Annotated in this window: 46 protein-coding genes, 1 tRNA gene and 1 pseudogene; 23 read left to right on the top strand and 25 right to left on the bottom strand. The window is 69.5% G+C overall.

Features of this window, described 5'->3' with window-relative positions; genetic code table 11:
• The first annotated feature begins 428 nt into the window (after window positions 1–428).
• Window positions 429–1,103 (top strand): Crp/Fnr family transcriptional regulator, encoded by a 675-nt coding sequence (locus ABT115_RS11950; RefSeq protein WP_014046869.1) that lies wholly within the window; start codon window positions 429–431, stop codon window positions 1,101–1,103.
• 168 nt (window positions 1,104–1,271) lie between these two features.
• On the opposite strand, the gene ABT115_RS11945 is transcribed toward ABT115_RS11950, so the two are convergent.
• The 4 genes from ABT115_RS11945 to sp36 form a co-directional block, all read right to left on the bottom strand.
• Window positions 1,272–2,102, bottom strand: a complete 831-nt coding sequence (locus ABT115_RS11945; protein WP_351787241.1) for an MBL fold metallo-hydrolase — start codon at window positions 2,100–2,102, stop codon at window positions 1,272–1,274.
• Window positions 2,099–3,007 carry an NUDIX hydrolase gene (locus ABT115_RS11940; protein ID WP_351787238.1) on the bottom strand — a complete coding sequence of 303 codons (909 nt, stop codon included), beginning with the start codon at window positions 3,005–3,007 and terminating at the stop codon, window positions 2,099–2,101. Before ABT115_RS11940 ends, ABT115_RS11945 begins: the two co-directional genes overlap by 4 nt.
• Window positions 3,008–3,177: 170 nt before the next feature.
• Window positions 3,178–3,648: a RidA family protein gene (locus ABT115_RS11935; RefSeq protein WP_351787235.1), complete on the bottom strand. Its 471-nt coding sequence runs from the start codon at window positions 3,646–3,648 to the stop codon at window positions 3,178–3,180.
• Complete coding sequence (gene sp36, locus ABT115_RS11930) at window positions 3,648–3,806, bottom strand: Sp36 family protein (protein ID WP_003967454.1); 159 nt, start codon at window positions 3,804–3,806, stop codon at window positions 3,648–3,650. The genes ABT115_RS11935 and sp36 overlap by 1 nt, the downstream gene beginning before the upstream one ends.
• A gap of 71 nt (window positions 3,807–3,877) precedes the next feature.
• On the opposite strand from sp36, the gene bagA reads away from it, so the two are divergent.
• Window positions 3,878–4,864 carry an ATPase BagA gene (bagA, locus tag ABT115_RS11925; RefSeq protein WP_351787232.1) on the top strand — a complete coding sequence of 329 codons (987 nt, stop codon included), beginning with the start codon at window positions 3,878–3,880 and terminating at the stop codon, window positions 4,862–4,864.
• On the top strand, window positions 4,861–6,252 hold the full coding sequence (gene bagB / locus ABT115_RS11920) for an ATPase BagB (RefSeq protein WP_351787229.1): 1,392 nt from the start codon (window positions 4,861–4,863) through the stop codon (window positions 6,250–6,252). Before bagA ends, bagB begins: the two co-directional genes overlap by 4 nt.
• A 13-nt stretch (window positions 6,253–6,265) precedes the next feature.
• Here the strand turns inward: bagB and ABT115_RS11915 are convergent, their stop codons facing one another.
• Entirely contained in the window at window positions 6,266–6,616 is a 351-nt protein-coding gene (locus ABT115_RS11915) for a WhiB family transcriptional regulator (protein ID WP_351787534.1), read from the bottom strand.
• A gap of 385 nt (window positions 6,617–7,001) precedes the next feature.
• On the opposite strand from ABT115_RS11915, the gene ABT115_RS11910 reads away from it, so the two are divergent.
• The gene (locus ABT115_RS11910) at window positions 7,002–9,254 is read left to right on the top strand and encodes a transglycosylase domain-containing protein (RefSeq protein ID WP_351787226.1); all 2,253 of its coding nucleotides are present in this window, start codon (window positions 7,002–7,004) and stop codon (window positions 9,252–9,254) included.
• A 97-nt stretch (window positions 9,255–9,351) separates the two neighbouring features.
• On the opposite strand, the gene ABT115_RS11905 is transcribed toward ABT115_RS11910, so the two are convergent.
• Window positions 9,352–9,816, bottom strand: a complete 465-nt coding sequence (locus ABT115_RS11905; RefSeq protein WP_351787224.1) for a GatB/YqeY domain-containing protein — start codon at window positions 9,814–9,816, stop codon at window positions 9,352–9,354.
• A gap of 79 nt (window positions 9,817–9,895) precedes the next feature.
• Between ABT115_RS11905 and ABT115_RS11900 the strand changes: the two genes are divergently transcribed.
• Both ABT115_RS11900 and ABT115_RS11895 read left to right on the top strand, forming a co-directional pair.
• Window positions 9,896–10,834, top strand: coding sequence for a metallophosphoesterase (locus ABT115_RS11900; protein WP_351787221.1), 939 nt, complete (start codon window positions 9,896–9,898; stop codon window positions 10,832–10,834).
• A gap of 103 nt (window positions 10,835–10,937) precedes the next feature.
• Window positions 10,938–11,011, top strand: a tRNA-Pro gene (locus ABT115_RS11895).
• Between the two features lie 271 nt (window positions 11,012–11,282).
• Here the strand turns inward: ABT115_RS11895 and ABT115_RS11890 are convergent.
• Window positions 11,283–11,786: an FBP domain-containing protein gene (locus tag ABT115_RS11890; RefSeq protein ID WP_351787219.1), complete on the bottom strand. Its 504-nt coding sequence runs from the start codon at window positions 11,784–11,786 to the stop codon at window positions 11,283–11,285.
• 284 nt (window positions 11,787–12,070) lie between these two features.
• Window positions 12,071–12,907 carry a class I SAM-dependent methyltransferase gene (locus tag ABT115_RS11885; protein WP_351787216.1) on the bottom strand — a complete coding sequence of 279 codons (837 nt, stop codon included), beginning with the start codon at window positions 12,905–12,907 and terminating at the stop codon, window positions 12,071–12,073.
• 71 nt (window positions 12,908–12,978) lie between these two features.
• Between ABT115_RS11885 and ABT115_RS11880 the strand changes: the two genes are divergently transcribed.
• Together ABT115_RS11880 and ABT115_RS11875 are read left to right on the top strand one after the other, a co-directional pair.
• A complete protein-coding gene (locus tag ABT115_RS11880) occupies window positions 12,979–14,877 on the top strand; it encodes a S9 family peptidase (protein WP_502969075.1) in 1,899 nt (632 codons plus the stop codon).
• A 64-nt stretch (window positions 14,878–14,941) separates the two neighbouring features.
• On the top strand, window positions 14,942–15,787 hold the full coding sequence (locus tag ABT115_RS11875) for an SURF1 family protein (protein ID WP_351787210.1): 846 nt from the start codon (window positions 14,942–14,944) through the stop codon (window positions 15,785–15,787).
• 76 nt (window positions 15,788–15,863) lie between these two features.
• Here the strand turns inward: ABT115_RS11875 and ABT115_RS11870 are convergent, their stop codons facing one another.
• The 7 genes from ABT115_RS11870 to ABT115_RS11840 all read right to left on the bottom strand — a co-directional run bounded on the left by ABT115_RS11870 (window position 15,864) and on the right by ABT115_RS11840 (window position 22,533).
• A complete protein-coding gene (locus ABT115_RS11870; RefSeq protein WP_351787207.1) occupies window positions 15,864–17,099 on the bottom strand; it encodes a hypothetical protein in 1,236 nt (411 codons plus the stop codon).
• 74 nt (window positions 17,100–17,173) lie between these two features.
• The gene (locus ABT115_RS11865) at window positions 17,174–17,746 is read right to left on the bottom strand and encodes a SigE family RNA polymerase sigma factor (RefSeq protein ID WP_351787204.1); all 573 of its coding nucleotides are present in this window, start codon (window positions 17,744–17,746) and stop codon (window positions 17,174–17,176) included.
• Window positions 17,747–18,105: 359 nt separating this feature from the next.
• Window positions 18,106–19,170, bottom strand: a complete 1,065-nt coding sequence (locus ABT115_RS11860) for an aspartate-semialdehyde dehydrogenase (protein WP_351787201.1) — start codon at window positions 19,168–19,170, stop codon at window positions 18,106–18,108.
• Window positions 19,167–20,438: an aspartate kinase gene (locus ABT115_RS11855; protein WP_351787198.1), complete on the bottom strand. Its 1,272-nt coding sequence runs from the start codon at window positions 20,436–20,438 to the stop codon at window positions 19,167–19,169. The genes ABT115_RS11860 and ABT115_RS11855 overlap by 4 nt, the downstream gene beginning before the upstream one ends.
• A gap of 289 nt (window positions 20,439–20,727) precedes the next feature.
• Window positions 20,728–21,387 (bottom strand): DUF5063 domain-containing protein, encoded by a 660-nt coding sequence (locus ABT115_RS11850; RefSeq protein ID WP_351787195.1) that lies wholly within the window; start codon window positions 21,385–21,387, stop codon window positions 20,728–20,730.
• Between the two features lie 128 nt (window positions 21,388–21,515).
• Entirely contained in the window at window positions 21,516–22,115 is a 600-nt protein-coding gene (gene recR, locus ABT115_RS11845; protein WP_351787192.1) for a recombination mediator RecR, read from the bottom strand.
• Window positions 22,116–22,197: 82 nt separating this feature from the next.
• Window positions 22,198–22,533, bottom strand: coding sequence for a YbaB/EbfC family nucleoid-associated protein (locus ABT115_RS11840; RefSeq protein WP_266365457.1), 336 nt, complete (start codon window positions 22,531–22,533; stop codon window positions 22,198–22,200).
• 357 nt (window positions 22,534–22,890) lie between these two features.
• Here ABT115_RS11840 and ABT115_RS11835 point away from each other — a divergent pair, with 357 nt between their 5' ends.
• Window positions 22,891–23,685: an SLATT domain-containing protein gene (locus tag ABT115_RS11835; protein ID WP_351787189.1), complete on the top strand. Its 795-nt coding sequence runs from the start codon at window positions 22,891–22,893 to the stop codon at window positions 23,683–23,685.
• A gap of 75 nt (window positions 23,686–23,760) precedes the next feature.
• Here the strand turns inward: ABT115_RS11835 and ABT115_RS11830 are convergent, their stop codons facing one another.
• From ABT115_RS11830 to ABT115_RS11805, 6 genes and pseudogenes are all read right to left on the bottom strand, one after another.
• Window positions 23,761–24,411 carry a putative DNA-mimic protein gene (locus tag ABT115_RS11830; protein WP_351787531.1) on the bottom strand — a complete coding sequence of 217 codons (651 nt, stop codon included), beginning with the start codon at window positions 24,409–24,411 and terminating at the stop codon, window positions 23,761–23,763.
• A 189-nt stretch (window positions 24,412–24,600) separates the two neighbouring features.
• Window positions 24,601–25,371 carry a GntR family transcriptional regulator gene (locus tag ABT115_RS11825; RefSeq protein WP_351787186.1) on the bottom strand — a complete coding sequence of 257 codons (771 nt, stop codon included), beginning with the start codon at window positions 25,369–25,371 and terminating at the stop codon, window positions 24,601–24,603.
• Window positions 25,372–25,475: 104 nt separating this feature from the next.
• A pseudogene (locus ABT115_RS11820) lies at window positions 25,476–26,848 on the bottom strand (aspartate aminotransferase family protein).
• Between the two features lie 270 nt (window positions 26,849–27,118).
• On the bottom strand, window positions 27,119–27,703 hold the full coding sequence (locus ABT115_RS11815; RefSeq protein ID WP_351787183.1) for a sigma-70 family RNA polymerase sigma factor: 585 nt from the start codon (window positions 27,701–27,703) through the stop codon (window positions 27,119–27,121).
• A 144-nt stretch (window positions 27,704–27,847) separates the two neighbouring features.
• Window positions 27,848–28,738 carry a LamG domain-containing protein gene (locus tag ABT115_RS11810; protein ID WP_351787180.1) on the bottom strand — a complete coding sequence of 297 codons (891 nt, stop codon included), beginning with the start codon at window positions 28,736–28,738 and terminating at the stop codon, window positions 27,848–27,850.
• 176 nt (window positions 28,739–28,914) lie between these two features.
• Entirely contained in the window at window positions 28,915–30,084 is a 1,170-nt protein-coding gene (locus ABT115_RS11805; RefSeq protein WP_351787177.1) for a pyridoxal phosphate-dependent aminotransferase, read from the bottom strand.
• Window positions 30,085–30,885: 801 nt separating this feature from the next.
• Between ABT115_RS11805 and ABT115_RS11800 the strand changes: the two genes are divergently transcribed.
• The 13 genes from ABT115_RS11800 (at window position 30,886) to ABT115_RS11740 (ending at window position 44,768) form a co-directional block, all read left to right on the top strand.
• Window positions 30,886–31,407 (top strand): DUF2617 family protein, encoded by a 522-nt coding sequence (locus tag ABT115_RS11800; protein ID WP_351787174.1) that lies wholly within the window; start codon window positions 30,886–30,888, stop codon window positions 31,405–31,407.
• Between the two features lie 81 nt (window positions 31,408–31,488).
• Window positions 31,489–33,087 carry a polyamine aminopropyltransferase gene (locus ABT115_RS11795; protein ID WP_351787171.1) on the top strand — a complete coding sequence of 533 codons (1,599 nt, stop codon included), beginning with the start codon at window positions 31,489–31,491 and terminating at the stop codon, window positions 33,085–33,087.
• Window positions 33,088–33,172: 85 nt separating this feature from the next.
• The gene (locus ABT115_RS11790) at window positions 33,173–34,114 is read left to right on the top strand and encodes an SRPBCC family protein (RefSeq protein ID WP_351787169.1); all 942 of its coding nucleotides are present in this window, start codon (window positions 33,173–33,175) and stop codon (window positions 34,112–34,114) included.
• 22 nt (window positions 34,115–34,136) lie between these two features.
• Window positions 34,137–34,934 (top strand): aldose epimerase family protein, encoded by a 798-nt coding sequence (locus tag ABT115_RS11785; RefSeq protein ID WP_351787166.1) that lies wholly within the window; start codon window positions 34,137–34,139, stop codon window positions 34,932–34,934.
• 123 nt (window positions 34,935–35,057) lie between these two features.
• Entirely contained in the window at window positions 35,058–35,597 is a 540-nt protein-coding gene (pyrE, locus tag ABT115_RS11780; protein ID WP_351787163.1) for an orotate phosphoribosyltransferase, read from the top strand.
• 227 nt (window positions 35,598–35,824) lie between these two features.
• Complete coding sequence (fbaA, locus tag ABT115_RS11775; RefSeq protein WP_351787160.1) at window positions 35,825–36,847, top strand: class II fructose-bisphosphate aldolase; 1,023 nt, start codon at window positions 35,825–35,827, stop codon at window positions 36,845–36,847.
• A 282-nt stretch (window positions 36,848–37,129) separates the two neighbouring features.
• A complete protein-coding gene (locus ABT115_RS11770) occupies window positions 37,130–38,731 on the top strand; it encodes an MFS transporter (protein WP_351787158.1) in 1,602 nt (533 codons plus the stop codon).
• A 56-nt stretch (window positions 38,732–38,787) separates the two neighbouring features.
• Window positions 38,788–39,201, top strand: a complete 414-nt coding sequence (locus ABT115_RS11765; RefSeq protein ID WP_351787155.1) for a DUF3151 domain-containing protein — start codon at window positions 38,788–38,790, stop codon at window positions 39,199–39,201.
• Between the two features lie 166 nt (window positions 39,202–39,367).
• On the top strand, window positions 39,368–40,216 hold the full coding sequence (locus ABT115_RS11760; protein WP_351787153.1) for a tryptophan 2,3-dioxygenase family protein: 849 nt from the start codon (window positions 39,368–39,370) through the stop codon (window positions 40,214–40,216).
• Window positions 40,209–41,399, top strand: coding sequence for a kynureninase (gene kynU / locus ABT115_RS11755; protein ID WP_351787150.1), 1,191 nt, complete (start codon window positions 40,209–40,211; stop codon window positions 41,397–41,399). The genes ABT115_RS11760 and kynU overlap by 8 nt, the downstream gene beginning before the upstream one ends.
• A 360-nt stretch (window positions 41,400–41,759) precedes the next feature.
• A complete protein-coding gene (locus ABT115_RS11750; protein ID WP_351787147.1) occupies window positions 41,760–42,635 on the top strand; it encodes an alpha/beta hydrolase family protein in 876 nt (291 codons plus the stop codon).
• A 106-nt stretch (window positions 42,636–42,741) separates the two neighbouring features.
• Window positions 42,742–44,094 carry a sensor histidine kinase gene (locus ABT115_RS11745; RefSeq protein WP_502969074.1) on the top strand — a complete coding sequence of 451 codons (1,353 nt, stop codon included), beginning with the start codon at window positions 42,742–42,744 and terminating at the stop codon, window positions 44,092–44,094.
• Complete coding sequence (locus ABT115_RS11740; protein ID WP_351787145.1) at window positions 44,091–44,768, top strand: response regulator; 678 nt, start codon at window positions 44,091–44,093, stop codon at window positions 44,766–44,768. The genes ABT115_RS11745 and ABT115_RS11740 overlap by 4 nt, the downstream gene beginning before the upstream one ends.
• Before the next feature lie 180 nt (window positions 44,769–44,948).
• Here ABT115_RS11740 and ABT115_RS11735 read toward each other — a convergent pair whose 3' ends face one another.
• From ABT115_RS11735 to ABT115_RS11725, 3 genes are read right to left on the bottom strand one after another with little or no spacing between them, the layout of a single operon-like run.
• The gene (locus ABT115_RS11735; RefSeq protein WP_351787143.1) at window positions 44,949–45,278 is read right to left on the bottom strand and encodes a hypothetical protein; all 330 of its coding nucleotides are present in this window, start codon (window positions 45,276–45,278) and stop codon (window positions 44,949–44,951) included.
• A 60-nt stretch (window positions 45,279–45,338) separates the two neighbouring features.
• Window positions 45,339–46,973 carry an ABC transporter permease gene (locus ABT115_RS11730; RefSeq protein ID WP_351787140.1) on the bottom strand — a complete coding sequence of 545 codons (1,635 nt, stop codon included), beginning with the start codon at window positions 46,971–46,973 and terminating at the stop codon, window positions 45,339–45,341.
• Complete coding sequence (locus ABT115_RS11725) at window positions 46,970–47,902, bottom strand: ABC transporter ATP-binding protein (RefSeq protein WP_351787137.1); 933 nt, start codon at window positions 47,900–47,902, stop codon at window positions 46,970–46,972. The genes ABT115_RS11730 and ABT115_RS11725 overlap by 4 nt, the downstream gene beginning before the upstream one ends.
• 101 nt (window positions 47,903–48,003) lie before the next feature.
• Between ABT115_RS11725 and ABT115_RS11720 the strand changes: the two genes are divergently transcribed.
• Complete coding sequence (locus ABT115_RS11720) at window positions 48,004–48,534, top strand: GbsR/MarR family transcriptional regulator (RefSeq protein ID WP_351787134.1); 531 nt, start codon at window positions 48,004–48,006, stop codon at window positions 48,532–48,534.
• A 21-nt stretch (window positions 48,535–48,555) separates the two neighbouring features.
• Here ABT115_RS11720 and ABT115_RS11715 read toward each other — a convergent pair.
• Window positions 48,556–49,519: IS200/IS605 family accessory protein TnpB-related protein (locus ABT115_RS11715; RefSeq protein WP_351787131.1), on the bottom strand; the 964-nt coding region annotated here is incomplete at its 5' end.

Raw genomic sequence — 49,519 nt, 5'->3', positions numbered from 1 at the left:
TCGACGCGGGCTTCGCAGCGGACCTCGTGGCCGACTCGGTCGAGGACTTCGCTGCAGCCTTCGTCGCGGGGCTCGCAGCGGACCTCGCTGCGGTCTTCGCTCCGCCCCTCGGGACCTGCTCACCCGCAGGGTGTTTTGTCGCTTTTTTCGGGCGACTCGCAGCCTGTTCGCCCACAGCGGAATCGCGGCCTTCCGGCACCCCGTCAACCCCCTCGGCCTGTGCTCTCACGGCGTTTTGGACACCCGGCCAGCCTAGAGCCACGCACTGACATCCGCCTCGGTCAACCGCGTATCCACCCCCGATCGGCCCCCTGCCTCACGGTTCGGCACGCTCGTGCGTCAAACTGGTTTGTGATTGATCGCACTGTTTTACCGTCCGGCATGATGGGGAGCACGGTTCCCTGTACAGGCCGACAAGGAGAGAATTCGTGGACGACGTTCTGCGGCGCGCCCCGCTTTTCGCGGCGCTCGATGATGAGCAGGCCGCGGAGCTCCGCGCCTCGATGAGTGAGGTGACCCTCGCGCGCGGCGACGCGCTGTTCCACGAGGGCGACCCGGGCGACCGCCTCTATGTGGTCACCGAGGGCAAGGTGAAGCTCCACCGCACCTCCCCCGACGGGCGCGAGAACATGCTGGCGGTCCTCGGCCCCGGCGAGCTGATCGGTGAGCTGTCCCTCTTCGACCCGGGCCCCCGCACCGCCACCGCGACCGCGCTGACCGAGGTCAAGCTCCTCGGCCTCGGCCACGGCGACCTCCAGCCCTGGCTGAACGCCCGCCCCGAGGTGGCCACGGCCCTGCTGCGCGCCGTCGCCCGGCGACTGCGCAAGACCAATGACCAGATGTCCGACCTGGTCTTCTCGGACGTACCGGGCCGGGTCGCCCGTGCCCTCCTCGACCTGTCGCGCCGCTTCGGCGTCCAGTCCGAGGAAGGCATCCATGTCGTCCATGACCTGACCCAGGAAGAGCTGGCCCAGCTCGTAGGCGCCTCCCGCGAGACGGTCAACAAGGCACTCGCCGACTTCGCCGGGCGCGGCTGGCTGCGCCTGGAGGCGCGCGCCGTGATCCTGCTGGACGTGGAGCGCCTGGCGAAGCGGTCCCGCTAGCCGGCCCACCGGTCGGCCGACGAGCGGACGCCGTCCCCGTACGCGGGGCCCCTCCGCACGGCGGGGCCTCGCGCGCATCCGGCCCTCCTCGGGCGTGTTTCGCAGGTCCCGTCCGGCGGGGCGGACAATGCTGCCTTCGCAACACGACCCGGTCGCGGCACTAGATCACTAGATCAGCCCGTGCTCGCTCAGGTACTCCAGCTGCGCCAGCACCGAGAGTTCCGCCGCGGGCCACAGGGATCGGTCCACGTCCGCGTACACCTGCGCCACCACCTCCGAGGCCGTTCGGTATCCGGCCTCGACCGCCGTCTCCACCTGGGCCAGCCGGTGCGCGCGGTGTGCGAGGTAGAACTCGACCGCTCCCTGCGCGTCCTCCAGCACCGGGCCGTGCCCCGGCAGCACCGTGTGCACGCCGTCGTCGACCGTCAGCGAACGCAGCCTCCGCAGCGAGTCCAGGTAGTCGCCGAGCCGCCCGTCCGGGTGCGCGACGACCGTGGTGCCGCGTCCGAGGATCGTGTCCCCCGTCAGCACCGCCCGGTCGGCGGGCAGATGGAAGGAGAGCGAGTCCGCGGTGTGCCCGGGGGTCGGCACGACGTACATCTCCAGGCCGCCGGTGGTGATCACGTCGCCCGTGGTCAGACCTTCGTCACCGAGGCGCAGCGCAGGGTCCAGGGCGCGCACCTTCGTACGGGTCAACTCGGCGAAGCGCGCCGCGCCCTCCGCATGGTCGGGGTGCCCGTGGGTGAGGAGGGTGAGCGCGATCCGGTGGCCCGCCCTCTCAGCGGTGTCGATGACGGCCCGCAGATGTATGTCGTCCAGCGGGCCCGGGTCGATGACGACCGCGAGATCGGAGTCGGGCTCGGCGACGATCCAGGTGTTGGTGCCGTCCAGCGTCATCGGCGAGGCGTTGGGGGCGAGGACGTTGACGGTACGGGTGGTGGCGGGTCCGGAAAGCACCCCGCCGCGTGGCTGCCCTGGCAGCCCGGCCGCGTCGCTCATACGGCGTCGCCTCCAGCACCGCCTGCACCGGCCCGCCCGCTCTGGATGTGCTTGGTGAACTCGTCGTGTCCCGGCCAGCGCAGCACCAATTCGTCACCCTCCAGCCGCGCCTGCGCCAGTACGGGGGTGAGGTCCTGGGAATCCGCCGCCTTCAGCGCCTCGGCGGCTGTCCCGTACGGCCTGAGCGCCCGCAGCGTCGACACGGTCGGTGGCATCATCAGCAGCTCGCCCCTGTCGTACCCGTCGGCGGCCTCTCCGGGCCCTACCCACACCGTACGGTCGGCCTCCGTGGAGGCGTTGCGGGTGCGCTGGCCCTCGGGGAGCGCGGCGACGAAGAACCAGGTGTCGTAGCGGCGCGGTTCGAACTCGGGGGTGATCCAGCGTGCCCAGGCACCCAGCAGATCGGAGCGCAGCACCAGCCCGCGCCGGTCCAGGAACTCCGCGAAGGACAGCTCGCGGGCAACCAGTGCCTCGCGGTCGGCCTCCCAGTCGGCGCCGGTGGTGTCGCTGACGACCGTGTCGGCGGTCGGCCCGGCGAGGAGGACACCCGCCTCCTCGTACGTCTCACGGACCGCCGCGCAGATGATGGCCTGCGCCTCGGTCACCGTATCGACGCCGAGCCGCTCGGCCCAGCTCTCCAGCGCGGGTCCGGCCCAGCCGACGAGCCGGTCGTCGTCGCGCGGGTCGACTCCGCCACCCGGATAGGCGTACGCCCCACCGGCGAAGGCCATGGAGGCGCGGCGGCGCAGCATGTGGACGGCGGGGCCGCCCTCGGTGTCAACGGCAGAATCCCGGAGCAGCATCACGGTGGCAGCCCGCTTCGGGGTCGCGGCCGTCAGCTCACCTGCGGCGAGTGCCCGGATCCGGTCGGGCCATTCCGGTGGGTACCACTGACCATTGGACATGGCCGGAGGCTATCCGGAACCGCGACGATGTTCGAGAGGCACGTTGATCCGTACATGCCCCGTACACGCGTGATCCCGCCCGGTCGTGACGACCGGGCGGGATCAGAGAAACGGCAGCGGAAGGCGAGCGGACGGCAGCGACCGCCGAAGGACCACTACGGACGTACGGCTCAGGTCCCGACCAGCTCGACCTGGACCTCGACCTCCACCGGCGCGTCCAGCGGCAGCACCGCGACACCCACCGCGCTGCGCGCGTGCACGCCCTTGTCGCCGAGGACCGCGCCCAGCAGCTCGCTGGCGCCGTTGATCACGGCGGGCTGCCCGGTGAAGTCGGACGCCGAGGCGACGAAGCCCACGACCTTCACGACTCGCGCGATCCGGTCCAGGTCGCCCGCGACGGACTTCACGGCGGCCAGCGCGTTGAGCGCGCAGGTCTTCGCCAGTTCCTTGGCCTCGTCGGCCGTGACCTCCGCACCGACCTTGCCGGTGACGGCGAGCTTGCCGTCCACCATCGGGAGCTGACCGGAGGTGTGCACATACACCCCAGACTGCACGGCCGGCTGGTACGAGGCCAGCGGCGGCACGACGTCCGGCAGCGTCAGCCCGAGCTCGGCGAGCTTCGCCTCGACTGCGCCCGCCACTACGCCTTCTCCCGCTTCAGGTAGGCCACGAGCTGCTCGGGGTTGTTCGGGCCGGGAACGACCTGGACCAGCTCCCAGCCGTCCTCGCCCCAGGTGTCCAGAATCTGCTTGGTCGCGTGCACGAGAAGGGGCACGGTCGCGTATTCCCACTTGGTCATGGCCCGACTGTAATGCCTGGCACGCGCAGCCTCGTGCGTAGCCCGCGGCCCGACTGGTTAGGCTCGAATACGTGAGCAGGTTCCAGGTCGTCAGCGGCAAGGGCGGTACCGGTAAGACCACGGTCGCCGCCGCCCTCGCGCTCGCCCTCGCGGCCGAGGGCAGGCGAACCCTCCTCGTGGAGGTCGAGGGCAGGCAGGGCATCGCCCAGCTCTTCGAGACGGAGTCCCTTCCCTACGAGGAGCGCAAGATCGCCGTCGCGCCGGACGGCGGCGAGGTGTACGCCCTCGCAATCGACGCCGAACGTGCCCTTCTCGACTACCTCCAGATGTTCTACAAGCTCGGCAGCGCGGGCCGTGCACTCAAGAAGCTCGGCGCGATCGACTTCGCCACCACGATCGCGCCCGGTGTACGGGACGTGCTGCTGACCGGCAAGGCCTGCGAAGCCGTACGCCGCAAGGACAAGCAGAACCGGTACGTCTACGACTACGTGATCATGGACGCCCCGCCCACCGGGCGCATCACCCGCTTCCTCAATGTGAACGACGAGGTGGCGGGGCTGGCCCGGATCGGCCCGATACACAATCAGGCGCAGGCCGTGATGCGGGTACTGAAGTCCCCCGAGACCGCGGTCCATCTGGTGACGCTGCTGGAGGAGATGCCGGTCCAGGAGACCGCGGACGGCATCGCGGAGCTGCGGGCCGCCGAACTGCCGGTCGGCCGGGTCATTGTGAACATGGTGCGACCGCATCTGCTGGACGAGGACGCGCTGCGCACCGCCGCGGGCGGCCGCCGCAAGGAGATCGCCAAGGCGCTGACCCGGGTGGGCGTGACCGGCTCCGCGGGGCTCGTCCGCCCCCTGATCGGGCAGGCCGCCGAGCATGCCCAGCGAGTCGAGCTGGAGCGCGAGCAGCGCGAGGTGCTCGCGGGTCTGGAGCTGCCGGGGTACGAACTCCCGCTGATCGGCGAGGGTATGGACCCGGCCGGGCTCTACAGCCTGGCGACCGATCTCCGCAAGCAGGGCGTGGGTGGCGGTGCGAGCGAAGGGGTGGGTACATGACACAGCGCACGGACGCGGGCGCGGCCACGGACTCGGCCGCGGGCAGAGCCGCCGCCACGGCCACCCTGCCCGCCCCCGCGCTGGACACCGACGCACTGCTCGACGACCCCGGCATCCGGATCGTCGTGTGCTGCGGTTCGGGCGGAGTCGGCAAGACCACGACCGCCGCGGCGCTGGGCGTACGGGCGGCCGAGCGCGGCCGTAAGGTCGTCGTCCTCACCATCGACCCGGCGCGCAGGCTCGCCCAGTCCATGGGCATCGACTCGCTGGACAACATCCCACGCCGGGTGGCGGGCATCGACGGCGAGAGTGCCGGGGAACTGCACGCCATGATGCTCGACATGAAGCGGACCTTCGACGAGATCGTCGAGGCGCACGCGGACGGCGAGCGGGCCCGCGCAATCCTGGAGAACCCCTTCTACCAGTCCCTGTCGGCCGGATTCGCCGGCACGCAGGAGTACATGGCGATGGAGAAGCTCGGGCAGCTGCGGGCGCGCAATGAGTGGGACCTGATCATCGTCGACACCCCGCCGTCACGCTCCGCGCTGGATTTCCTGGACGCACCGAAGCGGCTCGGTTCGTTCCTGGACGGCAAGTTCATCAAACTGCTGATGGCCCCGGCGAAGGTGGGCGGCCGGGCCGGGATGAAGTTCCTCAACGTGGGCATGTCGATGATGACCGGCACCCTCGGCAAGTTGCTCGGCGGTCAATTCCTGCGCGACGTACAGACCTTCGTTGCGGCGATGGACACCATGTTCGGCGGCTTCCGCACCCGGGCCGACGCCACGTACAAACTGCTGCAGGCGCCCGGTACGGCGTTCCTGGTCGTCGCGACACCGGAGCAGGACGCTCTGCGTGAGGCGGCGTACTTCGTGGAACGGCTGGCCGCGGAGGACATGCCGCTGGCCGGTCTGGTGCTCAACCGCGTCCATGGCAGCGACGCCGCCCGGCTCTCCGCCGAGCGCGCACTTGCGGCCGCAGAAAATCTTGACGGCGTCGGCATTGTGGATCAAACGGCCGGGAAGGCTGGACTTCGTGACCCGGCCGACTGGTCGGTCGCCTCTCCCGAAGCCGTTGCCGATCCTTCCGAGCACGAGGACATCGAAGACCGTAAGCCAGATCCCGAGCCGGCTCCCGAAGCCGCAACCGAATCCGTGACCGAGGCCGCTTCTGTCGAGCAGCTGACCGCAGGTCTGTTGCGGCTGCACGCGGAACGGATGCAGGTGGTCGCACGCGAACAACGCACACGCGACCGCTTCACCGCGCTGCACCCCGAGGTCGCCATGACCCAAGTGGCCGCGCTGCCCGGTGACGTGCATGACCTCGAAGGGCTTCGGGCCATCGGGGACCGGCTCGCGACCGGTTCCGACCCCGCCGGAGCTGCGTAGCCGTCCGTACGTTCTACCCCACCGCGGCGTACCTCTCGTGCAGTTCGTCGTCTTCCAGCCCGATCGCCACGGGCAGGATGCCCGTGGACTGCTCGTACTCGCTGCGCGCGGTCTCCAGCAGCCGACGCCAGGACGTGACGGTGGGTCGCCTGCGCAGCAGTGCGCGGCGCTCCCGCTCCGTCATTCCGCCCCACACGCCGAATTCGACGCGATTGTCCAGCGCATCGGCCAGACACTCGGTCCGCACCGGACATCCGGTGCACACCGCCTTGGCCCTGTTCTGCGCTGCCCCTTGTACGAACAGTTCATCCGGATCGGTAGTGCGGCAGGCCGCCTGCGCACTCCAGTCGCTTACCCAGCCCATCACGGCGCCGTCCTCTCCCGAATCGAGGCTCCCCCACGGCGGTAGCGGCATATTCACCGCTGCCAGTTGAGGACGTTACGGAAGGCGGCGACAGCACAACACCCCCTTCGGGCCCAATCTTGAATGGCCCGAACGGACTATGCGTATACGGCAGATCACCCAGGGGAGTGAGGTGAGGACATAGCTAAAAATCCCAGCAGAATCAGGACAGTTCACCTGGATCGCAACGGACGTTCGATGACACAGGAGGAGAATTCGGGAGTGCCTGAGCTCGTGGCCGGATCGTGCACGGGGTAGATACGCAACGGGACTGCTGTGACAGTTGAGAGCAGCTTAGGCCAAGGCATATACGCGTGTCCGGCGAATGAGAACGTAGGCTGCCCCCATGCCAAAGAAGCGCTCAGGCGGGGGTCTCACGACGACCCAGCAGGCCGCCAAGTTCCTCGGTGTCGCCGCACTTTCCGGAGTTGTGCTGGCGGGCATCGCGCTGCCGGCCACCGGAGCACTGGGTCTCGCCGCGAAGGGGACGGTCGAGGGATTCGACGAGATCCCGGCCAATCTCCAGACTCCGCCGCTGAGCCAGCGCACCGAGATCCTGGACAGCAAGGGCGGATTGATCGCCTCGGTTTATTCGCGCGACCGCACAGTGGTCGAACTGAAGGACATCTCGCCGTACATGCAGAAGGCAATAGTGGCGATCGAGGACGCCCGCTTCTACGAGCACGGGGCGATCGACCTCAAGGGCATCCTGCGCGCACTGAACCGCAATGTGCAGGACGGTGGGACCACACAGGGCGCCTCGACCCTCACGCAGCAGTACGTGAAGAACGTCTTCGTCGAGGAGGCCGGCGACGACCCGGACAAGGTCGCGCAGGCCACGCAGCAGACCATGGGCCGCAAGATCCAGGAACTGAAGTACGCGATCCAGGTCGAGGAGAAGCTCGGCAAGAAGCGGATCCTGACGAACTACCTGAACATCACCTTCTTCGGGCAGCAGGCGTACGGCGTCGAGGCCGCCGCCCAGCGCTACTTCTCCAAGTCGGCGAAGGACCTGACGCTGGAGGAGTCCGCGCTGCTGGCCGGCCTCGTGCAGTCGCCGAGCCACTACGACCCGGTCTACAACCCCGCGGAGGCGACCAAACGTCGCAACACCGTGCTCCAGCGCATGGCCGACGTCGGAGACATATCGCAGGCCGAGGCCGACAAGGCCAAGGCGAACCCGATCAAGCTGAAGGTCAAGAAGCCGCAGAACGGCTGCATCACGGCCGTCAGCGGCGCCGGCTTCTTCTGTGACTACGTACGTCACGTCTTCCTCTCCGACCCGGTCTTCGGCAAGACCAAGGAGGACCGGGCCAAGGTCTGGAACCGGGGTGGTCTGACGGTCCGGACGACGCTCGACCCGCAGTCCCAGCAGTCGGTGCAGAACTCGATCAAGGACCACGTCTACAAGTCGGACAAGGTCGCGACGGCCGTGACGCTGGTCGAGCCGGGCACCGGCAAGATCATGGGGATGGGCCAGTCCAAGCCGTACGGCTTCGGGCCCAATGAGACCCAGTACAACTACTCGGTCAACAAGAGCATGGGCGGGTCGAACTACGGCTTCCCGACCGGTTCGACGTTCAAGCCGTTCCTCGCCGCAGCGGCCATAGAGGGCGGCAAGCCGGCTACGCAGACCTACCCCTCCCCATACGAGATGGACTACCCGGACACGGTGCAGTCCTGCGGGAAGCCGTGGGTCAACGACGGCGTGCCGAAGTATCACCTGGAGAACGAGAGCGAGACCGAAAAGGGGCCCTACGCGCTGAAGGAGGCGATGGAGAAGTCCGTCAACACATACTTCGTCCAGATGCTCCAGGACATCGGCATGTGTCCGGTCTCGAAAATGACCGACAAACTGGGTGTGGTGCAGGGCGACGGCACCAAGCTGCCGCAGAACCCGTCCACGCTGACCCTCGGTTCCAACGGCCTGTCGCCGCTGACGATGGCCAGTGCCTACGCCGCCTTCGCCAACCGCGGTACGTACTGCACACCGATCGCCATCGAGTCGGTCAAAACGGCGGACGGCACCTCGCTCCCCGTACCGAAGACCTCTTGCTCGCAGGCGATGTCACCGACGACGGCCGACACCATCAACACGCTGCTGCGCGGCGTGGTCGACTCCGGTACCGGCCAGGAGGCGGGTCTCCAGAACCGCGACAACGCAGGCAAGACCGGTACGACCGACGCCCGTAAGAACGCCTGGTTCGTCGGCTACACGCCGAACATGTCCGGCGCGGTCTGGGTCGGCAGCCCGTCCCAGAGCGTCGAGATGGAAAACATCACCATCGGTGGTGTGTACCAGGACAAGGTGTACGGCGGGCAGGTCCCCGGACCGATCTGGCGTGACGCGATGACGGGCGCCCTCGATGGAGTGCCCGCCCCCTCCTTCAACGCCGTCAACATCCCGGACGCGCCGGAGCACGGCAATGACGAGGGCGGTGACGGGCCGGATCCCGGGGGCAAGAGGCCCGGCAATGAGCCCGGCGACAAAAATCCGTTCCCCGGCGGGGGCATCCCGCAGCACGTGATCGGCGGGCACAGCGGCGGGCACAACGGCGGCCACGGCGGTCGGGCCCACGGCGGTACGCAGGGTCCCTGACCCGTACGGTTCACGCAGTGAAGATGGGGCGCCCCGGATCGATCCTGATCCGGGGCGCCCCACTCCGTGCATCCCTGTGCGTACGTCGCGCGGCCTCTCAGCCCGCCAGGAGCTTCTTCACCGCCGCAGCTACCCGGCCGCCGTCCGCGCGCCCCGCGACCTTCGGGTTCACGATCTTCATGACGGCGCCCATCGCCCGCGGCCCCTCGGCCCCGGCGGCCTTCGCCTCCTCGACGGCGGACGCCACGATCGCGCCCAGCTCGTCGTCGCTCAGCTGCTTCGGCAGGTATGCGTCGAGCAGCTCACCCTCCGCCTTCTCGCGCTCGGCCTGCTCGGTCCGGCCGCCCTGGGCGAAGGCCTCGGCCGCCTCACGGCGCTTCTTCGCCTCCCTGGCGATCACCTTCTGCACCTCGTCGTCGGAGAGTTCGCGCGCCGTCTTGCCACTGACCTCCTCCTTCGTGATGGCGGTGAGGGTCAGCCGGAGCGTGGACGAGGTCAGCTCGTCACGCGCCTTCATGGCTGTGGTGAGGTCTTCCTTGAGCTTGGACTTGAGCGTGGTCATGTGGTGATTGTGGCAGGTAGGAAGCGCTCACCGCCCGCCGGTTTTCTTCCCGCCGCACCGTGTCTGCGACGATGGGCGCATGCGCGCACGCTACGGAGTACCCCTGAAAGTCACGGCAGTCGGCGCAGCGGTCGGCGCTGTCGGCCTCGCCTACGCCGCCGGTTTCGAGGCCCGATCGTTCCGCCTGCGACGGGTCACCATCCCCGTACTCCCGTACGGGGCACGGCCGTTGCGCGTACTCCAGGTCTCCGACATCCACATGGTGAGCGGCCAGCGCAAGAAGCGCGCCTGGCTGCAGTCGCTGGCCGGCCTGCGCCCGGACTTCGTCGTGAACACCGGCGACAACCTCTCGGACCCCGGGGCCGTACCCGAGCTGCTCGACGCACTCGGTCCGCTGATGCAGTTCCCGGGTGTGTACGTCTTCGGCTCCAACGACTACTACGGCCCCAAGCTCCGCAACCCTGCCCGCTACCTCTTCGAGAAGGCCCAGGGCAAACACGGCCTCAACGGGAACGCCCCTGCGGTCGGCGTCGTCCACAACCCGTGGGAGCCGATGCGCGACGCCTTCGACGAGGCGGGCTGGCGGGGCCTGTCCAACACCCGCGGCCGCCTCAAGATCGACGGCCTGGAGATCGCCTTCACCGGCCTGGACGATCCGCACATCAAGCGCGACCGCTACGCGGAGGTGGCAGGCGGCCCCGAGACGGGCGCCGACCTCTCCATCGGCGTGGTCCATGCCCCCTACCTGCGCTCCCTGGACGCATTCACGGCGGAGGGTTACCCCCTGATCCTGGCCGGTCACACCCACGGCGGCCAGCTCTGCATCCCCTTCTACGGCGCCCTGGTCACCAACTGCGACCTGGACACGGACCGGGTCAAGGGCCTCTCCACCCACTCCGTCGAGGAGCACCGCGCCTACCTTCACGTCTCAGCAGGCTGCGGAACCAACCGCTACACCCCGGTCCGCTTCGCCTGCCCACCCGAGGCGACCCTGCTGACCCTGACGCCCCGGGACTGAGTACCCACGGCCCCCCCTCGCCCTGAGCAGCGCATAAACCGGATTTCGTCTGCGGGCGCGGGTGGGCTAAAGTAATCGATGTCGCCGGGACACCGGCGGCGATCGGGGTGTAGCGCAGCTTGGCAGCGCGCTTCGTTCGGGACGAAGAGGTCGTGGGTTCAAATCCCGCCACCCCGACAGCTGAAATACCAGGTCAGGGGCCTGATCCACTCGATGGATCAGGCCCCTGAGTGGTTTCTGAGCTATCTTGGGAGCCGTTCGGGAGCCAAGTGCGGGAGACGGCTCCGGACAGGTCGACGCCATGGCTGTCCCGTGGAGCAGCCGAGGACGGCGCAGTCCCTCGCAAGATGTTCACGCTCTGGGAGCGGCGTGACGGGTTCCACGGGCGTGGTGATCCAGTCGGTCACGTCGGCTTCCTCACGGGGCGACGGGCTGTGCGCGTCAAGGCCTACGCCACGGTGACCTTGGCCGCGAAGGCACCCAGATTGCCCGACATGCGTACGAGGCGCTCGTCCAGCGTCAGAGACTCCTCGTACCGTCCTGAACGCAGCTTCGGCTGCCGCTTGCCGCGCAGATACAGGGAGCAGGCGAGGTCCGCGCAGATGTAGATACCGACCGTGTTGCCCTCGCGGCCCCGGGCGCCCGCCAAGGGGGCAGCGAGCAGAGTGACCCCGGAGGAGGCGTGACCTGTCAGGCAGATCTGACACATGCTGGACTTCACGGCGCTGGTACGCCTCACGGAGGGTATACGCAGAGATATCCCCAGCAGACCCTGTTCTCGGGGCACCACGAGGTGTGCCCGCAGCGGCGCGCCCGGATCCACCCAACCCAAGAAGTCCAGGTCTTCCCAGGGCAGTTCGGCGAAGTCGAGCGGCAGCCGAAGCCGCGCCGCCTCACCCTTGGTGCAGTTCACGAAGGATGAGCGGATCTGTTTCTCGCTGAGCGGTTCCACGGGCATCGACCCTATGTCCGCCCGGACTGGCCCGCATCTCAATATTCCCGTGATCCGCCGGACAGGACCAGCATCGGTCATGGGCTCCCTCCCTGCCGCGACGGAGCACGTCTGACGCGGAGCGGCTGCGCCCTGGGCGCGCATGCGGCGCGGATCTGATCCGTAAAGGGGGATACCCGGCATGCGGCCGCCCGCCGCATTTCTGTTGCGTTCAGGCGCGGGCAAACTGCTTCGGGCTCAGGCGTGTTGCTTCACACACGATGGGCCCTGAGTACCGGCCTCGGTCAGGACCCGGCCGGCCGCGACGCCTTGATCGAGTACATCAGCGGGATGCGCGGACGGTTGACCGGGAAACGGTAGTAGCCGTCTCCCTGCCGCTTGAGCACCTCGAAGCGTGCGAAGAGCGAGACGTCGTGCTCGTGCAGGAACTCGATCCGCAGCCCGGCGGCGGCCAGCGCCGACACCACGTCGCCGATCGGATGCTGCCATTCAACGCTGCGGTTGTGGACGGTCGGTGCGTCAAAGTCCGCGTACGTGCCCGGCGTTTCGTCAACCCATGCGTCGCGGCTGAAGTAGTCGTGGACGACCTTCGCGCCGGTCGAATCGTCGAGGCAGTCCGTGAGCGGATGGAACTCCGCAAGGTAGAGGAAGCCGCCGGGCGCCACGAGCGACGCGGCGGTCTCGGCCCAACGCCGGGTGTCGGGCAGCCAGTTCAGCGCGCCGACGCCGGTGTAGACGATGTCGTACGAAGAATCCGGGACGGCCTGCGCGGCGTCATGAACATCGGCGGCGACGAACGCTGCCCGGTCCTCGGTAAACCCCAGCTCGCGAGCCAGGCCGCGCGCGGTCTCCACGGCCGGTTCGGAGAAGTCCAGACCGACGACGTGCGCGGCGCCGTGCCGGGCCCAGGAGAGGGTGTCAACCCCGATGTGGCACTGCAGATGCAGCAGCGACTTGCCCGTGACATCTCCGACCTCGGCGAGTTCGAAGTCGCGCAGGGCGTCCTTGCCTGCGCGGAAGGACGCCAGGTCGTAGAAGTCGCTCCCGGCGTGGATGGGGACCCGCTCGTCCCAGCGCGCACGGTTGGCCTCGTGCCAGTCGGCAGGGGTCGGTGCATACATGCCCAGGAGGTTATCCACAGGCTGCGGACGATGCGAACGAGTTGTCGGCGTTCCGGCGCAGAATGGGGGGCATGACTGAGATCACTGGCTCGACCGCCCCCACCGCACCAGCGACCGATTCGGCTTCGGCGACCGCTTCCGTACCGGAGTGGGAGCAGCGCTTCCGGGCGCCGCGGGTGTCGTTGCCCGACTGGGCGGAGGATGCGCCGGATCGCGCGCTGTTCGTCTCCAATGCCACGGGGACGTACGAGCTGTACGCCTGGGACCGCGCGACCGGCGAGCAGCGCCAGGTGACCGACCGGCCGAACGGGACGACGGACGGCGTGCTGACACCGGACGGCGAGTCGATCTGGTGGTTCAGCGACACCGATGGGGACGAGTTCGGGGTGTGGATGCGCCAGCCGTTCCAAGGCGGCGAGGGCGGGGAGGTGGTGGACGAGCCGGCAGCACCCGGCCTCAAAGCCTCGTACCCGGCCGGGCTCGCGATCGGGCGGGACGGTACGGCGGTGGTCGGCCGTTCGACCGACGAGGACGGGACGACGATCCATGTCGTACGGCCCGGGGCCGCGCCCGTCGAGATCTACCGTCACCGCGAGTCGGCGGGCGTCGGCGACCTGTCGTACGACGGGATGCTGATCGCCCTGGAGCACACCGAGCACGGCGATGCGATGCACTCCGCGCTCCGCGTGGTGCGGCCCGATGGGTCGACGGTCGCCGAGCTGGACGACACCGAGGGCGGTACGAAGGAGCTGGGCCTGTCCGTGCTGGGCTTCGCCCCCGTCGCCGGGGACACCCGGTTGCTGGTCGGGCATCAGCGTCGGGGCCGTTGGGAGCCGATGATCTGGGATCCGATGACAGGCACGGAGACGGACCTCGCGATCGAACTGCCCGGTGATGTGGGTGCCGAGTGGTATCCGGACGCGTCCGCGCTGCTGATCGTGCACGGCTTCGAAGCCCGCAGCGACCTGTGGCGGTACGAGCCGGGGGCGGGCAGCGCTCCCGTCCGGGTGGAGACCCCCGCGGGTTCGGTGTCGGGTGCCACGGCCCGGCCGGACGGCACGGTGGAGTACCTGTGGTCGTCGGCCGCGCAGCCGCCCGTCATCCGGTCCACCTCGGGTGCGGTGGTGCTCGATCCGCCCGGCTTGAAGGCTCCGGCGTCCGTGCCGGTGGAGGACGTGTGGGTGGACGGGCCCGGGGGCCGTGTCCACGCACTCGTGCAGCGGCCCGCCGCCCCGGCACAGGGCCCGTTTCCCACCGTGTTCGAGATCCACGGCGGCCCGACCTGGCACGACAGCGACGCCTTCGCCTCCGGCCCCGCAGCCTGGGTGGACCACGGCTACGCGGTCGTCCGGGTCAACTACCGCGGCTCCACCGGATACGGCCGCGCCTGGACGGACGCGCTCAAGCACCGGGTCGGCCTGATCGAGCTGGAGGACATCGCCGCGGTACGGGAGTGGGCGGTGAAGTCCGGGCTCGCGGACCCGGCGAAGCTGGTCCTGGCCGGTGGCTCCTGGGGCGGCTATCTGACCCTGCTCGGTCTCGGTACGCAGCCGGACGACTGGGCCCTGGGCCTGGCTGCGGTCCCGGTCGCCGACTACGTCACGGCGTATCACGACGAGATGGAGGACCTGAAGGCGATGGACCGCACGCTGCTGGGCGGCACGCCGGAGGAGGTTCCCGAGCACTTCGAGGCCTCGTCCCCGCTGACGTACGTCGACGCCGTCCGGGCGCCGGTCTACATCTCGGCGGGCGTCAACGACCCGCGCTGCCCGATCCGCCAGGTCGAGAACTACGTGGACCGGCTGAAGGGCCGTGACGCGGTGCACGAGGTCTACCGGTACGACGCGGGACACGGTTCGCTCGTCGTGGAGGAACGGATCAAGCAGTTCCGGCTGGAACTCGACTTCGCCCAGCGCCACCTGGCCGCGGGTTCTGCCCCCGCCGCCCCGTCGAGCCCGTCCGGCGAATAGGGGCAACCGCTCCCCACCCGGCACCCCGTTCCGGGCGAGCGGAGCGGGGCCGTACCGTGGAGGGGTGTACCGGTTCCTGCTGACCCCGCGATGGTGGGGGATCAACATCTTCGTCGTGCTGGCCATCCCGTTCTGCGTCTTCATGGGCACCTGGCAGCTCGGCCGCTTCGAGGACCGCGTGCAGACGCACGAAGCCGCTGAGAAGCAGCCTGCCCCGGGCACGAGGGCCGCCAAGCCGATCGACGACCTCCTGCCCGTCGACACGGTGACCTCCGGCCGCCCCGCCACCGCCACCGGCCGTTACGCCGACCAGTTCCTGGTGCCCGGCCGGGAGTTGGACGACAAGAGCGGCTTCTATGTCCTGAACATGCTCCGTACGGACAGCGGCAAGGCCTTGCCGGTAGTACGCGGCTGGCTGCCCGGCGAGCCCGGCCAGACCGCCGTGCCCGCCGCACCGACCGGCGAGGTCACGGTGACCGGCGACCTCCAGGCCTCCGAGAACGCCAGCACCCCGGGCGTCGACACGGCGGGTGGGCTCCCGGACGGCCAGCTCGGCATGATCAGCGCCGCGTCCCTGGTCAACCTCGTCCCGTACGACGTCTACGACGCATGGATAACGCTCCAGGACACCGGCTCCAGCGGCGCGCTGCGCCCCGTACCGGCCGCCGCACCGCAGAACACCGGGCTCGATCTGAAGGCCTTCCAGAACCTCGGCTACACAGGCGAATGGTTCGTCTTCGCCGGGTTCGTGCTCTTCATGTGGTTCCGGCTGGTCCGCCGCGAGGTCGAAGCGGCACGGGACCTGAAGCTGGGCCTCGTCGAAAGCACGGATGCGGGCACAGACACTGACACCGTCCGCACTGATTCCGCCGATTCCGCCGATTCCAACGTGAGCGCCGGCACGGCCTGAGACAGACATACGTGAGGGGCCCGCCGGACAATCCGGCGGGCCCCTCACGTATGCGTCCTGGGCCGTCGCCCCTGCGTCACGTCGCGGGGGCCAGCAACCCGGTTCGGTAGATCGTGCCCGCGCAGGCGTTGGCGATCTTCGTCTCCGCGACCGGCGCCCCCGCTTCCGGCGTGTGCGTCACGGAAATGCTGCCGTCCAACGCCCCGCCACCGTCCTCGCTGCCGAGTTGTGCAGCCGTGTCCGTGGTCCCGTCAGCGGCACCCGTATCACTACCGGCGGCGCCGCTCGCGCCGCCCGCGCCGTCCGTCGGTGTCGGGCTCGGTGAGCCTCCGGAGGTCGGACATGTGTTCCGCGGCACCCAGGCGAACTGCACCTCGTACCACATGGCCGGCTTCAGCAGCACCGTCCCCTGCTCCTGCGAGGGGTCGGGCAGTCCGTCCGCCGCGTCACCCGCTGTGTGCTGGACGACCGTGATCTCGGCGGGGTCGGCCGCGCCCATTGCCTGGAAGCCCACACTGCCGCTGCTGCTCACCGAACAGTCCGTGCCGGAGACATTGGCGATCCGGAACGTGCCGTACACCGTGCCGTCGGCACCCGCCGCGCCCGTCTCGGCCGAGGCGACACCGAGCTGCCCCGGGCCGCAGGCCGGCACGGAGACCGCCGCGGAGTTGGCCGGGTCGGCGCCCCCGCCGACCTTGCCGTCGGCGCTCTGGCCACGGCTGTCGGACGGACTGCTCGTGCTCGTCGGCTGGCTACGGCCGCCGTCGGCCTGCCCTTCGGTACTGCCGCCTCTGATCTCCCCGTCGGCTTCCGAGCCGTGCTCGATGCCGCTGCCGCCCTGCGCCTGCTCACCGTGTCCTGCTATCGCGGGGTTGGCGGTGTTCGAACCGTCGGAGTTCGCGACATGGACGAAGGCGGGGACAGCGGTGCCGATGAGCAGCGCCGCCGCCGCCATACCGACAACGGCCTGCCGCCGCCTGGCGCGCCGGGCGGGCACCGCGCGGTGCAGACGGTCGAGGGTGCCGTCGCTGGGTCCGATGTGCTGGACGGCCCCGCGCAGCATGCGGCGCAGCACGACCTCGTCCATGACCGGGCCGCCACCGTCCCCCGAACCGGAACCCGCGCCCGGGCCCGGGCCCACACCGAAGAGGCTGCTCAGCTCCCCGAGCTCGGCCGTCCCAGCGACTGCGTCGCCCTCACACAGGCCACCCGCACCACCCGCGGACGCGAGGTCCCGATCTGCGTGATCCGTATCGGTATCCGAGTTCGCGTCCAGGTTCAGATGCGCATCGCTCTCCGGCCCGTCGTTCACAGTTCCGTTTCCAGTCCGGTCAATCCAATGCTCACGCTCGTGGCCGTTCTCGTTCCTGCGGTGGCGCCAACTCATCACTGCGCCTCCATCACGACACGCAGCGCCGCGATCCCACGGGAGCCGTAGGCCTTGACCGAACCCAGGGATATGCCCAGCGTCTCGGCCACCTGAGCCTCCGTCATGTCCGCGAAGTAACGCAGCACCAGCACCTCCCGCTGGCGCCGTTGCAGCCCCCGCATCGCTTTGATCAGCGCGTCCCGCTCCAGTTGTTCGTACGCGCCCTCCTCCGCGCTCGCCATGTCCGGCATGGGCTTGGAAAGCAACTTCAGCCCGAGGATGCGGCGGCGCAGCGCGGAGCGCGAGAGGTTGACGACGGTCTGGCGCAGATACGCGAGTGTTTTCTCGGGATCCCGTACCCGGCGACGCGCCGAGTGCACGCGGATGAACGCCTCCTGCACGACGTCCTCACACGAGGCGGTGTCGTCCAGGAGCAGTGCCGCGAGGCCGAGCAGCGAACGGTAGTGGGCCCGGTAGGTCTCGGTGAGATGGTCGACCGTGGTTCCGGCAGCCACGCTCTCCTCAGCACCCTCGCGCTGCGACGGCAGCCGTACGGAACGCGCAGCGGGCATGGGCGCAATCACCGGCATACCGCCGGGTGCGCGGGGCCGTCTGAGCGGAAGCACCGAAGCGCCGCGCAAGGGGCCCACCACTGTGATATCGAGAACCTCTGCCACGCCAGTTGGACACGTTTCCCCCTGTCAGGGTTGTACGCGCGCGGCACCGCGTTCGACGCAGTGCGACATCCCCTCATACGTACCCGCTCTTCCACAAATACCCCGAGTATGCGCCCCGCCGCGCAAGAAGTGACCGCTTAGACGCACACTCTCCGGCCGACGGTTGCAGCGGGCCGGAAGGTCATCGTCGGCCACCCCGACACCCCAGCTCAAGAGGTTCAGACCTTCAACTTGCTCACAGGGCATTCACAGAGAGTACAAAACGGGTTCGATCAGACCCGGGGGAATTCTGCGGCCACCGATTCGGCGATCTGCGCCACGTTCAGCGCCGCCCCCTTGCGGAGGTTGTCGCCGCAGACGAACAGTTCCAGGCTCCGGGGATCGTCCAGAGACCTGCGCACTCGTCCGACCCAGGTCGGATCGGTGCCGACGACATCGGAGGGTGTCGGGAAGTCCCCCGCCGCCGGGTTGTCGTACAGCACCACGGCCGGTGCCGTCGCGAGGATCTCGTGGGCCCGGTCGACCGCGATCTCGTTCTCGAACCGTGCGTGCACGGACATCGAGTGCGTCGCGATAACGGGTACGTAGACACAGGTCGCCGCCACCCGCAGGCTCGGCAGGTCCAGGACCTTGCGGCACTCCTCACGGATCGCCAGCTCCTCCGACGACCAGCCGTCCCCGGCCTCGGTCCCGGCCCAGGGCACCACATTGAGGGCCACCGGCGCGGCAAAGGGGCTGCCTTCTGTGTCCCCCAAGGCCCGGCGTACGTCCCCGGGCTTCGTACCCAGTTCCGTACCGGCCACCATCGACAGTTGTTCGCGCAGCGCCGCGACACCGTCCCGGCCTGCCCCGCTCACCGCCTGGTACGAGGAGACGACCAGTTCCCGTACCCCGAATTCGGCATGCAGCGCCCCGACCGCGACGATCAGCGAGAGCGTTGTGCAGTTCGGGCTCGCGACGATGCCGCGCGGCCTGATCCGTACGGCATGCGGATTGATCTCGGGCACGACCAGCGGAACATCCGGGTCCAGCCGGAACGCGGCGGAGTCGTCGATGACGACCGTGCCCTTGGCGGCGGCGATCGGCGCCCACTGCGCGGAGACGGCGTCGGGCACCAGGAACAGCGCCACGTCGACATCGTCGAAGACGTCCTCGGTGAGTTCGAGGACCTCACTCTCCTCGCCGCGTACGACCAGCTTGCGGCCGGCCGAACGCGGCGAGGCGATCAGCTTCACCTCGCCCCAGACATCCGCATGCTGCGAAAGGATCTGGAGCATGACGCCGCCGATCGCCCCGGTCGCTCCGACGACCGCGAGCGAAGGGCGGCGGGCGGTCATCGGCCGGTGCCCCCGTAGACGACGGCCTCGTCGGAATCGCTGTCAAGGCCGAAGGCGGTGTGCACGGCGCGCACGGCCTCGTTGACGTCGTCGGCGCGGGTGACCACCGAGATGCGGATCTCGGACGTCGAGATGAGCTCGATGTTCACACCGGCGTCCGACAGTGCCTCGAAGAAGCCCGCCGTGACACCCGGGTTGGTTTTCATACCTGCGCCGACCAGGGAGATCTTCGCGATCTGGTCGTCGTAGCGCAGGGACTCGAAGCCGATGGTGCCGCGGTTGCGCTCCAGGGCGTCGATGGCCTTGCGGCCCTCGGACTTCGGCAGCGTGAACGAGATGTCGGTCAGACCGGTCGACGCGGCGGAGACGTTCTGCACCACCATGTCGATGTTGACTTCGGCGTTCGCGATGGTGCGGAAGATCGCGGCGGCCTCGCCCGGCTTGTCGGGCACGCCGACCACGGTGATCTTGGCCTCGGAGACGTCATGGGCGACTCCGGAGATGATCGCGTGCTCCACCTTCTGGTCCCCTTGCGGCTCGTTGCTGACCCAGGTTCCGCGCAGTCCGGAGAAGGACGAGCGGACGTGGATCGGGATGTTGTAACGGCGTGCGTACTCCACGCACCGGTGCAGCAGCACCTTGGAGCCGGACGCGGCCAGCTCCAGCATGTCCTCGAAGGAGATCCAGTCGATCTTCCGGGCCTTCGTCACAACCCGCGGGTCGGCGGTGAAGACACCATCCACATCGGTGTAGATCTCACAGACCTCGGCATCCAGCGCGGCCGCGAGCGCGACTGCGGTGGTGTCGGACCCGCCGCGGCCGAGGGTGGTGATGTCCTTCTTGTCCTGGGACACACCCTGGAACCCCGCGACGATCGCGATGTTCCCCTCGTCCAGTGCCGTACGGATACGGCCCGGCGTCACATCGATGATGCGCGCTTTGTTGTGGACCGAGTCGGTGATGACGCCTGCCTGGCTACCGGTGAACGACTGCGCCTCGTGGCCCAGGTTTTTGATCGCCATCGCCAGCAGGGCCATGGAGATCCGCTCTCCGGCAGTCAGCAGCATGTCGAACTCACGCCCGGCGGGAATCGGGGATACCTGCTCGGCGAGATCGATCAACTCGTCCGTCGTGTCGCCCATCGCTGACACCACGACAACCACCTGGTTGCCGTTCTTCTTGGCATCGACGATTCGCTTGGCGACGCGCTTGATGCCTTCGGCATCGGCTACGGAGGAGCCTCCGTACTTCTGCACGACAAGGCCCACGTGCGCTCCTCGCTCAGTCCATTACTGCGGTCGTCTCAGTTTAACGAGCAGTCCGGGAACGCCCCGCCAATATCACATGCTGAGATGTCCCGCTCAGCACGCGATATTGGCGTGTCGCCCCGAACTGCTCGTACCGGGCTGCTGCCCGCCGATCGGGTCCCTATTCCCGCATGTGAGCCGACACACACGCGCGGCGAGCCGGGGCCACGATTCGCGAGCCGCCCACCTCCAGCGTGAACCGGAACCTCACGGTCCGCCCTTCGGAGGCCCCCCAGGTGGGCACTGGCCGCTACTGCACCGGTCGCAGCCCCAGCGGACCCGCGATCTCCTTGGCCATCACCCGGCCCGCCTCCTCGGCCAGCTCGTCGTCGGCGGTCTCCGAGTCCGTGTCCAGGCCGTCCAGCTCCTGGAGGGGCTGGTTGAGACGGATGTGGGCGATGAGGGACTGGAGGGCGCGCAGAGTGGCGGATGCGGTGGAGCCCCAGTTGGAGAAGTAGGAGAACTGCCACCACCACAGGGCCTCGGTCGTGCGGTCCTCCTCGTAGTGGGCCAGGCCGTGGCGCAGGTCGGTGACCAGGTCGGCAAGGTCGTCGGAGATACGGGCCGGCACCGGCGCCTTGCGGGGCTCGTACGGGTCGAAGACCTCGGAGTAAACGTCGATCGGCTCCAGCAGGGCGGCGAACCGCTCGCGCAGGCCGTCGGCGTCCGGCTCGGCGCCCAGATCGGGCTCGTAGCGCTCGTCGGGGACGATGTCCTCGTACGCGCCGAGCCTGCCGCCCGCCAGCAGCAGCTGGGAGATCTGGAGCAGCAGGACGGGGACCGCCTCCTCGGGCTCCTCGACCTTGGACACCTCGGTGACCGCGACGATGAACGTCTTGATCTGGTCGGCGATCTGGACGGCGAAGTCATCCGGGGCCTGCGTGACGGAGTTCAGCGTGGCGTCAGACATCGAGGGGACCTCCCGTGGGCACGGTCGCGAACGGTGAGTAGAACATAGCGTCGCTGAACGTAACGCCGTCGTGAGTCGATACAAGAGCAGTCGATGCAAGAACATCGGACGTCGTCATCGTGAAGGCTTCAGACATCGAGCAGACGCCTCCCCTCGAAGGCGCGGCCGAGGGTGACCTCGTCCGCGTACTCCAGGTCGCCGCCCACCGGCAGGCCGCTGGCCAGTCTGGTGACCCGCAGCCCCATCGGCTTGACCATCCGCGCCAGGTATGTCGCCGTGGCCTCGCCCTCCAGGTTGGGGTCGGTCGCCAAAATCAGCTCCTTGATCGAGCCGTCGGCGAGACGGGCGAGCAGCTCGCGAATGCGCAGATCGTCGGGGCCGACACCCTCGATCGGGCTGATCGCGCCGCCGAGCACGTGATACCTGCCCCGGAACTCACGGGTCCGCTCGATCGCGACGACATCCTTCGGCTCCTCGACCACGCAGATGACCGTCTGTTCGCGGCGCGCGTCCCGGCAGATGTTGCACTGCTCCTGCTGAGCGACATTGCCGCAGACCGAACAGAACCGGACCTTGTCCTTGACCTCCAGGAGGGCATCGGCAAGGCGGCGCACATCGGTCGGCTCGGCCTGCAGGATGTGGAAAGCGATCCGCTGCGCGCTCTTGGGACCGACGCCGGGCAGCCTGCCCAACTCGTCGATGAGGTCCTGAACCACGCCTTCGTACAACGGAACGCCTTCCTGGATGAGCTATGACTACAACTTACGAGTTCGGATCGCGGGTCAGAAGAGATCTGAAGGATCGGAAGAGTCAGAAGGGGAGGCCGGGCATGCCGCCCAGGCCCTGGGCCAGCGGGCCCAGCTTCTGCTGCTGAAGCTGCTGCGCGTTCTCGTTCGCTGCCTGAACTGCGGCGACGACGAGGTCCGCGAGCGTCTCGGTGTCCTCCGGGTCGACGGCCTTGGGGTCGATCACCAGAGCACGAAGCTCGCCGGAGCCGGTCACGGTCGCCTTCACCAGACCGCCACCCGCCTGACCCTCGACCTCGGTCCTGGCCAATTCCTCCTGGGCCGCGGCGAGATCCTGCTGCATCTTCTGGGCCTGCTGCAGCAGCTGCTGCATATTGGGCTGACCACCACCGGGAATCACGGTCACTCCTGGCAATTCGACGACAAAATGTTTCGGTACGCCGAGCCTACGTGGTCACCGCGCAGCGCGCCCCACCCACTGGCGAGCAACTCTTTCGAGTGAGTTTCAGGCGGCGTCGGTGTGACTCCTATACCTGATCACAGGCCCTGCGCACCCGGGGATACCGCGATTTCGACCCCACGGCCCACCATTCGGCGGTAGGAAGAGCATGCGCATCAGGACACACAGGCGCACTGTTCGTCACGCAAGGTTACGTACGCGGGACAGTCGGCCACACCGTAGAGCAGTGATCAGTCCACCGTCGAAGACATCGCCACACATCAGGCGTCGCTACGCAGAATGGAGAGGAGTACCCCGGTGAGTCAGCCGGAGATGCAGCCCGAAGGGCCGCCCCGCAACGAGCCCGGTTCGGCCGGCTCGGCCGGTTCCTCCGGTTCGGGCTCCGGCGCACGCGGCCGGGATGCGCGGGGCCGGGATCTGACCGGTATGCCGTTCCCGCTCGGCGACTGGAGCGAACCCGCCGAACGCCTCAACGAGCTGTACCGCTGGGTCGAGGCCGATGCGCTGCACACCGCCGACTGGTATCTGCGCGACCGCGTGTGGAAGCGGCGCGGGGCCAGGACTCTGCGGATCGGCACAGCAGCCGGGGCGGTGGCGGGCGCCGCGCTGCCGCTGCTCGATCTCACCGGGGCGTTGGGCGGGGCGGCGGGCTGGGGCTATCTGTCACTGCTGCTGGGCGCCGCGTGCATGGCGGGCGACCGGTACTTCGGCCTGACCTCGGGCTGGATAAGAAACCTCGCCACCGCCCAGGCCGTGCAGCGGCGCCTTCAGGTGCTGCAGTTCGACTGGGCGTCGGAGTGTGTGCGGGAGGCGCTCGGCCCGACCGAGGGGACGGCCAGCGAGGCTGCCGAGCGGTCCCTGGGGGTGCTGCGGCGGTTCTCGGAGGACATCACGGAGCTCGTACGGACCGAGACCGCGGACTGGATGGTGGAGTTCCGGGCCGGGCCCGCGCCGATGGGGATGCAGGCGCTGTCGTCGGGCAGCGGGGGCGGCGGCCGTACGGACCAGGGGGCGCTGCCGGGACGGTTCCCGATGCAGGCGATGGCCCGGCCGAACATGCCGCGGCAGCGGCCCCCGGAGTCCCCCCGGTGACCCCACCGCGGTGACACCGGGGCACCTGACAGCCTCGGTACCTGACCCGGCACAGGTACAAGTGCAAGTACTGCTTCAGCTAAAGATGATCATGGAGCCTTGGGCGAGGCTGCGGGTGGCCGCCGCGTGCAGGCCCAGCCAGACGTGCCGCTCACGGGCGAACGGACTGCCGTCGTACGGAATCGGGCCCGCCCGGTCCTCCAGGGAGGTCGGTGCGACGGGCGGCAGCGGGACGGCCAGCGGGTTCGCCAGGTCGATACCGATGGACGGGGCGACGAACTCCAGCTCCCGCAGCAATCCGTGCGCGGAGCCGAGCGGGCCGCCGCCCTCCAGCAGTTCGTCGTTGGAGAGCGGGGCGGCGAAGTCCAGCGGAACGTACGCCCCCGCATGGTCGTAGTGCCAGACCAGGTGCGACTGCCGCGCCGTCGCCTCGAACATCTCCAGCAACTGCTCGTAGTCCCCGCCCAGTTCGTCGACGGGCGTGACGGCGAGGCCGCTGAGCTGGAGCAGGTAGGCGCGGCGCAGGAAGTGCAGTGCGTCGTAGTCGAAGCCCGCGACCGGGGCGACCTCACCGGTCAGGCCCGGCATGTAGGCGTACACGGGGACGGGCGGCAGTCCGGCCTCGCCCAATGCCTTGTCGTAGACGGCTATCTCTTCGGCAAACGGGTTGTCGGGGCTGTGGCACAGCACATCGACGAGGGGGACCAGCCACAGGTCACAGGCCACGGAGTCTCGCTCTCCCACGGGTACGCATCGGAATATTCACAACGGTCAAGACAGCGTAATGCGGTGGGCTCGTTGCGCACAGTGGCCGAAGGGCCGGTCGTGGCCTGTGGCCCCGGTCAGCGCGGTCAGCGCGTGGGCAGTGGCTCCGGACGCGCGGTCAGCGCGTGGGCAGTGGCTCCGGACCCGCGGTCAGCGCGTAGGGGGCTCTGGCTCCTGCGCTCCGGGGGCCGGGGCCTGCCCGGTCGGCTGCGGGCCGTGGCCCGGGTGTGCGGGGTTTCCGGCCTCGAGCCGGTCCGCCCAACTGAGCGCGTGTGCGTTGAAGTCGTCGATCACCGCGCGCACCGCGTCGAGGCTGCCGAGCGTGATCGCCGCGACCAGTTCCGGATGGCCGTGCCAGAGCCAGTCCCGGGCACCCGCGTCATGGCGCAGATACGGCACCGCGAAAACCCAGGCCTGGACGCGCAGCCTGTGCAGGAAATCGTTGATGTACGCGTTGCCCCCGAGTGCGCCCAACTCGCGCCAGAAACGCAGGTCGTAGCCGATGAGGATGTCAAGGTCACCGCCCTGCGCCGCTCGTGCGGCCTCCTGGGCCCTGCGGCGTACGGAGACCAGGCAGTCCTGGTACACCGTCATCTTCCCGGTCAGCGCGGGCCCGTAGAAGGTGCCACGGATGACTCCGTCGAGGACCAGGGCGCGGGCCTCGACCATCGACCGGTAGTCGGCGACGGTGAACTCACGCACCCGGAAACCGCGGTGCTGATCCGATTCGAGCAGGCCCTGCGCGGAAAGATCGACGAGCGCCTCACGTACCGGAGTCGCCGAGACGCCGTACTGCTCGGCGATCTGCTTGACGGTGAACTCCCGTCCCGGTTGCAAACGCCCGGCCAGCACTTCGTCACGCAGCGCGTCCGCGATCTGCTGCCGCAGCGTACTGCGGGTTACAGCTCGGCTCGCGCTCATGGCGCCCCTCCCCCATTTTTCGACTTGGATCACCTTAAGCCAGGGCACCCTGCCCGGATCCGGGCAGGGGAGGGGCGCCATACTGCTGGACCGCGCGGGCCGCGCTACACGGTGTACTCGTCCGCGACCGACAGCGCCACGTCGAGAGCAGCGAGGCCCTCCTCGGCCTCGGCCTCGGTGACGTTGCAGGCCGGAACGGCGTGGGTGCGGTTCATGTTGATGAAGGGCCACAGGCCGTTCTTCTTCGCCGCCGCACCGAAGGCCGCCATGGCCGCGTTGGCCTCGCCCGCCGCGTTGTACGGGACCAGCGGCTCGCGGGTTTCCTTGTCGCGGACCAGGTCCAGCGCCCAGAAGGCGCCGAGGCCGCGGACGTCGCCGATGACGGGTGGCGCTCGGCCAGCTCGCGCAAACCGGGGCCGAGGACCGTCTTGCCGATGTGGGCGGCGTTCTCGATGACCTTCTCGTCCTCCATCACATGAATGGTGGCGACAGCAGCCGCGCAGGCCAGCGGGTGACCGGAGTAGGTCAGTCCGCCCGGGTAGGCGCGGGTCTCGAAGGTGGCGGCGATCTCCGAGGAGATGGCGACACCGCCGAGCGGTACATACCCGGAGTTGACGCCCTTGGCGAACGTCATCAGGTCCGGCACCACGTCGAAGTGCTCGGCGGCGAACCACTTGCCGGTGCGCCCGAAGCCGGCCATTACCTCGTCGAGGATGAAGACGATTCCGTACCGGTCGCAGATCTCGCGTACGCCCGCGAGATAGCCCGGCGGCGGCGTCATGATGCCCGCCGTACCGGGGATTGTCTCCAGGATGATCGCGGCGATGGTGGCGGCGCCCTCGAAGGCGAGGGTGTCCTCCAGGTGCTGGAGCGCGCGGGCGCACTCCTCGGCCTCGGTCTCGGCGTGGAACGGCGAACGGTAGAGGAACGGGGCCCAGAAACGGACCACGCCCGCCGAGCCGTTGTCGGACGGCCAGCGGCGCGGGTCACCGGTCAGGTTGATCGCGGTGGAGGTGGCGCCGTGGTACGAGCGGTAGGCGGAGAGCACCTTCGTACGGCCGGTGTGCAGCCGGGCCATCCGGACGGCGTTCTCGACAGCCTCCGCGCCGCCGTTGGTGAAGAAGATCTTGTCCAGGTCACCGGGGGTGCGTTCTGCGATGAGGCGTGCGGCCTCGGAGCGCGCCTCGATCGCGAACGCGGGGGCAAAGGTGGCGAGCTTGCCCGCCTGCTCCTGGATCGCGGCCACGACCGTGGGGTGCTGGTAGCCGATGTTGGTGTAGACGAGGCCGCTGGTGAAGTCCAGGTAGCGGTTGCCGTCGTAGTCCCAGAAGTACGCCCCCTCGGCGCCGGCGACGGCGAGCGGGTCGATCAGGCCCTGGGCGGACCAGGAGTGGAACACGTGCGCGCGGTCGGCGGCCTTCACGGCCGCACCGGCAGCGGGGTCGACATGCGGGGCATGCGGGGCATGAGGGGTCATGCGGTGAGCGTAGGTCGCGCCGGGAGCGGATCGGCATGGCCACCTTGTATGGCCTGGGGCGCTTTGGTGGGCAGGGTGTCGGGTCGGCTGCCGGGCGGCACGGCCGGCGGTGGGCATTTCCCGCCACCGTCCCCCGCGTACGGCTGTCGAACATCGCTCCCTCCTCCGCCTTGGATTCGAAGGCCCCAGGCGCTGCGACGCCGCTGCCAATCGTGGGTGAGGTCGAAACGGCCTGATCCACTCTCTATCGTCCACCAGGCCGTAAGACTGTCATCCGGCCTCACGGTACAAACCACCCGCGTACAGCCCCCGGCTGTGCAGTGCCTCGCGCAGGGCGCGGGCGGCATAGAACGTCCGGGACTTGACGGTGCCCGGCGGCACGCCGAGGACCCTGGCCGTCTGGTTGACGCTGAGTCCCAGGTAGTGCACGTGCAGCAGGACCTCGCGCTGTGCCGGCCGCAGGTCCCGTAGCGCGTCGATGAGCACCTGGGAGGTGAGCATGTGTTCCACCCCGTCGGAGACCGGCAGGTGGGCGAGTTCGGGGTCACCGGTCTCCGGTGGTCTGGCCTGGCGGGCCCGGTGGCCGTCGATGACCAGATTGCGCAGCACGGTGAACAGCCAGGGCCGCACCGACTCCGTGGTCGGGTCGAGTTCCTCGGCGTGCAGCCAGGCGCGTATCGCGACTTCCTGGAGGACGTCCTCGGCGCGGTGCCAGTCGCCCTCCAGCCGCCGTGCGGCAAACTGCAGCAACGCGCTGCCGTGGAAGTGGTAGAGCGCTCTGAGGAACTCGTCGGGGCGGGGTTCCGCGGCGCGGGGGCCAGGTATGAGGTCTTCGGTCGAAGCGTTGGCCGACAAGGGCCTTTCCTCTCCGGTCGTCTGCGGGGAAGACGGGTTCCGCCGGCTTCGGGACACAACCGGCAGGCGCCGCCGCGAGTCGCCGTGCGCCCGTGCGGCGCCCGTCAGCCTGCGGCGGCGGTGAACTCGCCCCGTCAGCGCCGGTCAGCCCGGTTCGTGAGAGGAAAGCGAGCTCACCTCACGGGACGTCAACTCCCGGTTGTAGAGATGTACGTCGGCGATGTCACCGTTCCAGTAGTCGGCCTCTTTCCCAAGGAACTTGGCGCGTCCGATCACCACAGTGCCAGTGGGTTTCACGCTGTTGGTAGCCACCCTGGTTCCCGCGAGCCGCCCGTCCACGTAGAGCTGCATCCGGTGGTCCTTCTGACTGTACGTGCCGGTCAGGTGGTACCAGCGGCCGGGCTGCGGCTTCTCGGGCGTCTCCGCGACCATACGGGTACCGAAGAAACTGAAGGCGAAGTTCCCGTCCTGGTCGGAGTGCTGGAGGAAGAACGCGCTGTTCCCGTCGCCGTCCTGGGACACGGCGGTGCGCACGCCGGTCATGCCCTGGGGGGTGAGGCGCACCCGCGCGGCGACCGAGTAGTCCTTGCCCACGGTGTCGAGCCGGGTGTTGGTGTCCGCGTATCCGCTGGTGCCGTCCAGGTGCAAGGCGCCGCCCTCGGGGCCGTCGGTCCACTGCGTGCCGCCGCTGACCACGGCGTCATGCTCGCCGGCCTTCGCGGTGCCGGACTGGTGCAGGGGCCACCAGCCGAGGCCCTGCAGCGACTCGACGTCACCACTCGGGCTCGACGCGGCCGGTTTCGCCCCGGCTGGTTTCGCCTCGGACGGTTTCGCCCCGGCTGGTTTCGCCTCGGACGGTTTCGCCTCGGACGGTTTCGCCTCGGACGGTTTCGCCTCGGCTGGTTTCGCCCCGGCCGATTTCGCCTCGGACGGTTCCTTCCCGGAGTCCTGGCCGCGCACCAGTTGGACGACGACGAAGGCCAGCGCGACGGTCAATACGGTAATCGCGGTGATAAGCGCCCATCTGCGCTTCATGAATTTCCTCAGGAGGTGCGGCTTAAATGTGTCACTGGTGATCACGCGTCCGCCCCGGAAGTGGTTCAGACGTCAGTTTTGACAGGCCTGTGAGACAGCGGACCTGTCCGCCCCTGGATGTGCGCCCGTGCGCCAGGAGATGCGGCGACGCCTTGTCCCGGGAATCCTGCGCGGGTTCAAGACGCCAAACGCCGCAGCCGACTGACTGCCTCTTGGAGGACGTCGTCCCTCTTGCAGAAGGTGAAGCGGACCTGGCTGCGGCCGGCGTCGAGGTCGTCGTAGAAGACGGAGTTGGGGATGGCGACGACGCCGCAGCGTTCGGGGAGGGCGCGGCAGAAGGCGTAGGCGTCCTTCTCACCGAAGGAGGTGATGTCGGTGGTGATGAAGTAGGTGCCCTCGGGTTGGTAGACCTCGAACCCGGCCGCGCGCAGGCCGTCGCCGAGCAGGTTGCGCTTGCGGCGGAGGTTGGCGCGGAAGCTGTCAAAGTACGAGTCCGGCAGGCGCAGCGCTTCGGCGATCGCGTACTGGAAGGGGCCCGCGCTGACGTACGTCAGGTACTGCTTGGCCGTCCGGACGGCGGAGACGAGCGGGCCGTTCGCCGTGACCCAGCCAACCTTCCATCCGGTGAAGGAGAAGGTCTTGCCGGCCGAGCCAATGGTGACAGTGCGCTCACGCATTCCGGGCAGGGCCGCGATAGGGCGGTGCGTGCCCTCATAGACAAGGTGCTCGTACACCTCGTCGGTGACGACAAGCAGGTCGTGCTCGATGGCGAGTGCGGCGATGGCGCTCTGCTCTTCGGCGGTGAGAACCATCCCAGTTGGGTTGTGCGGGGTGTTGAGGAGCAGGAGGCGCGTCCGCGGGGTGATCTTGGTGCGCAGCTCGTCCAGGTTTGGACGGAATGACGGGGCACGCAGGGTGAGCGGTACGCGCTTCGCGTCGGCCATCGCGATGCAGGCGGCGTAGGAGTCGTAGAAGGGCTCGAAGGCGATGACCTCGTCGCCCGGCTCCAGAAGCGCCAGCATGGTGGCGGCGATGGCCTCGGTGGCGCCTGCGGTTACCAGGACCTCGGTGTCGGGGTCGAGCAAGACCCCGTAGAAGCGCTGTTGGTGTTCGGAGATCGCGGAACGCAGTTCCGGGACGCCCGGGCCGGGCGGGTACTGGTTGCCCTTCCCCTCCCGCAGGGCGCGGACGGCGGCCTCGCGGATCTCCTCGGGCCCGTCGGTGTCGGGGAAGCCCTGGCCCAGGTTGATGGAGCCGGTCCGTACGGCAAGCGCCGACATCTCCGCGAAGATCGTCGTGCCGAACTCGGCGAAGCGGCGGTTGAGCAGCGGTCGTCCCTGTGTCATGGCCGCCATCCTGCGTGGAAGCTCTGGAGTTGCTCAAGTCTGCTTTGGCCGTACGGGGCCGGGGGCATCCCCCACTCACGCAGGAAGCGGAAGGAAACGGATGGAAGCGGGGGACCTCGCTTCGGGGGAACGGAAGGACGTGAGGTCGGTGGGGATATTTGCCTCGGTGGTGATCGCGTTTGCCGTGATCGGGCTGGTCATCGCGCTGGTGGGGGCCGACAACCGGAAGAAGAGGCGTGGGCGGAGCGTGCGCCGGGGTAAGAACAGCGGCAACACAACGGGGGGCAGCTGGTGGGCGGGCGGTGACAGCGGCGGTGGCTCGTCCTGCGGAAGCAGCAGCGGTCACTCCGGGGGGCACTCCGGGGGTCATTCGTGCGGTGGTGGTCACTCCTCGTGCGGTGGTGGCTCCTCGTGCGGCGGCGGGGGCGGATGCGGCGGAGGCAGCTGACACGGGGCAGCTGATCCGTGACCGGGCAGGGCCACACGCCCGGTGCCGGGCCCTTGCGGCTCCGGTGCTCCTCAGGTGTCCGGCGGGTGAACTCCCGCCGGACACCTTTTTGTTGGGGCTTTCCGCAAGATGCCGGTGAACAGATGAACCGAGAGGCCCCCGACGGGATGGAAACCGCGTCAAGTTGGGCAAAAGAGCTGTGGATGCGGCTTACTTCGTGATTCCCTCGGTTGAGAGAACATCCAGCCCTCGGACCCGAGTTGGACCTGATCGGGCGCTTCCCACCTCCCACGTGCATCACGTCGGAGGCGTCCCCTGTCCATGTGTCCACGCTTTGTTTGCGGAGCCGACCCATGCTCACGACCCTCCAGACAGCCTATTCCGACACCCGTGCCGCTGACCTGGCCTGGGCGCTGGGGCGCGAACCGCTCCCCGCCCTGGCCGTGCTCGACCTCGATCTTGCCGGTGCCCGACTCCAACTGCGTCTGCTCGGCGCCTCTCACCAGGTGCTTCTGGAGGAGAACCGGGGCACCTGTTCCGAAACCGTCGCATGCATCCCCGGCAGCAGCACCCCGCTGCCGCTCGGCCTCTCCGAACGGCTCGGAGAGTGGGAGTACGAATTCGCGGCGCGCGTCGAGACGCTCTCGGCGGGCTCGTTCGCGGCGCGTGCGCAGGAGCTCCTCGCGCTCGTGACCGACCACCCCCACGGTCTCGCCGGGACGTTCCCCGGCAGTCCGCACGCCTTCACTGCCATGCTCGCCCAGCGCACCGAGGGTCAGGTGAGGTGGCGCACCTGGCATGCGTACCCGCAGGAGGGGCAGTTGGTGGTGACGCACACCCGAGTGGGCATGCGGATGCCGTCGGTAGCACTCTGAAGCGGCCCACCTCCGTTGTGAGCGCGCCGCCACCCTTGCGGGTGACAGGCAGCCACGCCTTCGTGACGTAGCGTTCGCAGCATGATCGATCAGCAGGTGCCGCTACGAGGGGGCGCGGCGCGTCTTCCTGTACGGCCGAGGACCGGCCGGTGTCTCGTGCTGGCCGCTGTCTTCATCTGTGCCGCCTGCGGTCTGGTCTACGAGCTCGAACTGGTGGCGCTCGCCTCCTACTTGATCGGTGATTCCGTCACCCAGGCGTCCGTCGTGCTCTCCGTGATGGTGTTCGCGATGGGCGTCGGCTCGCTCCTCGCGAAACGTTTGCGCAGCCGGCCCGCAGTCGGTTTCGGGCTGATCGAGGCAGTGCTCGCACTCGTCGGCGGCTCCTCGGCGGTCGTGCTGTACGCGTCGTTCGCCTGGCTCGGCGAGTCGCGGTTCGCCCTGGTGGTGTTCTCGCTCACGATCGGCGTCCTGATCGGTGCGGAGATCCCGCTGCTGATGACGCTGATCCAGCGCGTCGACCGGCAGGACGCGGGCGGGACCGTCGCGGATCTGTTCGCCGCCGACTACGTGGGTGCGCTGGTCGGAGGCCTCGCGTTCCCCTTTCTGCTGCTGCCGATGCTCGGACAGCTCACCGGGGCGCTGTTCACCGGCGCGGTCAACGCGGCGGCGGGCGGGGCGTTGGTGCTGTGGGTGTTCGGGCGGGACCTCACTCCGCGGTCCCGGTGGCTGCTGATCCTCGTCGACGTGGCCGTGATCGCCGTACTCGCCACCGCCACCGCGCTGGTCGACGACTTCGAGCGGGCGGCGCGGCGTGCGGTGTACGGGGACGGGGTGCGGGTCGCGGTGCAGACCGGGGTCCAGGAGGTCGTGCTGACGGGGACGGGCCGCAGCTCGCTGGACCTGTATCTGGACGGGCGGCTGCGGGTCAGCGCCCGTGACGAGTATCGCTACCACGAGGCGCTGGTGCACCCGGCGATGAACGGGCCACGCGCCCGCGTCCTGATTCTGGGCGGCGGTGACGGTCTCGCCGCCCGGGAGGTGCTGCGCTACCCGGACGTACGCAGCGTCACGCTCGTCGAGCTCGACCCCGGCGTCACCCGGTTGGCGCGTACCGACCGTGTGCTCTCGGCGCTGAACGCCCACGCGTACCGCGATCCGCGGCTGGCGGCCGTCAACGCGGACGCCTTCAACTGGCTGCGGGCGGCGCGCGGCGGCTACGACGTGGTGCTTTCCGATCTGCCTGACCCGGGGATCTCCGCCGGCACAAAGCTCTACTCGGCGGAGTTCTACGGCCTGGTCGCCGACGCCCTCGCACCGGGCGGCCGGCTGGTGGTGCACGGGGGCCCGCCGGTGACCCGGCCGCGTACGTACTGGACGGTGGAGGCGTCGATGAGGGCGGCGGGCCTGCACACCCGCCCGTACCGGATCAGCGGCAGGCTCTCCGATTTCGTGGTCGGCCCCGACCGGGCCACGCACCGGGCGCAGGCCGAGCACGGCTGGGGCTTCGTCCTCGCCCGTCCGGTCAGGGCGCCGGCGCTCCGCCTCGCCCCGGGGGCGCCGAAGCTGCGGTCGCTGACGCAGGTCTCGCTGATGCGCGCAGGGCAGGACGCGGAGAGCGGACGGCTGCGCGGGCTGCTGCCGTCCACGCTGGTGCATCCGCGGTACTGGGAGGACCGGTGAGCCGGATGCCGTACGCCGTACGCCCGGCGGATTTGCAAAACGGAACCGCTGACGTGATGGCCGGGGCTGAGTAGGCTCGGTTTCCATGGAGCATGAGGTGTTCGTTCCGGTTCCGGTCCCGTCCCTTCGGCGGACGCTGGGTGATCCCGCCCGCGTCGCGCGCTGCGTACCGGGGCTCCAGCAGGACGCCGACGCGTCCGCGGACCCGCTGTCCGGCCGGCTCAAGGTCCGGGTCGACGGCCATACGATCACGTACCGCGGTGCGCTGCGGCTGACCGTTTCCCCGCAGGGCGGCCCGGACGGGGACGGCGGGATCCTGGTGGCGGGAGAGGGCGTCGAGGCCCGGGGGACGGGCTCGGCGAAGCTGGCCCTGACGATCAGCCTGACGCAGAAGGACGGCGGCACGGTGATCGGGTTCGCGGGTACGGTGAGCGGCCACGGCCGCATCCTGGAGCTGGACCCGGCGGCGGCGCTCGCGACGGCCCACAGACTGCTGGACCGCTTTGCGCAGCAGCTGGTGACGGAGACGCTGGTGGGCGGCGACGCGGCGGGCGAGGCCGTCGGCGAGGCCGAGCGGTCCGTCGGGGAAGCCGTGGAACAGGCCATCGAGGAGGCGGCCGAGGAGGCCGACGCGACCGGCACAGGCACCACCCGGAGTACTGAGCCGGAAGCCGCCGACGAAACCGACGAAGGCGCTACCGCAGACGAGGCGCCCTCCACCGAGAACCCGCCGGGCACGGGCTCCGCCTTCGACGCCCCCGTGCCCCCGTCGTCGCCCGACCCCATGGCGGAGGTGGAGTTCACCGTTCCCGACGGTCCCCCGGCCGAGGCCGCGCACGCCAGGCGCACCATGATCGGCCGCAGTGCCGAGGAGGTGGACCACGCGCCGCCGCGCGGCAGGTATGCCCCCGTACCGTCACCCGATCCGACCACCGCGGGCGCCACACTCCGCTGGGTCGCCCCCGCTGCCGCGCTCGCGCTCGCGTCCGCCGTCGTGGTGAGCCGGGCGCTGAGGCGGCGGAGGTAGCCGCGCCAGTAATGTCGGTCGGGTGAGTAGCAGCGAGAAGGACGTCCGGCTGTCCGTCGGCGACGCAGAGTTGACCGTGAACCCCGCCAACGGCTGTCGTATCAGCAGTCTCCGCATCGGCGGCACCGAGGTGCTGCGGCAGGGGGAGCCGTACGGCTGCTTCCCGATGGTGCCGTGGTGCGGGCGCACTGGGAACGGGCTCTTCCACAACGGCGACGTCCCGCACCGGTTGCCGCTGAATGCCCCGCCGCATGCCATCCACGGCACCGGCAGGGATACCGCCTGGCGCACCGCCCGGATGGGCGAACAGGAGGCCGCTTTCTACTACGACCTCGCCGACCCCTGGCCGTATCCGGGACGGGTGACCCAGACCTTCGAGCTGTCCGAGGACTCGCTCACGCTTGCGTTCGGCATCGAGACGTACGGGAATTCGTTCCCGGCGCAGGCCGGCTGGCACCCCTGGTTTCTGCGGGATCTCGGCAGCGGCAAGAACGTGGAGATCGCCTTCGACGCGGCCTGGCAGGAAGAGCGCGGTGAGAACCATCTGCCGACCGGCCGCCGCATCCCGCCCCTGCCCGGCCCGTGGGACGACTGCTTCGGGATGCCGGACGGCGTCGACGTGACGCTCACCTGGCCGGAGCAGCTGGAACTGACCGTGAAGAGCCGGGCCGAGTGGGTCGTGATCTACGACGAACAGGCCGAGGCGATCTGTGTGGAGCCGCAGTCCGGCCCGCCGAACGGGCTGAACACCGCGCCCCGGTATGTCACCCCGATCGAGCCACTGGAGATCGCGACGACCTGGAACTGGCGCAGGCTCTGACCACGTGGGCGCAGGCCGTGCGACGGGCACCTCAGACCGACCGGCGGATGGGGGCGGCGTCGCGCGGCTGGGCGCACGCCTTCTCCCCCGGCCCATCTGCCGGTCGGCCTTAAGCTCGTAGCCATGACTGACGTACGTGCTGAGCTGCTCCAGCAGATCAAGGACAAGGCCGTGGTACACGGCAAGGTGACCCTCTCCTCGGGTCTTGAGGCCGACTGGTACATCGACCTGCGCCGCATCACGCTGGACGGCAAGGCCGCTCCGATGGTCGGTCAGGTCATGCTCGACACCACCGCCGAGCTGGACTACGACTGCGTGGGCGGGCTGACGCTGGGCGCCGACCCGGTCGCCACCTCGATGCTGCACGCCTCCGCCGCACGAGGGCAGGAGCTGGACGCGTTCGTCGTCCGCAAGGCGCAGAAGGCGCACGGGATGCAGCGCCGCATCGAGGGCACGGATGTGAAGGGCCGCCGTTGCCTGGTCGTCGAGGACACCTCGACGACCGGCGGTTCGCCGCTGACGGCAGTCGAGGCGGTGCGCGAGGCCGGTGGCGAAGTCGTCGCCGTCGCCACGATCGTGGAGCGGGGTGCGGCTTTGGCCATTGCCGAGGCCGGTCTCCCCTACGTCCACGCCTACACGGTGGCGGACCTCGATCTGGCCTGACGCAAGGCCGACCGGTAACGGGTTGACCTGGGGTTTTTACCAAGGGTGGGATGTTTCACGTGAAACATCCCACCCTTGACGTATGCCCATGAACCACCCGTCCGAGCGTTGGAGGAGTGGGCCGGGCCGAGCCGGAGCAAGAGTCTGGGAGGATGGGGGCGACGATGACGTCGCCCCCAGGTCAGGGAACCAGCAACGCACACTCGCACATCCCAAGGAGCGGACAGATGCCCATCGCAACCCCCGAGGTCTACGCCGAGATGCTCGACCGGGCGAAGGCAGGCAAGTTCGCCTACCCGGCCATCAATGTGACGTCGACCCAGACCCTGCACGCTGCGCTGCGCGGCTTCGCGGAGGCGGAGAGCGACGGCATCGTCCAGATCTCCACCGGTGGGGCGGAGTTCCTGGGCGGCCAGCACAACAAGGACATGGTCACGGGCGCCGTCGCCCTCGCCGAGTTCGCGCACATCGTCGCCGCCAAGTACGACGTCACGGTCGCGCTGCACACCGACCACTGCCCCAAGGACAAGCTGGACGGTTACGTACGTCCGCTGCTCGACATCTCCGCCGAGCGCGTCGCCAACGGCCAGAACCCGCTGTTCCAGTCCCACATGTGGGATGGCTCGGCCGAGACCCTCGCCGACAACCTGGCCATCGGCCAGGAACTGCTCGCCAAGGCCGCCGCAGCCAAGATCATTCTTGAGGTCGAGATCACCCCGACCGGTGGCGAGGAGGACGGCGTCACGCACGAGATCAACGACGAGCTGTACACGACCGTCGACGATGCGCTGCGTACCGCCGAGGCGCTCGGCCTGGGCGAGAAGGGCCGCTACCTGCTGGCCGCCTCCTTCGGCAACGTCCACGGCGTCTACAAGCCGGGCAACGTCGTGCTCCGTCCCGAGCTGCTGAAGGACCTCCAGGAGGGCGTCGCCGCCAGGTACGGCAAGTCCTCGCCCTTCGACTTCGTCTTCCACGGTGGCTCCGGATCCACCGAGCAGGAGATCGCCACCGCGCTGGAGAACGGCGTCGTGAAGATGAACCTCGACACCGACACCCAGTACGCCTTCACCCGCCCGATCGTGGACCACGTGTTCCGCAACTACGACGGTGTACTGAAGGTCGACGGCGAGGTCGGCAACAAGAAGGTCTACGACCCGCGCAGCTGGGGCAAGTCCGCCGAGGCGGGCATGGCCAAGCGCGTCACGGAGGCCTGCGCCAACCTGCGTTCCACCGGCACCAGGCTGAAGTAAGCCGGTACGAATTGTGGCCGTGGGCCCGGTATTCCCTTGGGGTGCCGGGCCCACGGCATGTCCGGGAGAAGAGCCCACGGCAATGTCCGGGAGAAGAAGTGGGTCTTTTCGCCGGCCCGGCGAACTCGTCGTCCAGGCATTCCGCACGGCCGGACTCCACGTGAACCGGATCGGCATGGGAGACAGCCGCCCGTCCCGCGCCCTGACCGGCTGGCAGAACCCTGCCGGGCCCGTGTCCCCGCCCCGATGGCCCTCCCGGCGGGGAGCGGCGATGCTGCTCATATGCCTGACGCAGAGACGGGAGCCATCCGCGTCGCCTCCCCCACCGGACGCTGGGTCATCCTCACCACCGTCCTCGGCTCCAGCATGGCCATGCTCGACTCCACCGTCATCAACGTCGCCCTGCCCCGCATCGGCAAGGACCTCGGCACCGACCTGGCCGCCCTCCAGTGGACCGTCAACGCCTACATGCTGACCCTCGCCGGGCTGATCCTCCTCGGCGGCGCCCTCGGCGACCGGTACGGGCGGCGGCGCGTCTTCGTCGTCGGAGTCGTCTGGTTCGCCACCGCGTCCGTGATGTGCGGCATCGCGCCGAACGCCACCGTCCTGATCACTGCCCGCGCCCTCCAGGGCATCGGCGGGGCGCTCCTCACACCCGGTTCGCTTGCACTGATCCAGGCGAGTTTCCACCCGGACGACCGGGCCCGCGCGGTCGGACTGTGGTCGGGGCTCGGCGGGGTCGGCGCCGCCATCGGGCCGTTCGTCGGCGGCTGGCTCGTGGACGGGCCCGGCTGGCGATGGGTGTTCCTGCTCAACGTGCCGCTCGCCGCGGTCTGTCTGCCGGTGGCGCTGCGCCGCGTCCCGGAATCGCGTGACCCCGACGCGCACGGACGCTTCGACGTGCTGGGCGCAGTGCTCGGCGCGCTCGCCCTCGCCCTGGTGACCTACGCGCTGATCGAGGCGCCGGGACAGGGGGCGTCCGCGGTGGTGATCGGGGCGGCCGTCGGCGGGATCGTGCTCGGGGCGGTGTTCGTGCAGGTGGAGCGGCGGCGGACGGAGCCGATGCTGCCGCCGTCGGTGTTTGCGTCCCGGCAGTTCACCGTCGTCAACATCATCACCCTCTGTGTGTACGCGGCGCTCGGCGGCTATTTCTTCCTCTCCGCGATCCAGCTCCAGGTCGTGGCCGGATACTCGGCCCTCGGCGCCGGCACGGCCCTGCTGCCCACGACCGTGCTGATGCTGCTCTTCTCCGCCTCCGCGGGCGAACTGGGGCAGCGCATCGGGCCCCGCATCCCGCTCACCGTCGGCCCACTGGTCGCCGCCACCGGGATGCTGCTGATGGTGCGTGTCGGGCCGGGGTCGAACTCCGTCTCCGCCTACCTCACCGATGTGCTTCCCGCGGTCGGTGTGGTCGGCGTCGGACTCGTCACCCTGGTGGCACCGCTCACCGCAACCGTCCTGGCGTCCGTGGACACCGCACGGGCAGGTCTCGCCAGCGGGATCAACAACGCGGCCGCCCGCGCCGCAGGGCTGATCGCGGTGGCAGCGCTGCCGCTGCTCGCAGGAATGGGACCGGAGGCCTACCGGAACGCCGATGAGTTCGCCGCGACGTTCCGGCGGGCCATGCCGATGTGTGCCGGGCTCCTCGTGCTGGGCTCGCTGATCGCCTGGGCGACCGTGCGTAAGCCTCCCGTCACGGCGGACGAGAAGGAGAAGGCGCACCCCGAGTGCACGGTGCACTGCGGCATCGTCGCCCCGCCCCTGGAACCCACGCACGAGGAGACGGGGAAGCCGGATGCGAACCGGCCCTCAGCGAAGCGCCCGGGTACCTCCGGCGCGAACCGACCCTCAACAGAGCGCCCAGGTACCTCCGGCGCGAACTGACCCACCGCACGGCTCCCGGGTACCCCGGCGTGCGTGTGCCAGGCACACTTGAACCCATGTCGATCCACGAGAACCTGCTCGGGGGGCCTCCCCCGACCCATCTGCCCGACGACCCGGAGCCGCGCGAGCTGCTTGCGAACGGCACGGCCCCCGCCGACGTCGCCGCGAAGTACCCGACCTCCTCTCTGGCCTGGGCACAGCTCGCCGATGAGGCGTTCGAGGGCGGCCGCGTCATCGAGTCGTACGCCTACGCCCGCACCGGCTACCACCGCGGCCTCGACGCACTGCGCAGGGCCGGCTGGAAGGGCCACGGCCCCGTACCGTTCGAGCACGAGCCGAACCGCGGCTTCCTGCGCGCTCTGCACGCCCTGGCGCGGGCCGCCCAGGCGATCGGCGAGCAGGACGAGTACGAGCGCTGCTCGACGTTCCTGCGCGACTCCTCGCCGACCGCCGCCGAGACCCTCGGCTAGACGTTACGTACACCTTGGGATGTTCCGGACCCCGCGGATGTATCAGTGTCTGCGGGGTCTGCGCGCTCCTGGGGGCTCCGTTTAGGATGCGGGCAGGGGACCGGAGCTCCACCACCTCACGGAAGGGGCGGACCGCTACCCGGAAGCTTGTGTCGAGGAGACAGCAATGTCGACGATCCACCCCGACCCCGAAGCCACCGGTGCGCAGACCCCGCACCTCGACTTCGCGGGAACGACTCCGTACGAGGACTATGTCCAGGCGGATGTCCTGACCCATCTCCAGCACCTTCGCTCCGACGATCCGGGCGAAATGGTCTTCCTGGTCACCACCCAGGTCATGGAACTGTGGTTCACCGTCATCGTCCACGAGTGGGAGACCGCCGCGCATGCCCTGCGCGAGGACCGGCTGCCCGCCGCACGCGAGGCGCTCAAGCGGTCGGTGCGCGAACTGGAGGCGCTCAACGCCTCCTGGACGCCGCTCGCCCAGCTCACCCCCGCCCAGTTCAACTCCTACCGCGCCGCCCTGGGTGAGGGCTCCGGCTTCCAGTCGGCGATGTACCGGCGGATGGAGTTCCTGCTCGGCGACAAGTCCACGTCCATGCTCGTGCCGCACCGGGGTGCGCCCCGCGTCCACGCCGAGCTGGAGAAGGCACTCGGCGAGCCGAGTCTGTACGACGAGACGCTCGCCCTGCTCGCCCGGCGCGGCCATGCGGTGCCGCAGGCCGTGCTCGGCCGGGACCTGACGCAGAAGTACGAGGCGTCACCGGAGGTCGAGGCCGTCTGGGCGGAGATCTATGCCAACCCCGACCAGCACGACGAGCTGGTCCGGCTCGGCGAGGCGCTCACCGACGTCGGTGAACTGGTGTGGCGCTGGCGCAACGACCATCTCGTCGCCACCCGGCGTGCGATGGGCTCGAAGACCGGGACCGGCGGTTCCGCAGGGGTCGCATGGCTGGAGAAGCGGGCCACGAAGAGCGTCTTCCCCGAGCTGTGGACGGCGCGCAGCCATGTCTGAGACCTTCGCCGCGCGTGCCGAGGCGCTCGACGCCGCCGACCGCCTCGCCGATCTGCGCAAGCTGTTCATTGTCGACGACACCGTCTACCTCGACGGCAACTCGCTCGGTGCACTGCCCGCTCACGTACCTGCCCGGGTGCAGGAGGTCCTCACCCGCGAGTGGGGCGAGCTGCGCATCCGGTCCTGGGACGAGAGCGGCTGGTGGACCGCGCCCGAGCGGATCGGCGACCGGATCGCCCCGCTCGTCGGGGCCGCCGCCGGGCAGATCGTCGTCGGCGACTCGACCAGCGTGAACGTCTTCAAGGCCGTCGTCGCCGCGAGCCGGCTGGCGCCGGAGGGCCGCGACGAGATCCTCGTCGACGCGACGACATTTCCCACGGACGGGTACATCGCCGCATCCGCGGCCCGGATGACCGGCCACCGGCTCGTCCCGGTGGCTCCCGCCGCGGTGCCGGACGCCCTCGGCCCCCGTACCGCGGCCGTCCTGCTCAACCATGTCGACTACCGCACCGGCAGGCTCCACGACCTGCCCGGACTCACCGCGGCCGTGCACGCGGCGGGCGGCCTCGCCGTCTGGGACCTGTGCCACAGCGCGGGCGCCCTGCCCGTCGGCCTCGACGCGCACGGCGTGGACCTCGCGGTCGGCTGCACATACAAGTACCTGAACGGCGGCCCCGGTTCGCCCGCTTACCTGTACGTCGCCGAGCGCCACCAGGCAGCCTTCGACTCGCCCCTGCCGGGGTGGACGTCGCACGCCGACCCGTTCGGCATGACACCCGGGTACACCCCGGCGGACGGTGCGGCACGGGGCCGGGTCGGCACTCCCGACATCCTCTCCATGCTGGCGCTCGAAGCGTCGCTGGACGTGTGGAAGGGGGTGTCGATCGAGGCGGTACGGGCCAAGTCCCTGGCGCTGACGGACTTCTTCCTGGAGTGCGTCGCCGCGTATGTGCCCGAGGGCCGGGTCACCTCCGTCACCCCGGCCGCGCACGCGGAGCGCGGCAGCCAGGTGGCGCTGCGGTGCGAGGACGCGGAACCGGTGATGAGCGCGCTCATCGCGCGGGGCGTCGTCGGGGATCTGCGGCGGCCGGACGTGCTGCGGTTCGGGTTCACGCCGCTGTACGTGGGGTTCGCGGACGTGGAGCGGGCGGCGCGAGTACTGGGTGAGGTGCTGGGCGGCTGAGAGGCTGTCGGGTGGCCTCCGATCGGAAAACGGACGCGGTCTGGTGCGTGCGATTCCAAGGCGCCGGGATGTCCTCGGATAGGGTCTCCCCTGCTCCTTGAGAGCAGGGAAGGCGCTACGAGGACATCCCGGCAACGCGGGAAGCGTGCGTGCCAGGGCGTGGCCGCCCGATCAGAGGCCACCCGACAGCCTCTGAGCCCGGTAACGCGACCGGCACTGGGAGCCGGGATCCGGGGGCCCCTGCCATGATCCGCCTGCGGGGACGGAAACCTTCCGTACTGGTACCGTCCCCGCAGGCCAGGCCAGTTGCGCTGTTGGATGGTTCAACTGTGGGGCTCAGAACAGGACGGTTGGAGCAGCATGTCGGATTCTGCCGCGCGTGATCGTGACGCAGCCGAGACCGAGTCGGCACTCTCGCATCCACCGGTCGCCCCCGATGCGTCGGCCGCCTACGGCAACCACCCCGACCAGGTGATCGACTTCTACGCCCCGCGCGACGGCCGGACCGGTGCACCGGTCGTGGTCGTCGTGCACGGCGGGGCGTGGCGGGCGCCGTACGACCGGCAGCATATGTCGCCGTTCGCGGACTTCCTGGCCCGGCGCGGTTTCGCGGTCGCCAGTGTCGAGTACCGGTGTGGCAGCGAGGTTCCGCAGCAGCGGGGTTCCGGTCCGGTCGCGGGCCGTTGGCCGGAGACCTTCGACGATGTCGCCGCGGCGATGGACGCACTGCCTGCTCTGCTGGCCCGGGAACTTCCGCAGGCCGACGCCCGGCGGATCGTCGTCACCGGGCACTCCGCCGGCGGGCAGCTCGCCCTGTGGGCAGCCGCCCGGCACGTACTGCCCGAGGACTCGCCGTGGCGGCTGCCCGCACCGCCGCCGCTGCGGGGTGTCGTCGCCCTCGCGCCGATCGCGGACTTCACCACGGCCGTCGAGCTGAACGTGTGCTCAGGGGCGGTCGGTCAATTCCTCGGCCGCGAGGAGGACTTCGAGGCACGAGCCCCGTACGCCGACCCGGCCGTGCTGCTGCCCACCGGGATCGCGACCACCGTGGTGCAGGGAACCACCGACATCGATGTGCCGCAGGCCGTCTCGGAGGCGTTCGTCGACGCGGCGGCGAAGGCGGGGGAGACGGTGGGCCTGACCCTGCTGCCCGACGTCGGCCACTACCCGCTGATCGACCCGGTCAGCGACGCGTGCGCGGTGGTGGCTGAGGAGCTCGCCCAGCTGGCCTGGTGAGCGAAGGTCCGGCGGCGGTGTGGGCACTGTAGTACTTGCGACGGACGGCGCGGGATCCGTATCACTGCTGACGACCTGGGCGGCGCTCGGCCCCTACCTTGGGGACGTGACCGAGACCAAGAGCAGAAGCCCTGAGTACCGAATGGCCGCGGGAACGCTGGGCGGCCTGCGGCAGGACCTTTTCCACGATGCCTTCGCATACCGTCCGCTGGAGCGGATACGGACCGACGGGCCGCTGCTCCGGCAACTGCCGGAGCGGATGCGTGAGCGTATCGCGTGGACGCCCCACGCACTGGTCGGCACGGCAGCCCTGTTCGTAGTCTTCATCGGCCTGGTCTCGGCGGAATTCGGCGCTCTGCGTATGGCGGTCGCCACCATCATGCTCATGCTGCTCCCGGCGATCACCGTACTGATGACACTGGTCAGGCCGGTCGGCGCGTTCTGGATATCGATGGCGCTCACCCCGTTCGCGGCGGTCGTCGGCGGTGGCTACTGGCCATGGGTGCCCAGTACCTTTCTCTCGCATCTGACGGTGCTGGTCGCGGTCGCGGCCCGGACCCGGCCCCGTACCGCCGCCTGGATGTGGGGCTTGACCTTGGTGTTCGGCACGGCGCTGGAGAACTTCGGCGGCTGGCACCCCACCTCGACCACCTCCGTCTTCGCCGTGACCTCCGCGTTCGCGCTGCTGGTGGTGGCCGTGGTGCAGATCCGTCGCGACGCGGAGCGCGAGGTGACCGTGCAGCGCACCGTGACCGCCGTCGAACGCGACCGGCGCACACTGCTTGAGGAGCGCACCACCATCGCCCGGGAGCTGCACGACGTGGTCGCCCACCACATGTCGGTCGTCGCGATCCAGGCCGAGGCCGCCCCGTACCGGGTGGAGAATCCGCCGCCCGAGCTGGAGCAGGCCTTCGTCACGATCCGGGAGAACGCGGTCGCCGCCCTCACCGAACTGCGCCGGGTCCTCGGCGTCGTACGGGCCGAGGACTACCAGGCGCCGGACGCCCCGCAGCCCACCCTCGCCCAGCTCGACGGGCTCCTCGCCAATGTGCGCGAGGCGGGTCTGGAGACGGAGAAGACGGTCACCGGCGCGGTACGTGAACTGCCGCAGGGTGTCGAGCTGTCGGCGTACCGGATCATTCAGGAAGCTCTCAGCAACACGCTGCGGCACGCACCGGGCGCCACCGCCAAGGTGGAGATCGGCTATGTGCTCGGCGGACTCGGTCTGCGGGTCGTCAACGGGCCGCCGACCGGTCCGGTGAAGCCCTCGCCGGGGGCCGGTCACGGGATCACGGGGATGCGGGAGCGGGTCGCGATGCTGAACGGCGACATGACGGCCGGGGCGACGGAGGAAGGCGGTTACGAGATCGCCGCGTTCATCCCCGTCCAACCCAGCTGCGATACGAACGGGTCCAACAAGTCGCACGAGGCGCAGGCGGAACAGGTGGAAGCGGCATGACCATCCCCACCACCGCGGCCATCCGGGTGCTGATCGTCGACGACCAGATGATGGTCCGCGAGGGCTTCTCGGTGCTGCTCAACGCCATGCCGGGGATCGAGGTCGTCGGCGAGGCCGTCGACGGACGGCAAGCCATCGCGCAGGTGGCGGCGCTGCGCCCCGATGTGGTGCTGATGGACATCCGGATGCCGGAACTCAACGGCATCGAGGCCACCCGCGAGATCGTCGCCGCCGACGCGGACGCCAAGGTGCTGGTCCTGACCACCTTCGACCTCGACGAGTACGTGTACCAGGCGCTGCGCGCCGGGGCGTCCGGCTTCCTGCTCAAGGACGCCTCCGCCCGTCAACTCGCCGACGGGGTACGGGTGGTGGCCGCCGGCGAAGCGCTGCTCGCCCCGACCGTCACCAAGCGGCTGATCAACGAGTTCTCGAAGCTCGCCGAGGCCCCGCGCCCGCCGGCCCTCGCTCGGATCGGCGACCTCACGGAGCGCGAGACGGAGGTGCTCGTCCTCATCGCGCAGGGCCGGTCGAACGCCGAGATCGCCTCGCATCTGGTGGTCGCCGAGTCCACCATCAAGACGCATGTGAGCCGCGTCCTGGTGAAGTTGGGGCTGCGCGACCGCACGCAGGCGGCGGTCTTCGCGTACGAGGCCCGGCTGGTCACGCCTTCCTGAGGAGTCCGGGGGCCGGGGAAGCCGGTGCCCGGGGCGGGTGGCGGGTGGTGGCCGGTCGGCGGCCGTCGGGTCCGGTCAACGTCCGTACATGCACCCGTCCTCACGCTCCGCAGCCGATACTCCCTTCGCCCCCTGGTCCCCGGCGTTCGTCGCCAACCCGTACCCCGCCTACGCCGCGATTCAGCACCCCGGCCCGCAGCTCAGAGGCGGGCCTTCCAGTACGTCGAACGCCACTCCGAAACCGGCCAGGGCCGTGAGGAGCGCCGCCGCCTTGAGTGCCCACCGCCACTTCCCCTGTACGAGGGCGAAGAGCGCGAGCCCGGCCGCGACGCCGCCGAGAGTCATGACCGGCAGCCCGAGCCAGAGCACGTTCCACTCCGTCGCGCCCTCGAAGCCGCCGAAGATCCCGCGCCGGCCGTAGGGGGCCCAGACGAGCATCCCGGCGGCCCCGCCGGCGGCGGCGACCGCGCATCCGGCGACCTGGCGGATGGCTTCGCGTCGGTTCTCCATGATCTGGGTGACGCGGGTGCACCACAGGGAGGTTGCACCCAGACCAGCCCTGCCCTCGCGTCACGACAGGACATCGCGTCGCCGCAACGCCGCCACCCCTGCCCCCACCAGCACCACCGCAGCCGCGGTGAGCACCAGCACCGGGCCCCATTCCATCCCCGTGCCCCCCGGCAGCTTCGGCAGATGCGTGAACGGCGACATGTCCATCACCGGCTGCGGCAGATCGATGGCGGGCCCGATCCACCCCAGTGCCAGACAGATCCCGGCCACGCCCCAGGACGCCACCGCCGCCTTCGGGAGCGCCCCGTACAGCAGGACCGCCACTCCGCCCAGCAGCCAGATCGCCGGCAGCTGCACCAGCGACGCACCCAGCACGGCCGGGAGTTCGTGGCCGTAGCCGACGGCCAGGCCGAGACCGCCGACCACCATGATCAGGGCGGCGCCGCCGAAGGCGATGGCCAGATGACCGGCCGCCCAACCGACGCGGCTCACCCCGCCCGCCAGCACCGGTTCGGCGCGCCCGGCGGTTTCCTCGCCGTGCAGCCGCAGCACCGTCGCGACGATGTACAGCGCCGCGACCATCCCGAGCATGGACACCATCGCTGCGAGGAACGCGTCGGTCAGACCGGCCTGTCCGCCCATCCGCTCGAAGATCTCCTGCGTCTTCGCGTTGTCGCCGACGAGATCCGCCGCCCCGCTGGTCAGCCCGCCGAAGACGACTCCGACCACGGCGAAGGACAGCGTCCATCCGATCAGCGAACCGCGCTGGAGCCGCAGCGCGAGACCGAATGCCGTGGAGATCCGCCCCTGCGCGGGACCGGGCCGGGTTGCCAGGAAGCTCATGCCGACATCGCGCCGCCCCGCCAGCGTGTACGCGAGGGCAGCCTGGACCGCGACGGCCCCCGCGATGACGAGCAGCACCCACCAGCGCTCGTCCGCGTACGCGCGTACGTTCTCCGCCCAGCCGATCGGGGAGAGCCAGGTCAGTACGGACGAGCCGTCGTCCGTCGCCGAGTCGCCCGCGGCCTTCAGTACGAACGCGGCACCGATCACCGCCGCTGTGAGCCCCTTCGCGAGCCGTGCGCTCTCGGTGAGCTGTGCGGCGATCGCGGCGGTGCAGGCGAACAGCACACCGATCCCGGCGACCGACAGCGCGAGCGCCACCGCTCCGGCGCCGCCCGCGCCGGACCCGGCCATACCGGCCGTGATCACCAGCGCCAGCGCGGCGTTGGCGATCAGCGCGGCGAGGAGTGCGGCAGTCAGTGGGGCGCGGCGGCCCACCATGGTGGAGGAGAGCATCTCCTGACGGCCGGTCTCCTCTTCCTCCCGGGTGTGCCGGATGACGACGATCAGGCTCATCACGGCCGCCAGCGCTCCGCCGAAGCCGACCATCCGCCAGCTGACGAGCCCTCCGACGGAGTCGTTGAAGACCGGTCCGTACAGCGCCCGGAGCGAGCTGTTGGCGTTCATCGACGCGGCGAGTTCCGCGCGCTGGGCGGCGGTGTCGTACAGCGAGGCGAAGGACTTCCCGACGGTGGAGAAGGAAGCGCCGAGCACGATCACCCAGATCGGCATCATGATCCGGTCGCGCCGCAGCGCGAGCCTCAGCAGGGGCCAGGTGCCGACGAGCTGCCCGGTACCCGGCCCGGTCCGGCCTTTCGCACCGGCCGGAGTGGTCATGGTCACGGCAGTCATCGCGCCGCCACCCCCACACCTTCGCCGCTGTCCGTCGCGCCCGTTGCGTCGGCCGCGTAGTGGCGCAGGAAGAGCTCCTCCAGCGTGGGCGGGGTGCTGGTCAGCGTCCGTACCCCCGATGCGGAGAGCGACTTGAGGACCGAGTCCAACTTGTCCGTGTCGACCTGGAGCGTGACCCGCAGGCCCTGGACGTCGAGGTCATGGACGCCGGGCAGATGCGCGAGCCCGTTGGGAGCACCGGCCAGCTCGGCGGTGATGTTCGTACGGGTCAGATGGCGCATGTCCGCCAGCGAACCCGTCTCCACCGTCTTCCCCTGGCGGATGATGCTGACCCGGTCGCAGAGCGATTCGACCTCGCTGAGGATGTGACTGGACAGCAGGATCGTCCGCCCGCGCGCACGTTCCTCGGCGACGCAGGCCTGGAATACCTCTTCCATCAGCGGATCGAGACCGCTCGTCGGCTCGTCCAGGATCAGCAGATCCACATCGGAGGCGAACGCGGCAACGAGGGCGACCTTCTGCCGGTTTCCCTTGGAGTACGTACGCCCCTTCTTCGTCGGGTCGAGCTCGAACCGTCCGACGAGGTCGGCGCGCCGGGCCCGGTCGAGGCCGCCGCGCAGCCGTCCGTACAGATCGATCACCTCACCGCCGGAGAGGTTGCGCCACAGCGTGACGTCACCGGGGACGTACGCCACCCGCCGGTGAAGCTCGACCGCGTCGTTCCACGGGTCGCGGCCGAGCAGCTGGGCGGCGCCGGAGTCGGCCCGCAGCAGCCCCAGCAGCACCCGGATGGTGGTGGACTTCCCGGACCCGTTGGGCCCGAGGAAGCCGTGGACCTCACCGGTCTCGACCGTGAGGTCGAGGCCGTCCAGCGCGTGCGTCCGACCGAACGACTTGTGCAGCCCGGCCACCGTGATTGCCTTCATCATGTTTCTGAAGGTACGCTACTTTCACAAACTTGTGAAGTTAAGGAAGCGTATAAAGTTGGAACACGGCGGGGGGCCGGGGAATCAGGGGAGACGATCGGGTCATGACCAGCGAAACCGAACAGAGCACGCACAACGAACGAGACGCGGAGGCAGTGTCGCGGTTCGTTGAACGGTTCGCGTCCGACATGACCGAGGCGGGGATGCAACGGATGGCTTCCCGTGTCTTCGCCGCGCTCCTCGCGGACGACGACGGGTCGATGACCTCCGCCGAGCTCGCCATGGCGCTGCAGATCAGCCCGGCGGCCGTGTCCGGCGCGGTCAATTACCTCACCCAGGTCAGCATGGTCGGCCGCGAACGCGACCCGGGCTCGCGCCGGGACCGCTACCGCCTGCACGACGAGGTCTGGTACACCACCTTCACCAACCGCGACCGGGTGCTCACCCGCTGGGAGAACACCCTCAAGGACGGCGCCCGCACCCTGGGCGAGCACACCCCGGCCGGTGCCCGGCTCGCCGAAACAGCGGCGTTCTTCGAGTTCGTGCAGTCGGAGCTGGCCGACATGTTGGACCGCTGGCGCGAGCACCGCAAGACGCTCGACCTCCCGGTGGCCGACTGGCGCGGGCACACCTGAGGCGTGGGGCGGCGCCCGCCGCTACCCCGCCCCGGCCCGCAGCGCCGGAGGACTACCGTCCCTAACAGTGTCCAGGAGTGAGTCTTGTGCCCACGTCCCGGAACTGCGCGCATCCCGAACGGTTTTGGATGCGCTGGTCCCCCGCGTTCTCGTTGTCCCTGTCCGGCAACGCGCATCGTGTGCACGCTCCGCGACGGGGCGGCGGGATTCCTCACGCCCTCGTTCACCACGATCGGCCTGGACGGTCCGATGCCCGGCACCATCACTCTGGTGATGCCGGGGCGGTGCCGTCCGTCGCCGGATCGGATGTCCGAGGGCGCGTCGCCCGATCGCGATACCAGCGGCATCGTGACGGGTCATGCTGCGAGTCTTGCTGATCAGGGGCTTGCGCCAGTGCTGGTCGCCCCATATCGAGGTGTATGCCGGGTCGACGGCGACGATGGCGATGCCGTGTTCGGCGGCCATGGAGACGATGCGGGCCTTGAGCTTGCCGGTGGGCATACCGGAGATGAGTTGCCGGAACCGCTTCTTGCGGCCGTGCTTCTCACGGGTCTTCTCGGCGGAGAAGTCCAGGTTCTCGATGCCGATCGCCTGCGCGCCGGTCTGTTTGGTCCAGTGCAGGAGGCGGGTGAGTGCGTGCCGGATCTGGGCGTCGCGGTGGTCGGCGGTGCCGGACAGGTCGTAGTGGAAGCGGCGCGGTTCGCCGATGGGGTTGCCGTGCTGGTCGAGGTGGTAGGCGGCGAAGTGGTCGGCGTTCGTGTCGACGCCGATCATGCCTCGGGCCCGGGCCGTCTCCAGCGGGATCGTCTGGACGGTGCGGCGTTGCCAGGACGCGGTGAGGTACCAGCGGCCCCGGTCCACATCGTGGTGGATGCGGTAGGCGATGGCATGGTTGGCCTCGGTGCGGTCGCGCCACTCGTCCCCGCGGTGCGCGAAGGCGACCTTGGAGGCGAGAACGTACCGGCCGTGTTTGCTGTTGGCCAGG

The organism is Streptomyces sp. NPDC001832 (genome assembly GCF_040297265.1).
Classification (GTDB): domain Bacteria; phylum Actinomycetota; class Actinomycetes; order Streptomycetales; family Streptomycetaceae; genus Streptomyces.
The sequence above is the reverse complement of the archived record's forward strand: the minus strand, read 5'-3'. Positions and strand labels throughout refer to the sequence as shown.

Excerpts from the sequence above, each read along its gene's own strand:
- ABT115_RS11850 (WP_351787195.1), bottom strand. The coding sequence starts at position 21,387 with ATGTCTGACGCCACGCTGAACTCCGTCACGCAGGCCCCGGATGACTTC.
- ABT115_RS11860 (WP_351787201.1), bottom strand. The coding sequence starts at position 19,170 with ATGACCGCCCGCCGCCCTTCGCTCGCGGTCGTCGGAGCGACCGGGGCG.
- fbaA (WP_351787160.1), top strand. The coding sequence starts at position 35,825 with ATGCCCATCGCAACCCCCGAGGTCTACGCCGAGATGCTCGACCGGGCG.
- ABT115_RS11915 (WP_351787534.1), bottom strand. The coding sequence starts at position 6,616 with ATGGGCTGGGTAAGCGACTGGAGTGCGCAGGCGGCCTGCCGCACTACC.
- ABT115_RS11865 (WP_351787204.1), bottom strand. The coding sequence starts at position 17,746 with ATGCCGGTGATTGCGCCCATGCCCGCTGCGCGTTCCGTACGGCTGCCG.
- ABT115_RS11735 (WP_351787143.1), bottom strand. The coding sequence starts at position 45,278 with ATGGAGAACCGACGCGAAGCCATCCGCCAGGTCGCCGGATGCGCGGTC.
- ABT115_RS11900 (WP_351787221.1), top strand. The coding sequence starts at position 9,896 with ATGCGCGCACGCTACGGAGTACCCCTGAAAGTCACGGCAGTCGGCGCA.
- ABT115_RS11790 (WP_351787169.1), top strand. The coding sequence starts at position 33,173 with ATGGAGCATGAGGTGTTCGTTCCGGTTCCGGTCCCGTCCCTTCGGCGG.
- ABT115_RS11885 (WP_351787216.1), bottom strand. The coding sequence starts at position 12,907 with ATGTATGCACCGACCCCTGCCGACTGGCACGAGGCCAACCGTGCGCGC.
- ABT115_RS11905 (WP_351787224.1), bottom strand. The coding sequence starts at position 9,816 with ATGACCACGCTCAAGTCCAAGCTCAAGGAAGACCTCACCACAGCCATG.
- kynU (WP_351787150.1), top strand. The coding sequence starts at position 40,209 with ATGTCTGAGACCTTCGCCGCGCGTGCCGAGGCGCTCGACGCCGCCGAC.
- ABT115_RS11940 (WP_351787238.1), bottom strand. The coding sequence starts at position 3,007 with ATGTCCAATGGTCAGTGGTACCCACCGGAATGGCCCGACCGGATCCGG.
- ABT115_RS11910 (WP_351787226.1), top strand. The coding sequence starts at position 7,002 with ATGCCAAAGAAGCGCTCAGGCGGGGGTCTCACGACGACCCAGCAGGCC.
- pyrE (WP_351787163.1), top strand. The coding sequence starts at position 35,058 with ATGACTGACGTACGTGCTGAGCTGCTCCAGCAGATCAAGGACAAGGCC.
- ABT115_RS11800 (WP_351787174.1), top strand. The coding sequence starts at position 30,886 with ATGCTCACGACCCTCCAGACAGCCTATTCCGACACCCGTGCCGCTGAC.
- ABT115_RS11725 (WP_351787137.1), bottom strand. The coding sequence starts at position 47,902 with ATGATGAAGGCAATCACGGTGGCCGGGCTGCACAAGTCGTTCGGTCGG.
- sp36 (WP_003967454.1), bottom strand. The coding sequence starts at position 3,806 with ATGACCAAGTGGGAATACGCGACCGTGCCCCTTCTCGTGCACGCGACC.
- ABT115_RS11740 (WP_351787145.1), top strand. The coding sequence starts at position 44,091 with ATGACCATCCCCACCACCGCGGCCATCCGGGTGCTGATCGTCGACGAC.
- ABT115_RS11730 (WP_351787140.1), bottom strand. The coding sequence starts at position 46,973 with ATGACTGCCGTGACCATGACCACTCCGGCCGGTGCGAAAGGCCGGACC.
- ABT115_RS11765 (WP_351787155.1), top strand. The coding sequence starts at position 38,788 with ATGTCGATCCACGAGAACCTGCTCGGGGGGCCTCCCCCGACCCATCTG.
- ABT115_RS11880 (WP_502969075.1), top strand. The coding sequence starts at position 12,979 with ATGACTGAGATCACTGGCTCGACCGCCCCCACCGCACCAGCGACCGAT.
- ABT115_RS11720 (WP_351787134.1), top strand. The coding sequence starts at position 48,004 with ATGACCAGCGAAACCGAACAGAGCACGCACAACGAACGAGACGCGGAG.
- ABT115_RS11805 (WP_351787177.1), bottom strand. The coding sequence starts at position 30,084 with ATGACACAGGGACGACCGCTGCTCAACCGCCGCTTCGCCGAGTTCGGC.
- ABT115_RS11945 (WP_351787241.1), bottom strand. The coding sequence starts at position 2,102 with ATGAGCGACGCGGCCGGGCTGCCAGGGCAGCCACGCGGCGGGGTGCTT.
- ABT115_RS11810 (WP_351787180.1), bottom strand. The coding sequence starts at position 28,738 with ATGAAGCGCAGATGGGCGCTTATCACCGCGATTACCGTATTGACCGTC.
- ABT115_RS11795 (WP_351787171.1), top strand. The coding sequence starts at position 31,489 with ATGATCGATCAGCAGGTGCCGCTACGAGGGGGCGCGGCGCGTCTTCCT.
- bagB (WP_351787229.1), top strand. The coding sequence starts at position 4,861 with ATGACACAGCGCACGGACGCGGGCGCGGCCACGGACTCGGCCGCGGGC.
- ABT115_RS11825 (WP_351787186.1), bottom strand. The coding sequence starts at position 25,371 with ATGAGCGCGAGCCGAGCTGTAACCCGCAGTACGCTGCGGCAGCAGATC.
- ABT115_RS11760 (WP_351787153.1), top strand. The coding sequence starts at position 39,368 with ATGTCGACGATCCACCCCGACCCCGAAGCCACCGGTGCGCAGACCCCG.
- ABT115_RS11770 (WP_351787158.1), top strand. The coding sequence starts at position 37,130 with ATGCCTGACGCAGAGACGGGAGCCATCCGCGTCGCCTCCCCCACCGGA.
- ABT115_RS11750 (WP_351787147.1), top strand. The coding sequence starts at position 41,760 with ATGTCGGATTCTGCCGCGCGTGATCGTGACGCAGCCGAGACCGAGTCG.